The organism is Bradyrhizobium sp. SRL28, from assembly GCF_018596315.1.
In the GTDB taxonomy this organism is placed as follows: domain Bacteria; phylum Pseudomonadota; class Alphaproteobacteria; order Rhizobiales; family Xanthobacteraceae; genus Bradyrhizobium.
In genome coordinates, this window is sequence record NZ_JAHEAG010000046.1 from 1 (window position 1) to 41078 (window position 41078).

Here is a 41078-nt window from a genome sequence, read left to right on the forward strand (position 1 = left end):
GAAGGAGTCGCTGGAAGCGGCCCTGCGTGGCCAGGTCGACGCCATCATCTGCGACGGCGGCTCGATGGATGCCGGCCCTTACTACCTCGGCACCGGCACCGAGTATTTCGAGAGCGAAGCGGTCAAGCTTGATTTTCGCCATATGGTCGAAGCCGGCGCCCGGATCGGCTGTCCGGTGATTCTCGGAAGCTGCGGCATGGCCGGAGGCGATCGCAACCTCGACTGGATGATCGGGATTGCCAAGGAAGTGTTCGCGGAGCTTGGCATCAAGGGTGCCAAGGTCGCGGTGATCCGGTCCGAACTCGACCCTGAGATCGTCATCAGGGAATTCCGTGCCGGAGCGCTGCGCGCGACCGGCGCCGGTCCCGACCTCAATGAAAATGCGCTGCGCGAGAGCACCATCGTCGGCCAGATGGGAATCCATCCCCTGATCACGGCGCTGGAAAGCGGTACGCAGTACGTCCTTGCCGGCAGAAGCTGCGACATCGCGCTGTTCGCGTCCGACATGATTCGGAGAAATATCGATCCGGGATTGGCCTATCATGTCGGCCATGTTCTGGAGTGCGGGGCGCTGGCCTGCGACCCCGGTTCTCCATCGGACTGTCTGGTGGCCGAAGTCTATGATGACGGCTCGGCGATCTTCACTGCGCCCAATCCCGCGCGCCGCTGCACGGCGTATTCGATCGCCGCACATTCGCTCTATGAGGAAAGCCACCCGCAGCTGCAATACTATCCGGAGGGCATTCTGGTCATGGAGAAGACGCAGTTCTTCTCGCGGGACAGCCGCAGCGCCGGAATCCGCAACAGTCGCTTTGTCCATGCCGCAAAGCCGTGGCCGTGGAGCATCAAGCTCGAAGGATCGCGCCGGCTTGGTTCGCGAAAAGTCTCGCTGATCCATCTCGATCAGGCCGATCTGTCGAAGATACCGGCGGACGTTCTGGTCTATGGCCGCAACGGCGTGCAGCCGGAGCCGGTCGAAGCGTCGCAGCGCGAATTGGGTATCATTGTCGAGACGACCGGTAAGACCCGCGAAGCGGCGGTGCTGCTGGCAAGCCTGTTGACACACTACCTCATTCACTACGGCTATCCCGGCCGTAAGGCGACCGCCGGCAACATCGCCTATCCGCTGTCGCCCAATCTCGTCTGCTTTTCGCGCGAAGACGGCACCTTCGGTGCCATTGTGCCGAGCGGAACACGCGATCCGGTATTCTTCGAGAACTATACGGCTATCAAGGCCGCTGTCCTCAAGCTTATCGCGGATGAATTTCCGGACGCGCTGCAGAATGCGACTTTCGCCATTACAGATGCGGACGCCACCCGTCCGGTCGCGCTGCTCCGTACAGTCGACCAGGACGCAGAAAGGCTGAAGCAGCGTCACCAGCGAGAGATCGACCGGATCAAGGAGCTGGTCAAGCCTGGACCCGGTTCGCTTCTCAATCTTGATGCTCCGGATGCCTATGTCTGGTCGCTCTATCACTTGTTACAGAACGAGGACGTGATCAAGAACACCATGTTTCCGATCACGTATTTCGATGCCGACGGGGCCGACTGGACGGAGCAGGGCTCGGAGAGGCCACGTTACTTCGATATCGGCGAACGCGACTATCGTGGCAATGTCGACGACCGGACGCTTTCGCTTATCGCGGATCATCCGCCGACGGGGGTTCCGATCGGCTCGTACCCGTTGCTCGACATGGCCGTTGTGATTCGCAGCAAGGATGCCGGTATCAACCGTCTAACCTTCGATATCATCTTCACGTCGGGCGAAAATTACGAGGCTGCTCTCCACGCCAACATATTCACCCGCTGTAACGTCGCGAGGATCCTTGGCGTGCCGCCGGAGCGCGTGGTGGGCAGCTATTTCGTCGACAGCTGCAATGCGATCAAGATTTCAATCGACCGTCCGAACATCTCGGCTTCGATGAACGAGCGCGATGTGTTCGGCGCACAGCAGCAGGTCGCGATTGAACGGATGAGTGTACCGATTTATTCCGCCGCGCTCGCGAAGGCATCGTCTTTCTAGCGCACCCCACGACCCCCAACCTCACAACCACAAACCAACCTCACAACCACAAACCAACCGAAGAGATTTGCCATGTTAAAGCCTGTTGTTCTAGCTATTGCGGCCACGCTCGTGTTGTCCGGCGCATTGCCTGCTAATGCCGAGTATCGCGAGACCAGCGTCGACCAGTCGATGGTCGTTCCGGTGTCTGGAGGCTGCGGTCCCGAAGCGTGGCGTGGCCCTTGGGGTCATTGCCGTGACACGCCGTATTATGGCCGTTTGCCTGACGGCGCATGGAAGTTAAAGCCGAGCGGCTGGAACGGCTGCCCTCCCGGCTATTGGCATGGGCCGTACGGCCATTGCCGCAACACGCCGTTTCACGGGCGGCTTCCCAACGGAAGCTGGACGTAATGGCTGAATCAGTCGAGTTCGCGCCGCGCGTCAGCAATGAAAGAGGCTCCGCGAATTCGCTGCCGAGACCAAACCGGGAAGTCCGAGCGCGTCATGTCCAATCGAATGAGTATCCGAACGCGAAGCGAGAGCCTCGCTTCTCATATCCTGCCGGTATCGGGGACAATGATAGGCGTTTGCACGACGCTGGTCGGCCTGATCAAGGTTGCCGAGATCAGGCACGGACCTACGCGCGTCGATGAGTACGCCGCGATCATGGGCATTACGTTCCTGGTTAGCGCGCTAACTTCCTACCTTTCAATCCGCTATTCGAACTGGACGAAAATCAGCGCCCGGATCGAACAACTGGCCGACGTGATCTTTCTGGGTGGTCTGGTCGGCATCACCCTCGTCGCAACGCTGTTTGCCTACGAGGTGATCTGAAGCGAACCGGACCCGGCTCGCTTCCAGACAGGTAAGGGCGCGACGTGGCGCTCGTCATAAAGCCGATGTTTGAACGACAACCCGCAACAGAGCGGGCCGTGCCCGCTATTCCTATGGAGAAAACAGATGTTTCGAACTTCCATCAAGTCAGTCGGCGCCTTCTTGCTCATGACGACAATCGCTGGCGGCGGCGCCGCCTTCGCGCAAGGCACGATGTCGCAGCAGGATGCTTGCCGTCCAGACGTGTTCCGGTTGTGCAGCAGCTACATTCCCGATGTAGGCCAGATCGTCGCATGCCTGCGCGGCAATGAGGATCGGCTGAGCCAAGGCTGCCATCAGGTCATGTCGCCGGAGCCGGCGACGACCGAAGGAATCTCGATCCGACCGCGTGTTCGCTCGTATCCGGAATGAACTCGTCGCGACTGGCGATCCTCAAACTCAAGTAACAATGTGAGGTACAACGATGATTTTGCGAAGAATAAAGGGCGCTTCCGGCGCCATCCATTTCGCTGGCGTGCTTCTGTGCGCCGCGATCTTCGGCTTTTCGGCTGGCGCCGCCAATGCGCAAACGCCGTTCTATCAGGCTTCCGAATCGCAAGTACGCGGCGAGCCCGGTACGATTATCCGCTCCGAGCCGATGATGTTTGCGCCGGCCGGCGCGCAGGCCTATCGCGTGCTGTACCGTTCGAGCGGAATGCATGATGAACCCATCGCAGTATCCGGCGTGATCGTGATTCCGCCCGGCCCGGCTCCGGCCGCCGGCAGGCCGATCGTCGCATGGGCGCATCCGACGACGGGCGTCGTCCCGCACTGCGCGCCTTCGCTTGCCATATTCGTCTTCCAGCAGATGGCCGGCCTGCGCCAGTTGATCGAGCAGGGGGCCATTGTCGCGGCGACGGATTATCCGGGGTTGGGGACAGCGGGGCCTCATCCTTATCTCGTCGGCGACAGTGAAGCGCGGGCGGTGATTGATTCCGTGCGCGCCGCGCGAAACATCGCTGGCGCCGGCGGCGGTAGCGAATTTGCAGTCTGGGGCCATTCGCAAGGTGGACAGGCCTCGTTGTATACCGGACTGATCGCCAAAACCTACGCGCCGGAACTCCACCTGGTGGGCGTCGCCGCCGCCGCGCCGGCAACGTCGCTGGTGACGTTGATGGGCGACGACTTCAAGACCAGTGGCGGCAAGAACCTGACCGCCATGACGCTGTGGTCGTGGTCACGGGTGTTCGGTGCGCCGATCGACAAGGTTGTTGTGCCCGAAGCCATGCCGTCGGTCGATCGGCTGGCGGACGAATGCATCGAGTCGATTTTCGACATCATGGCGCGTCGCCAGACCGAGAAGCCACTGGAGCAGCGCTTCCTCTCGGTGCCCAACATCGCCACCGTGGAGCCCTGGCGGACGATTGCGGCCCACAATACGCCGGGCGCATTGCCCCCCGGTGTTCCGCTGTTTCTGGCTCAGGGAACGACGGACAATATCGTCCGTCCCGACGTGACGCGCGCCTACATGCAGCGGCAATGCAAAGCTGGCGGAAAGGTCAGCATCATGTGGGTCCCCAATGTCGGCCACGGCTTTATCGCCCGAGATAGCGCGGACAGCGCCGTCGCCTGGATGATGGACCGCTTTAACGGCCAGCCTGCGCCAAGCGATTGCGGAAGCGTGACGCAGGCTTCGGCTCAATAGGTGCACCATGACGCGGCTCGTGTTCGGACTTCTTCGTCCCTATCGTGGATGGCTGGCGATCGTGTTCGCCGCCATGCTGGTGGAGATCGGCGCCAGCCTTGCCGCGCCGTGGCCTTTGAAACTCGTCATCGATGACGCACTCGGCAGTCACCATCTGCCGCATTGGCTGGACTGGGCGCACCAATATGGCGGCTTCGGCAAGCACACCCTCGGTGTGGCGCTATTCGCAGGCGCCGCCACGCTCGCGATCGCGGTCATGGGCGCGATCGCAAGTTATATCGACAATTACTATACGACAAGCGTGGGTCAGTGGGTCGCCAATGATTTGCGGCTTCGAATCTACGACCATTTGCACCGGCTCTCGCTGCGCTACTACGATCACGCCAGGACCGGCGTGCTGGTTTCGACCATCACCACCGACGTCGCCACCATTCAGAGTTTCGCGTCGTCCTCCACGCTCGATATCGTGATCGATCTGATCACCATCGTCTTCATGGTGGGATTGATGTTCTGGCTCGAATGGGATTTCACCCTCATTGCGGTTGCCTTTACACCGGTCCTGCTGGTGTTCGTCTTCCATCTCAAGAAGGCCGTAAAACAGACGACGCGCGTGGTCAGGGCCAGGCAAAGTGATCTGCTGTCGATCGTCCAACGCGGGATTGGATCGATCCGGGTTACCAAGGCATTCGGACGGCAGGACCTCGAAATGGCGCACCTGGAGGCGGCCAGTCACGCGACGGTTGACGCTGCGTTGCGAGCGCGACTGATAAAATCGCTGATGTCGCCTGTTGTCAGTATCGTGGTGGCGATTTGCACGGCCGTCGTGCTCTGGCAGGGCACGTCGTTGATCGTTGCCGGAACGATGACGGCGGGCGCGCTGACCGTTTACCTGGCCTATCTCAAGCAGTTCTTCAAACCGGTAAAGGATCTCGCCAGCATGACAAGCACCGTCGCGCAAACGACGGTGGCGCTGGAGCGAATCCAGACCATCCTTTCAGCCGACGAGGTGATCAAGGAACGTGCCGATCCGGTCGATCCCGGAAGGGTCCGTGGCGCAGTCACGTTCGACCGTGTCACGTTCGGCTATGGCGTCGATCAGCACGTGTTGCATGAAGTCTCTTTCACCATCGAGCCGGGTCAGGTCGTCGGCATCGTCGGGCCGACGGGTTCCGGAAAATCCACCGTACTGAGCCTGCTTCCGCGCTTCTACGATCCGATGTTCGGGCACGTCCGGATCGACGGTGTCGACGTCGCCGATTACAAGCTGGCGGCGTTGCGGTCCCAGATCGGCTTCGTATTGCAGGACACGATGTTGTTCCCCGGCACGATCGGGGACAACATCGCCTATGGCCGGCCGGAGGCAACCGAGGACGAAATCGTCGCCGCCGCGCGGGTTGCCAATGCCGATGAGTTCATCAGCCGCATGCCGCTCGGCTACGATGCGGTCGTGGGCGAGCACGGCAACACGCTGTCCGGCGGCCAACGCCAGCGGATCGCGATCGCGCGCGCAGTCATTCGCAATAGCCCGATCCTGGTGCTGGACGAACCGACGGCGGCACTGGACACGGAGTCCGAACATCTGGTGATCGAGGCCTTGCGTCGCCTGATGAAGGGGCGAACGGTCATCATGATCGCGCACCGCCTCAACACCCTGATCGGCGCGGACAAGATTATCGTTCTCAGGGACGGCGCGGTCGTGGAGGAGGGCACTTATGACGGCCTGATCGCCTGCGACGGCGCATTCGCCGAGCTCAATCGCGTTCAACATTCGGCTTACGCCGCCAACGCAGCGTGACGCTCGCACAAATTCAAGGACAAAAAGATCATGTCGCACAGGCTCATCGTTCTTCCCGACGACACGGCAAATGCAATTATCGACCCCATCAATGCTGCCAGGCAGTCGCTGAACATCCGCATGTTCCTGTTCACCGATCCGCTACTGATCAATACGGTGATCGAGGCCAGACGCCGCGGCGTCAAGGTTCGCGTCATGTTGAATCCGGCCAGGCGTGACGGAACCAGCGAAAACGCCGAGGCGCGGAGCAGGCTGCTGGCGGCCGGCATCGCTGTGCGCGACAGCAGCGCGGAATTCGCGGTCACACACCAGAAATCGATGGTGATCGACGACAAGACCGGATTTGTCGAATCGCTAAATTGGGAAACGCGAGATCTGACCGAGACCCGCGACTATGCGGTCGCAACGACGAGGAGCGCCGAAGTAGCGGAGATGGTCCGGTGTTTCGATGCCGACTGGAACCAACAGCCATTCGAGCCGAGCCCGGACTCGGGCTTGATCTGGTGTCCCAATAACGGTCGGCAACGCATCGCCGCCTTCATCGATGGAGCAAGGGAGTCGCTCTGGCTTCAAAACGAGAGATACCAGGACATGGTCATCATCGAGCGGCTGGTGCGTGCCGTCAACCGCGGTGTTCACGTCCGCATCATGGCGCGGCCCCTGCACAAGCTCAAAAGAAAGAAACTGTTCGAGGGCGTGAGCGGACTGCGTATTGTGCACGACGTAGGGGCAAAAGTCCGCACGCTCAAGGGCCTCAAGCTTCACGGCAAGATCATGATTGCAGACAATGAGCGCGCGATTGTCGGCTCGATCAATCTCAGTCCCGGAAGTTTCGACGACAGGCGTGAACTTGCGATCGAGGCCGATTCGGATCACGTCGTGAAGCGGCTGATCCGAATCGCAGAGCACGACTGGAAACACTCCCGCAAGCTTCCGTTGTCTGACCACGCCGTTCAGGTTGATCTGGAAGGCCACGGTGTCGAAGACCTCAGTCGATTGGCGCTGGATCGCCACGATGCAACGAGTCAACTGATCTAACGCTGGCGCCGATCGAATTGGCGTTTCGCTATTCATGCCATGTTCGGCGTGCCGCCTCCGCGCAGGTTGCGGCAGCCTGATTTCGCTCCCGCTGCCGAAGTTGACGATCGCGTGAGCCCATAAGGCGCGCCGATACCTGCATATCGAAGGAGTATTTGTTTTTCGCAGTTTGATGGCTCATTTGTCTGCGCGAGCGGGACGCCATTTGGCGTACCCGTGAAATTCAAAATCAAGACAGAGGAATTCAAGCATGAAGACTATGACTCGTTTCCTGATCACATCCGGGCGGACGCGTACGACGCTTGCCGCGGTTGCGCTTGCCGCCTTGCTCGGCGCCGTTACGAACGTGTCCGACGCCAATGCGTTTTCCTGCAGCAGGAGCGCATGGGGAGCCGGCTGCATGGGGCCTCGCGGCGCGATCGGTTTTAATCGTAACGGCGCCGTCGCCGTCGGACGCTATGGCAACGTCTACGCCTATCGCCGTGGTGCCGTCTGCTATTGGCGGAACAACCAGCGCATTTGCCCCTGAACAATCGCGCGATCGCCATTGGGCCCCGGGGACGCCCCGATGGCGATGGGCGACACAGGCAATCGATGAAAGATTTGAAAATGACACAGAGCACCACGAAGGCCGCACGCTGGCTTGCTGCATCAGCTATCCCGCTCCTGTTGATTTGGAGCGTGGCGTTGACGCCGGCCCGAGGTCAAGAGGCGGCCGCGCAGACCCAATCGTCGACCCAGGACAAGCTTCCCGAAGGACAGGTCGAACAACTGGTGGCGCCGATCGCGCTCTATCCCGATTCTCTTCTGACCCAGGTCCTGATGGCTTCGACTTATCCGTTGGAAGTCGTCGAGGCGGCGCGATGGTCGCACGATAATCCGACGCTGACAGGCAATGCGCTTAGCCAGGCGATGCAGGTCCAATCATGGGATCCGAGCGTCAAGTCGCTCACGGCGGTGCCGCAAACGTTGCAGATGATGAGCGAAAAGCTCGACTGGACGCAGCAGCTTGGCGATGCCTTCCTGACGCAGCAACCGGATGTCCTGGCCGCCGTCCAAAGGCTGCGTGCCGAAGCGCAGGTAGCCGGGAATTTGCAGTCGTCGCCGCAGCAGACCGTGACGACAGCGCCAGTTCCGAGCGAGCTCGCATATGCGGACGTGCCTCGGCCTATCGTCATCGAGCCGGCAAATCCGGACGTTTACTACGTGCCCGTTTACGATCCTGCCGTCGCACATGGTGCCTGGGACTACCCGGCCTACCCGCCATTCTACTGGTCGCCGCCCGGCTTCGTCGCCAGTAACGTCGTCTCGTTCGCGGCCGGTGTGGCGGTCGGTGCGGCCATTTGGGGAGAATGCGACTGGTGGCATCATAACGTCGTCATCAACGTCAACCGTTATAATATTTTCAACCATGCCAGCATCAGCGTCGCCAACCATACCTGGGTCCACGACCCGGCGCATCGTCAGGGCGTTCCCTATCGCAACGCCAACATGACGAGCCGCTTTGGCGGGGTCAACGAGACAGTCGCTCGCGATGCCTTGAAAGATCGGATCGATGTCCAGCATCCCGGCGAGTTTCACGGGCCCGAGCAAACACGTGGCGATGCTGACACGAAGCCGGCGCGCGACGTCCCTCACGAACCGGATCGTGAATTCAATCCGGTGGAGCGAGAACGTGTGTCGCAGGGACTTCGTGAATTCGCACCGCGCGGCGACGCAGGTCCGCGGGAAATGCGTTCCGATTTCCGCCCTGACTCGCGCGCCCTCGAGGGCGGGTTTCATGGCCCGGTCCGTGGCCGGGATCGTTTCTGAAAAAGCTTTCCAACAAAGTGGCTCTGACAGGCCAACAACAGATTGAGGTAAGTATCATGAACACCATTCCAGCTCCTAAATATCGTCCGCGCGCCGCGTTGATGAGGTCGGCCCGCATGAGTCTCGCGGCCCTTGGTCTGATCGGCTTCTCATCGGCTTCATTCGCGGCGGAAAAGCCGCCCATCGCCCCCGACGTGGCGGCGCCTTTCACCACGGACTCCCGGATTTCAGCCACCATTGAATTCGGTTTGGGCGCTCTGGCGTCCGATATCGAGGCGGATATTCCGCGCCAGCTCGCGTCGATCGACGAGCGCGTCAGCTGCGTGCACCGGCGGGTGCTCTTCTTCCGGGTGAATGCCAATTGTGACATCTATGGCTCGGTCGTGCGATCCGGACCGGTTTCGCTCTACGGCCGCGACGGACGAGTTTATGGCTCGGTGCCAATCTATGGCTCCCTGGAAGGGCAGGGCGCCAATCGCTTCACTGCCCGTATCCACGGCGAAACCGAGGCCAGCGCCACCATCGAGGCCGAAGCACGACCGCAATTGACGCGCGACTGGTCACTCGACCTGAATTTCAGCGACAGCTTTCACTGGAACGAGCCGCCGGTTCTGCATGTTCTCGGCCGCGAAATTCCGCTCGCGAACTATGCCGAGCCCCGGATCCGGGCCCAACTCGCCCATGTCCGGGAGCGCGCGCTCGTGGCGGCCAGGCGCCTCGACTTGCACGGCAAGGCTGCGACCGCCTGGCGGCATGCCTTCGAGCCGGTTGAACTTTCGGCCAACCCGGAAGTCTGGCTACAGCTGACGCCGCAAAGCGCGGCGTTCGCCGGCGTCGGGGCCGGCGCCAGGGTACTGAGTGGTTCGCTCGAGCTCTCCGGTTCAGCCCAAACGTTCGTCGGCCAGCACCCGCCGGCCGTGACGGCAACGGCTTTGCCGTCGCTAGGCCACGACGTCAGCGCGCCCGGCGAATTTGACGTCATTCTGCCAATCCGCATCGGGTATGACGTCATGAAAGACAAGATCACGCAAGCGCTGGCGGCCGTGGCGCCTGCGGCCGGTATGTCGGTCCGAGATGTCGAGGTCTATCCGTCGTCGGGGAAACTCGTCGTCGGACTGCGGATTGCCAAGGCATCCGATACCGATCCGAATGCGGGACAGTGGGTATATCTCACCGGCGCGCTTCAGGTCGATACCGATGGCCACACCGTTCGCTTTTCCGACCTTGGTGTCGTCACGGCCGACGAGGGTTCGGCGGCCATTATCGATCCGTTCGTGGCGCAGCTACGCGACAGGTTGAACGTCGATTATGGCGTCGCCTACGGAAACCTGCTCAACGCGGCCAACGAGAAGCTCACCCGACCGCTGCAGGATGGTTTCCGCATGGTGGGTCACCTTTCGTCGGCTAAGCTTGAAAAGACATATCTTTCCGGCGAAGGCATCGTCATCGCGGTTCGTGCCGGCGGTGAATTGAAAATCCTGTACGGAATGTAAGACTGAACGAACGCTGTTCGGAGTAGACGTTCCTTCGTTAATCGAAGCGGTTCTCAATCAAAAAAGTACCGCTTCGATGCTTTCGGATATGTTCTCGGTCGTGCTGAGGCCGTCAATTCGTATTGGGAGTGGATTACAGAACTATCCGCTCCGCGATATTGAGGGCGTCATCGACCTTGATTCCGAGATAACGGACAGTGCTTTTCCAGCTTCGTGTGGCCGAGGAGCAGTTGCACTGGGCGCAAGTTGCCGGTCTTGCGATAGATCTGGGCGGCCTTCGTACGCCGCATTGATTACCCGCCGAGCCAGAGATCGTGATGACCCATCCCATGGAAGGGTCGGTATCGCGCTCGTGGCGTAGATGCCTTCGACCGTCCGCGTGTGGCCGTCTGGTGTTCGTATAGATGGTTCGTCGCTCATTAAGTAAGCGCCGTTTCCAGCCTTCTCCTGCCAGCTCAACCGGTCGATTTGCCCCTCAAAGCTACCACAAGCGACCCTCGCTGAAGGGCCGCTTCTGGCGCAAAGCTGCCGTTCACGGGTATGTCAGTTCCTGGGGATAGAACGGACGTGCCACACCGGCGGGCAGAAATCGTTTTTTGACCCAGAGCGACATCAGCCCTCTGGCACACATTGCTTTCTTTCGGTTGGCGTGTAGAACGATGGTCGGGTGCTCGCTGCCATGTGGCAGTGACAGGTCAAGCGATGGTCGGGCCGCCACGCGGAAAGCGTGCGCCCAATGACCCGTCGAAGATCCGACGAAGAATTCCTCTTTGCCCGATCCGTCACCGGGCGGGCCGTGAATGTGCCCCTGCTGCTTCTTGCAGCCGCGATAGCCCTCCCAGCCGTCCTGTTCGCAAATCCAGCCGCCGCAGCATCCACAACTGTCCCGTATTCGGCTCAGCCCGTCACTCTGTTCGGCATTCCGGTTGATTTCATTCTGTTCGGCCTGACGCTGCTGGGTGTGGCTGTATTCCACCACAAGACGCTTGAGGTGGCATTGACGGGGCTCGTGGCCGTTACACTTTACAAGCTCGTCTTCACCGGCTTCCGACAGGGCGCGGGCCTGAGCGGCCTGATGCTCCAGCTTCACCATGAATGGGTCGTTCTCGCCAATTTGTTTCTGCTGCTGAAGGGTTTCGCCATCCTGTCGCGGCATTTCGAGAACAGCCGAATCCCCGACGCGATGCCTGCGTTGCTGCCAGACGGCTGGAACGGCAGCCTGGTTCTGCTTGCTGTTGTGTTCGTGATGTCGGCTTTCCTCGACAACATTGCCGCGGCCCTGATCGGCGGCACCATGGCGCGGCATGTGTTCAGGGGCAAAGTCCATATCGGTTACCTTGCCGCCATCGTTGCGGCCGCCAATGCCGGCGGCGCCGGCAGCGTCGTCGGCGATACCACTACCACCATGATGTGGATTGACGGCATCAGCCCGCTGCGTGTCGTCGAAGCCTACGTCGCATCCGTCGCCGGTTTCCTGATCTACGGGATACCGGCCTCATTGGTACAACACCGCCATTCCCCAATAGAGAAGGATGCGCAGCGTGGCCTGCACGTCGATTGGACCTATGTGGGTATTGTCGCTGCGATCCTGATCGTCGCTGTTACGGCCAACGTCACCGCCAACTTAAAATTTCCGGCGGTGCTCGATGCCGTTCCCGTGATCGGACTTGCGGTGTGGACCGTCATTCTCGCGGCCGCGCCGCTGCGTCGGCCGGATTGGGCGATCATGCCGGAAACGTTCAAGGGCACGGTCTTCCTTCTGGCCCTTGTCACCAATGCGTCCTTTATGCCGGTCGAGGAATTGCCTGTCGCCTCGTGGCAAACGGCGCTGGGGCTCGGCTTCTTGTCCTCGGTGTTCGACAACATCCCGCTGACGGCGCTTGCCCTCAAGCAGGGCGGCTACGATTGGGGTTTCCTTGCTTATACCGTGGGCTTCGGCGGTTCGATGATCTGGTTCGGCTCGTCTGCTGGGGTTGCGATCTCCAATATGTATCCGGAGGTCAGGTCGGTCGGCCTGTGGCTGCGGCACGGCTGGTTTGTCGTGGTGGCGTATATCGTGGGCTTCTTCGTGATGTTCGCGATTGTTGGTTGGAATTCTGACCCTCCACACAAGCGTGTTGCGGTGGATGTGAATTATCAAACCGCATCCGGCCTGAGATCGGAAGCGCGTCTACACCCAGATGTTGGGAGTTTTTGCCGCGAGGAGCATCATTCGAGAGAGGGTCAACGCCGGGCTGGCGCGTTCGAGAGCGAAACGGGACGAAGCTCGGCCGGCGCCCGGTTGACACCGCCGTAAAGGCGCGCATTCGCGAACTGAAGGCCGCTGGCGACGGCGTCCTCAAGATTGGCCGAACGCTCGGCATGGGGACGAGGGTGGTGCACCGGGTTTTCAAGTAAGGGCTGGCCTAAAAATCAGGATGACTATCGCGACGCCGCAGGTAGGCATGCCCCTTGCTTTCGGAGAGTGGTCATCGCTTGTCGAGGTCAGCATGCTAGGAATTCCGCGCCGGTTCAGCCACTTTGTCTTTGGATTTATTCAGTCTGGTCTTACTTGCGCTATTGCGGCTGGGATCGCCAGCTTTCCCCTTATCGCATCGGGTGCGTTCATGCTGAATTGGCTGCACTCTTGGCTAGTTTCCTGGCTTTTGATGCTGCCCGTCGTGTTGTTTGCTGCGCCGGCAATTCGGCGTCTGAGTTTCGCCTTGACCAGAGAAGAATAGCAGGCTCGCTTTGTAAGTCGAGCCTGCCATTTCCTGACGGCTTACTTCTTCATGCCGTCCTTCGCCATACCGTCTTTCGCCATGGCGTCGTGCTTCTTCATTCCGTCCTTGGACATCGCGTCGTCCTTCTTCATGCCGTCCTTGGACATGGCATCCTTGGCCATGCTGTTGCTCATCCCGTCCTTGCTCATCTTGTCCTGCGCGTAAGCTGTAGGCGCGGAGGCGAGACCGACCGAAAGCGCGAGAGCGGAAATCGAGAGCAAGGTGCGTAAATTCTTCGTCATGATCAGTATCCTCTGTGTGCTTGTTAGCGGTCAACCGCTTTTTCGATTACGTCGATCGATCGGCCTTCGTTACGAACAGCGATCGAATGGTGATGAACAAATCGCTGTGATCAATCCGCCGTCTTTGCCGGCATCATTGGCGTCTCTCCTCTGTTGTTGGAAGTTTGAGTTGCACGGTAAGCCACGTCGCAATCGTCAGCGATGCGCCGACACCGGCGACACAGGTCGCCCAGCCAAAGCGGTCGAACAATTGACCGAGCGCGGCGCTGCCGACCATTCCGCCTAGGAAATAACAGGCGAGGTAGGTTCCGCTGGCGATGCCGCGATTACCGCTGGCGGCCTGGCCGACAAAGCCGGTCGCGGACGCCTGTGCGAAGAAAGTTCCGATGCCGACCAGCACCATGCCGGTGAGGACGTGCGGAAGATGCGAGGACAACATCAAAGGTAATCCAACAGCGGCAACCGCGAGCGCAGCCCATATTACCGGCCGTGTCCCCAACCGCGCCACCGCCTTGCCCGCGAACAGCGTCGTGACCACGGAAGGCGCGAAGACAAAATAGACGAAGCCCAGTTCCATCCGCCCGAGCGACAATGGCGGGCGCACCAGAACGAAATTCACGAACGTAAAGGTGCCTATGAAGGCGAACAGGATGCAGAAGCCGATCGCAAAGGCGGCGCGCAGCGACGGATTCTGCCAATGGGCAACGGTCGCCGCAAACGGGGATTGCGTCGTGGGCATCGCGTGCATCGGCTTGACGCGCGAAATCGAGAAGTACACGAGTACCGCGCCGGCCAGGTTCAGCATCGCAAAGAAATAGAAGTTCGACGCCAGCCCGAGCGTGTCGACGACCGCGGCCGAGACGAGCCGTCCGATCAGGTTGCTGGCGACGTTGCCGGTAATATAGGCCGCAAACGCCCCGCCGGCGTCCATCGAGCTGCACTGCTCGCCGAGATACGCCAGCGTCAAGGCAAAGGCCGACGCCATGCACAGGCCCTGCAGCACGCGAAGAACCGTAAAGGTCGTGAGGTCTGGTGCGCTGGCGAGCAGCGTGGTGGGGATCGCGAGCAGCACCAGACTGAGGAGAATACCAAGCCGGCGGTCGATATGCGGGCTGAGGAAGCCCACTACGAGCCCTGCGACCGCCATGCCCATGGTGCTGGCATTGACCGCAAAGCCCATCGCGGCCGGGGTTACGTTGTAGTGCCGCGTCAGGGAGGGCAGGATCGCCTGCGTCGCGAACAGGTCGACCACGGTGAGAAACGCCGTGAGGCCGATAATCAGGGATCGCAGCACCATGCCCGGAGAGTGACCGTGCATATCCATCGCTTGCGCTTTCATCGGCGCGGATAGTTCGGTCATGGCGCGTCTCGCTGGAGCGAGGGGGGAAAGGGGGATGTGACGCCTGGGCGTGTGGGGCAACACGGGGGATCCCAGGACGTCACATCAGGCAACGGGCGCGGTGAGCGCGCGCTACATCTGGCTACATATTGTGGTCGTGCGGATCCTTGCGGACGTCGCCGACATAGAGAATGACGGTTTCCTTGCCGAGATTCTTCCACCAGTGCGACGTGCCGGATACTTCGGGCCGGATCTCGCCGGCCTTGTGGATGATTGGCTCGGCGCAGTTGCTGGCGTATTCGACGATCTCGCCCTGCTGCACGTAGATCAGCGCTGGACGGTCGTCATGGCTGTGCCACGGCACGATTCCGCCGGGCTCGATCGTCAGCTTGCGGAAGCGTAGCTCGCGATCCTTGATGTTGGCCGGCTGCTTCTCGAGGTTGATCGCACCGAGTGTGACATCGGTGACGCCGACCGGCTTGTAGTCAACCTTCTCGCGGACATTGGCCTTCATCTTGTCGGCCGGGCATTCGCCGGCGAATGCCGTCGAAGTGGTCGCGAGCGAGCCTGCGAGGAAGCCGGCAAGCGCGAGGCCCTGCCTGAGCGTGCGGGATATGGTGCTGTATTTGGACATGTGGGGATCTCCTCTGTTTGCTTTCCGCCTTTGAAGTCGCCTTGCCTCGAATGATCTGGCCGGCTACGTCACCACCATGAAGGAGGTCATCGTCGAGATGAAATACCGGTTGGCTTTTGAATCCATAGCGCCGCGCTATCCATGTCCCAGCATGTGCTTGATGTCGGATGAAAACGTCGGATAGGCGTAGACGTTGTCCCGGATCTGCGCGGCCGTGAGGCCAAAGCGCATGGCGAGGCCGAACAGGTTGACTAGTTCCTGGCCGGCGTGCCCGACGAAATGCGCGCCGAGAATGCGGTCGGTGGTCCGATCGATAATGATTTTCGACCACGCGACGGTCTCGGCGTAGGTCTTGGCCGAGAACCAGTCGCGCATGTCGTTAGTGTGAACGTCAATCGCACCCCCGTTTTGCTTCGCGGCGGCCTCGGTCAAGCCAACCGCGGCGAGTGCCGGCACGGTGTAGACCGACGTTGCCATGCTGGCGTAGTCCGGGCTGTATTTCGGGCCTTCCACGATATTACGGCCAACGATGTCGCCCTCATAGGTGGCGATCGGCGAGAGCTGTGGCGAGGTCGGCACCGCATCGCCGCAGACATGGACGCGCGGGTTCGAGGTCGAGCGCAGATGGCGGTCCACCGCGACGCGGCCGTTGGCGTGTTCGACATTTCCGTCGGCAAGATTCAGCGTGTCGACGTTGGCGACACGGCCCGCGCCGTTGACGATTCGATCGGCCTCAAGCGCTTGCTCGGCGCCGCCATGGCTGAACACCACGCGCAGCCGGCCGTTTGCGCGCTCGATCCGCTTGACGCTGACGGCGGTCTTGACGCTGATGCCGATGCGCTCGCTCTCTATCCGCAGCTGCGCGACGGCGTCGGCATCCATCGCCGGCAGCAATTGCGGCAGCGCTTCGAGTATGGTGACGTTGGTATCTGTCCGCGCATAGACATGGCCAAATTCCAGCGAGATCACGCCGCCACCCACGAAGATCACCGACGCCGGCAGGCCGCGTGCGCTCAGCATGTCGTCCGACGTGATCATGAGTTCCGCGCCCGGGATTTGCAGCGGCCGCGCCTTCGAGCCGGTGGCGATCACGATGTGTTCGGCTTCGAGTTCGCGGCTCCCGACGCGGATGAGATTAGGGCCTGCGAAAACGGCGCTCCCCTTGATGATTTCGACGTCCCGCCTGGCCATCGAGCGGGCCAGGTTTGCGGGAATGTCCTTGATCATCTCTTTCTCGCGATCGATCAGCGCAGCCCAGTCCAGCCGGGGTTTGCCGACAGCGATATGATGAACCGCCGCGCGCTCGATTTCATGCAACGCGTGGCCGGCCGCAACCAGGACCTTCTTCGGTGTGCAGCCGCGGTTCGGACAGGTGCCGCCGAGCAGATCCTGCTCGATCATCGCTACCGACATGCCGGCGCGCCGGACCGGGCCGGTGACACCGATGCCGGCATTGCCGCCGCCGAGGATGACCACATCGAACTGTTCCCTGCTCATCGAACGAACCCTTCCATTGGCAATGATCCGGATGCCATCAGGCTGCGCCCGTGGCGCCGCCTGTCAGCCTCTACGTGGGATGATGTGGGCGGTGTTACTTCGTCGTGATCGTCGATGTGATCGACGCCACGACCTTGGTCGCCATTTCGAACTGCGCGGCGCGATCGCTGATATTGTGCCGCTTGGCAATCCATCCGAAATCGGTCCAGGCCGCCCAGACCTCGCCATTGTCGTCCTGGGTCAGCAGCAGTCGCACCGGCCAATCAAGGCCGGCATTGGGATTGGACGTGATGAACTGGGTGCCGAGCGGCGGATTGCCGAACACCAGCAGCGTCGAAGGGCGCAGCTTGATGCCGGCATCGGCCGCGAGCCTCGACTGGTCGATCTCCGAGAAGAATTTTATGCCTTTGCCGGCGATATCAGCCTTGATGCGGGTGATGGCTTCCGCCATCGGCACCGCGCTCTTGACGCGGACGATGCCGTCGTCGCTGTCGGCCCGCGCCGCGGTAGCGATGGAAACCACGAGAAGCAGCATCAGCAGCGAGATGCCGAAATTCGCAAACCGGGTGGTCAAACGACGTGTCATGGGATGTTTCCTGTTGATGGCGCCAATGCCGTTTGCATGGCTTCCGGAACAGGATGACCGCCCCTTCGGGCAAGTTGAAATGCGAACTCGCTTTCACCTCGATAGCAGTCGGCTATAGGACGAAAGGGGCGGTGGGCGGCTCGATACGCGGCGGCTATCGAACCGATTGGGCAACGGCATTTCAAATGCGGCACCATCCGGCCTCAGATGCGATCAGCGCCCGATTGGCGAGCGTCTCATCACTCCAAGAGGCCCCCATGACCAAACTGTCCCGGACACTGATTGCCGCCGTCGCCTTCGCGGCCATCGCGACGACCGCCTTCTCGCAAGCTCCCATGGAATTTCAATCGGGCATCGCCCATGTCTATGCCGGAGGAAAGATGTCCGGGATAACCATAGTACCCAGCGAAAAGAACCATGAGGCGATGATGAAGCACGCCACCAAGGTGCCGAACAACACCGTGTTCTTCATGAACAATGGCCAGCTCTACTCGACCTCGGGTATGCTCGACCCGACCGGTAACTTCTATATTCCCTGATCCAGGGCGTTCAACAGGTCCGGGCCTCCCCTTGCCGGTTGCCCGGGCTGGAAATTAGTATCGAGCAGCCAAGTGCCGGAGCAGGAAATGTCACTATCGCCAGCCAACGCCGAACGCCTCAGGCAGGCTTTTCAGGACTGTCGCAACATGGAGGGAACGCTCGGAGAACGGCTGCAAGCCTATGCCGCCGCGGGACGCGATTTCTTTCCAGCCTACAGCGAAGCGGTCGACCGTTTGGTGGCACGGGTCCATGAGAACGGCGGCGGCGAAAATGCGCCACGGCCTGGCGAGCCGATGCCGCCATTCATGCTGCCGGATGAAACCGGCCAACTCGTCAACCTGCCCTCGCTGATCGGCAAGGGCCCCGTCATCGTGATGTTCTATCGCGGCCATTGGTGCCCGTACTGCCGATTGAACGTGAACGCGGTCATCCAGGCCAAGGATGAGATCACGGCGCTCGGCGGGCAGATCGTCGCAATCATTCCGGAAACGCAGAAGTATGCCGAGCGCTTCAAATCCGACTCAGGCGCACCGTTCCCGGTGCTGACCGATCTCGACAACGGCTATGCGTTGTCACTCAATCTTGCGATCTGGCTGGGAGCCGAAATCCAGCACTTGCTCTCCTATCTGGACCTGTCGGATTTTCACGGCAATGACGGCTGGATGCTGCCGATTCCGGCAACGTTCGTGATCGGCCGCGACGGATTGGTCAAAGCCCGCTTCGTCGATCCCGATTTCCGCAAGCGAATGGAAATTGACGACTTGTTGGCTGCGGTACGGCGCGCTGGCGAGGATCGCTAGGACCTTTTCGCGCGCAGGCTCACGCGGTCTTGCTCAGAAATTGCTGCCAATCCGAACCACGCAGCATCCGCATGACCGTAGATGCAACGGCGGTGCGCTCACGCCCGGCAACGCCGTAGAGATGAACCGTGCGGCGCGAGTCCAGCCCCTCGACCGAACTGCGCTTCAGCGTGGCAGGAAGCGAGGCGGTGTGCGGAACCACGGCAATGCCGATGTCGGCTTCCAGCAGTTCGATCAGGTCGCGCTCCGACGAGATTTCATGGTTGCGATCGATCGTAACGCCATGCTCGCGAAGCGAGCGGCTCAGCGAAGCGGAATGTTCGCAGTAATTGCGCGACAGCCACTGCTCGGCCCGCAGGTCCTCGAAGCCGATTGTTTCGCGTTCTGCCAGCGGATGCTGGCGGCTGACCACGAGATCAAAATCTTCGGTGAAAAGCGGCCAGGTATCAAGCCGGTCCCAATCGCCGCCAAGTTCCGCAGCGATGCCGAGTTCAGCTTCGCCCTTTTTCAGATATTCGCCGACTTCTTCGCTGTTGCCGCGCAAAAAGCGAAATTCGAGCCGGTTGAACTGCCGCTTGATCTGGTCGAGAAACGGCACCAGGATCGACAGATCGACCGAGTGGCTGAGCGCAATTCTCAGCGCGCCGATTTCTCCGCTCTTGAACGACGACGCCAGCATGCGCGCGCCGCTGGCGGCGTCGTAACATTGCTGCAGCAGCGGGTGCATCCGAAGCCCGAGTTCGGTCAATTGCGCTGCCGGCCGCTCGCGCCGGAACAGGTCACCGCCCAATTCGGCCTCGAGTTGCTTGATTGCGCGCGTCAATGACGGCTGGGTGACATTGCACTCGTCGGCGGCGCGCGTGAAATTCAGCGTGCGCGTGACGGCGAGAAAGTATCGTACCTGATGCATTTCCATGATCGTGCTGCCCCCGATCTCTCGTTGCCGCAGACTAGCCGATCGAGGCGGGCATTAACACCCAAACCGCAATAGCGGCAGCCTATGGTTTCGGAAGCCAAAGAGCATTTCAAAACACCGCGCCCATCCTGCAGGTTGCCGCCGGCAATGCCGCAATTGCAGGAAAAGGTCATGAACATTCAGATGAAGGCGCAGGACGCGAACGCCGCCAAGCCGCTCGCCGGCAAGGTTTCGCTGGTCACGGGCTCGACCAGCGGCATCGGCCTTGCGATCGCGCGCGCCCTGGCAGGGGCCGGATCGGCCGTCATGCTGAACGGCTTGGGAGTTGCCTCCGAGTTCGCCGGGATCAGGGACCAGATAGCAGCCGATTTTGGCGTCAAGGTCGGCTATTCGGCTGCCGACATGACGAGGCCGGAGGCGATTGCCGAGATGATTGCCGCGACTATTGTTGGACACGGCAGGTTGGACGTACTCGTCAACAACGCCGGCATTCAATATGTGGCGCCGCTCGACCAGTTTCCGATCGAGAAATGGGACGCGATCCTGTCGATCAATCTGTCATCTGCGTTTCACACCACGCGGCTGGCACTACCGGCGATGCGCAGGAACAAGTTTGGACGGATCATCAACATCGCCTCCGCCCATGGGCTGGTTGCGTCTCCCTTCAAGGCGGCCTATGTCGCCGCCAAGCACGGCATCGTCGGCCTGACCAAGGTGGCCGCGCTCGAGACGGCCGAGGAAGGCATCACCTGTAACGCGATCTGTCCGGGTTATGTCTACACGCCGCTGGTCGAAGCGCAGATCGACGGCCAGGCCAAAGCGCACGGCATTTCCCGCGAGCAGGTTATCCACGACGTGCTGCTGGTGCAGCAGCCCAACAAGCGTTTTGCGACCGTCGAAGAATTGGGTGCGCTGACGGTCTTTCTTGCCAGCGACGCGGCGGCGTCGATCACCGGGATCGCGCTCCCGGTCGATGGCGGTTGGACCGCGCACTGAAGCGTGAACGTAACAAAATCGGCCCGCGTACGAAGATGGAAGCGCGGGCCCAAGTCCAAGGGAGCGTGACATGAATGACGGCCAGGACAATTGTTCGACGCTGAAGGCGCTCGCTAAATTGGAGCCGGGTCAGATCGTGCTGGTGCTGCAGGGCGGCGGGGCGCTCGGCTCCTATCAGGCCGGCGTCTATCAGGCGCTGCATGAAGCCGGCATTGAGCCGGACTGGATCATCGGTACCTCTATCGGCGCCATCAATGCCAGCTTGATTGCGGGCAATTCGCCGCAGAACCGGCTGTCGCGGCTGCGCGAATTCTGGAAAAAGATGGAGCAGAACCCAGTTTGGAGTTTTCGCGACATCTTTCCGGGCTTTAACGAAAAGCTGTCCTATTGGTCGACCGTGACCAATGGCATTCCCGGTTTCTTCCGGCCGAGCCCGCTGGCGCATGCCGGCGACAGCTATCCGCTCGGCGCGGATCAGGCCGGCTACTACTCGACCTCGCCGCTGGAGCGTACGCTGACGGAACTCGTTGATTTCAATCTGGTCAATCAGTGCAAGCCGCGGCTTACGGTTGGCGCAGCCCATGTCCGCACCAGCCAGATGCGTTATTTCGACAGCCGCGACGGCGAGCTCGGCGTCAAGCACATCATGGCGTCGGGCGCGCTGCCGCCGGCATTCCCGGCCATTCGTATCGACGGTGAATTGTACTGGGACGGCGGCATTCTATCGAACACGCCGACGGAAGCGGTGTTCGACGACAATCCGCGCAAGAATTCGCTGATCTTCGCCGTGCATCTCTGGAATCCGTCCGGCGCCGAGCCAACCACGATGGCTGAGGTGCTCAACCGCCACAAGGACGTGCAGTATTCCAGCCGGATCGCCAGCCATATCGCGCGCCAGCAGCAGGCGCATCGGCTGCGCCACGTCATCAACCAGCTCGCCGCTCGCTTGCCGGAATCCGAGCGCAACAGCGAGGCGGTGAGGGAGCTTGCGCGCTACGGCTGCCCAACGCGGATGCACGTTGTGCGGCTCCTCGCACCGCAACTCACCCGCGAGGACCACACCAAGGACATCGACTTCAGTCCGTCTGGTATCATGCAGCGCTGGGATGCTGGCTATCGCCACACTAGGGCGGTGCTCGAACGCAAGCCCTGGATCGGCGAGTTCGATCCGCTGTCGGGCGTGGTGCTCCACGAGGAGATGGAATTGATGCCGGAGGCGGCAGAGTGACAGGAGGAAGAAGGAGACTGCGACAAAAGTCAGGTGCTGGCGGGTAACCTCGCGAATTCGTGAAGCGCGCCGTCCCTCAAACACCACCAGCCGCGTAACAATGCAGCGACTTTCTCGAAGCTGTAATTGACATCGCGCCACGCCCAGGGCCCAAGGTCTTTGGGCTGAGGAAATGGTTCTTTGTTTCAAGATGATGGCTCTGCACCAAAACATGCTTTTGATGGAGGAATGTCATGGAAGTCAACGAAGACCGCCTCAATTCATTCATGGGAAAGATGCTCGGAGATGTGGGGGTCGCGATGAACGCGTTCCTCATGCTGCTGGGCGACAAACTCGGGCTTTACCGAGCCCTGGCCCGGAACGGGCCGATGGATGCCGCCACACTGGCCGGGACGACCGGCACCACCGAACGAAACGTCCGCGAATGGCTATCGGCGCAAGCCGCCTCCGGTTACGTTGAATACGACAGGTCATCGGGCAAATTCTCGATGCTGCCCGAACAGGCCATGGCACTCGCCGACGAGGATAGCCCGGTATTCCTGGGCGCCGTCGGAAGCCTGGTGTCAGCCACCTTCCTGGATGAGCCGAAGATCTCCGAAGCGTTCAAGACCGGCAAGGGCGTCGGCTGGAACAAGCGCAGCGAATGCCTGTTCTGCGGGACGGCGCGTTTCTTCCGCACCAGCTACGAGCACCATCTGGTCCAGCAATGGCTGCCCGCGCTTGACGGGGTCGTCGACAAGCTCGCGCGGGGAGCCAAAGTGGCGGACGTCGGCTGCGGTCACGGCGTCTCGACCCGCTTGATGGCCGCAGCCTTCCCCAACTCCACATTCTACGGCTTCGACTACCACGACGGCTCAATCCAGTCGGCCCGTGATCTCACCAGAGAAGCCGGATTGTCGGATCGCGTCCACTTCGATGTGCATTCCGCCAAGACATTCCCGGCGACGGATACGACCTGGTGTGCTTCTTTGATTGCTTGCACGATATGGGTGACCCTGTCGGCGCCCTGAAGCATACACGGTCGACACTGGCCGACGACGGCACCTGCATGCTGGTCGAGCCGTTCGCCAACGATCGATTGGAGGACAACTTCAATCCGGTCGGACGCGTTTACTATGCCGCCTCCACCATGGTTTGCACGCCGGCGTCGTTGGATCAGGAGGTTGGCCTGGCACTCGGCGCTCAGGCCGGCGAAGCAAGGCTGCGCGACGTGGCACGGCAAGGCGGCTTCACGCGCTTCCGGCGCACCGCAGAGACTCCGTTCAATATGATACTCGAAGCCCGCGCGTAGGGTTATAAGCTTTTGTATTGCCGATCGGAGGGTATTCTTCCGGTCGGCGGCATAGCACGTATCTGGCGGAGACTGGTTCGCGGAAATGATGGGGCGAGGCGCACGATGACAAACATTCAGGAGCGGCTCCTCGAAACCAAGATGACTGAGATCGAGCAGGCCCGATCCTGGAGCCCTCGCGTGATCTCCAAGTTTGAAACACTCATCAGGAGCGGTGACGATCTAGCCCTCTACCGTATCAATCCGCTGGCGTTCGCACGCGACCGCGCCGTATCAGAAGCGGAAAGCATCGACCTGTTTCTCCATGCGACCAGAAGCGGGCTGTTCGAGGTGAGCTGGGGCGTCGTTTGTCCGCAGTCCGGCATGGTACTGGACAGCTTCGGCGCGTTGCGAACGCTGAAGACCCACTATGTCTGCGGTTTGTGCGACGTGTCAGGTGAAACGGACCTCGACGATTTCATCGAGGTCACGTTCACCGTGTCGCCGCAACTCCGTCGGCTTCCATTTCATGATCCCCATTCGCTTTCAGTTGAGGATTTCCACTGGAAGCTTCGCTTCCTCAACGACGGGCGGCCGCCGGGCCAGCAAGTTCGGTTTCTCGACTTTCTTCACGGGTTGGTGCGCGGCCTTGCGTTTTTGCCGCCAGGCGCGACCACCACGCTGCGGTCCCACCTCGGTCCCGGTGCGCTGTCCGGCGTCAATGTCCAGACGCAAGCGGCGTTCGCGGTGCCAATCCTCGGCGAGCCCGCGACTGCACCAACGCACTTGCGCATCGGATATGATGGACAGCGCTTTTCTCCTTCGCTATCCGCCGTGCCGCCCGGTCCGATCGTAATTGATGTGGAGAATTCCGGAGCCACACGCGGTTCGTTGCTGCTAATCAACTGGCCGCCCGAAGTTTTGGCCCAGACGCTCAAGCCAGCGCTTGACTTCGATCCGTACATGTCTGGCGGAATGCTGCTCGCCAGACAGACCTTCCGGCGCCTGTTCCGCTCGGAGCGCGTCGACGAGCGGGAGGGCCTGGGTATCAGGCAGGTGACCTTGCTGTTCACGGACCTCAAGGGGTCGACTGCCATGTACGAACGCCTTGGCGATCTAAATGCTTATGCGCTGGTCCGCGAGCATTTTGCATTGCTCGGTGCGACCGTCCAACAACATTCCGGTGCTATCGTAAAGACGATCGGTGACGCGGTCATGGCTGTGTTCTCACGCCCAACTGATGCGGTTTCGGCGGCGCTCGATTTTCTGGGGGAAATCAAGCGGTATAACGCCGAGCACGGCGATCCGAGCATCATCCTGAAGATCGGAGCACATTGCGGCCCGTCAATCGCCGTAACTCTGAACGAAAATCTGGATTATTTCGGGCAGACCGTAAATGTTGCCGCGCGGGTGCAGTCCCTGGCGGATGCTGGAGAAATATGTATCTCGGAGCCCCAGGAGTCGGTGCTCTCCTTACCGCCCACAAAGTCGTTGAGTTTGATGCCCCGCTTCGCGGCGTTGAGGGCAACGCATGCGTCTATCGCATCGTGTCCCGGATAGCTACGGACCGCTCATAATATCGTGTCGGCGGCTGTGCCCTTTGGAAATCCCGATACTGAGCAAGAGCTGACATCGATGCTGGCGCCTAGTGGCCGGTTTTGGCGCAAAGCGGCCGTTTATTAAAGCGTCGCGCTCAGGAGCAGCAAATTATATGCTATTTCAATAACATAGAGTTAGCAGTTTTATTCGGAATGGCACACCCGACACGATTCGAACGTGTGGCCTTCGCCTTCAGAGGATAAGGCATTTAGTTAGCTCGCGCGCGATAACGGAATGATTTTATCGCCTTCGAGCGCCAGCGCTGTAATATGGTCCGCCCACCACTGCATCATTCTTCGACGGTCAGGTATCCACTCCGCAGCATTGTAGGCGCGTCGTACTTCGTTTCGTTCTACGTGTGAAAGCTGACGTTCGATCCAGTCTCGGTTGAACAAGTTGGTTTCGTTCAAGATCGTGGAAGCGACGGCGCGGAAACCGTGCGTCGTGGCCCGGCCGTGATATCCCATCCGGTAGAGGGCATAGAGCATGGTGTTGCTGGACATGCAGTCACCTTTTCCAGGGGAAGGGAAGATGTTGGGACTGCCGCCAGCTATCGCGCGTAGCTCGCGCAATACCGCGACGGCTTGGCGTGACAGAGGCACCAGATGCTCCAGGCGCATTTTCATGCGTTCGGCCGGAATACGCCACAGAGCGGAATTTTCATCGAGGTTCTCCAACTCGCTCCACTTGCCGGCGCGCAGCTCAGTCGTTCGGAGAAACGTCAGGGTTACTAGCTTCAATGCAAGTTTGGTCTGCTGCTCGCCGCTGTAACACTCCAACTTCCGCAAGAACGTTGGCAGCTCCGAAATCGGCATCGCTCTGTGACGCTGCGGTTCTCCGGTGGCTCGTAAAGCGTCCTTGAGATCAACGGAGGGATCCCGCTTCGCTCGGCCAGTCACGATAGCGAAACGGAATATTTGTCCGACGAGTTGCTTTAGCCGTCGCGCCGTTTCGTTCACCCCGCGCTTCTCGACCTTGCGCAGCATGTCCAGCAGCTCGGGCGGTTCGAGCGCCGCAATCGGACGGCGGCCGATCGCCGGGAAGGCATCCGCCTCCAGACGTCGGAGGATCTGGGCAGCGTAGTAGGGGCTACGCGCACCTTTCCAGTTTTCGTGCCACTCGCGCGCGACGGCTTCGAAGGTATTGTCAGTCGCAATCCTTGCGGCCCGCTTACGCTCCTGTTTCACTACGGAAGGATCGATGTCAGCAGCAAGGTTACGTTTGGCTTCATCCCGCGCAGCGCGCGCCTCCATCAACCCAATGGCCGGATAGACGCCGACTGCAAGGGTGCGTTGCTTGCCACGCCACCGATAGGCCAAGCGCCAGTATTTAGCTCCGTCTGGATTGATTAAGAGGTGCAAGCCACCGCCGTCGGAGAGCTTGCGTGGCTTGATTTGCCCCTTGGCATTCCGGCACTTCGTATCCGTGAGCGGCATGTTGGTATCTCGCTTTGGCATCGATAAAATACCAACAAATATGCCAACAAAACGACGGGATGCCAGCAAACAGCATGCGAACGTCGGCGAACATTGGAACGCCGCAGACCACTGGGAAATTGGGAAAAAGCATCGTTTCAGCGGATGAGGGCGCACCGTTGCGAACGCTGACGGACTAACAATGTGGTGGGCCCGGCAGGACTCGAACCTGCAACCAGACCGTTATGAGCGGCGGAAACTCGCACTATTCCCACTAGAAGTGCCCATTTTCATTGAATTTTGACTACGTTCGTTTTCTTCCTTTCGGCTGGTTTCTGAGGCGAAGCTGAGGCGGTAGGTTTGGCCGTCATCTTGGCGACGGCGTCCTTTAGGTGGTCCGGGTGGTGGTGCCCGTACACGCGCAACAACGTTTCGACGCTCATGCCGAGATACCCGGCGGCTTGCCATGGGTCGGTACCGTTCTGCATCAACCACGTTGCCGCGGTGTGCCGTAACGTATGCGGCGAAACGCCGGGCCCGAGCTTGGCCAGCGTCACCGCATGCTTGAACGCGGTCTTCACGGAAGATACACCTTCGCCGTTGAACTCGACAAAGTGCCGCGCAATAATCTTGCGCTCCTTCCAGCGTCGCAGGTGTGCCAGCAGGCGCGGTGGGATCGGCATCGGCGGCTGCCGTTTGTTAGTCTCCTGCTTCCCCTGGGCGCGTCGGTAGTAGACGCCACGTTCAAGGTCGACAAAGGACCGCCCGATAGCCGCGGTCGGCGAAGCTGACGCAATGGCGCCCGCGCGCGTCCCGCTATAGACCCCGATAAGGATGAACCGGGCGAGATGGCGAAGGGGCCGCTTATTCGTTTCAACCTGCTGTCCTTTATTGGGTCCGCGGTGCATGGTCTGTATCTCGCGGGCGCGCCAACACGTCCAGATTAGGTGGGCGGCTTCATCGCGAGTCAGCCATCGATCGCGGGCAGGGCCCTTCTTGGGAAGCGTGACCTTCACAATGCCACGGTGCAGCCCTTCCGCCGCATGGTTGGCGATGGCTGCCCTGAGATCCTCCAGATCTCGGCGGGCACCGCCTTTATTGCCACGGTGTTGTTGGTACTCACGGCACTTGGTCCGGGTTACCTCCGACAACATGAGCTTTCCCCAAAACTCTTTGAGGCGCCCGATGCGATTGAGATACTTCTGAGCGTCGGAGTTCTCGACGTAAAGGTCGGGGCGGTCGTCAATGAAAATCGAAAGCACGTCGGCGACGGGAATTTTCTCTAAGTCTTGTTCCTTGCGCGTCGGCGCGTATTTTTTTGCAATATAGTCCTTGAGGACTTGCTCAGCCGCTGCAACTTCGCGTTCAGCGCATCCAGTGGCGTAATATCCCGTGCCGTCCCGGATGACCCAAGTGGCTTGATGGGTGAGCTTTCCGGCCCTGTAGCGGGCTGGTCTGAGGTGGAGACGGGCACCCTTACTTCTACGCGGCATCGGCCACGCATCCTTTCAATTTCATTGAGAGTCGTAAACACCTTGCCTGCAATTATCTCGACCGTAAGTCGCCCGCGCTTGGCTTCTCGTCTCAAGCTGTTCTCGGAAATGGTCTGATCCGGAAACGCGATTGCGGCTGCTACGGACAGCCTGAGCGGGGTATCAGGTCCTATATTCTCCAACGATGTTAGCGCCGGTTTGCGCACGGGTCATCTCACAAATGATTCAACCGAGCAACAAAAACCTTCGACACACTTCGATGGCTTTGTGACCGCACATCAAGGAGCCCCGCGCTGATCTAAAGGAAGCGCCGACGCCGGCGAGCTGCTTGCATGCAAAGTTCCGCGAGAGCCGTGGAATTACTCCGCTACGAGGTTTCCAAGTGAAAACGTTCAGGCGAAGAAGCGCGGCATGTGCTCGGAACACCCTCTGTCGCATTGCCAGGCGATCCTGGAGCTGGAAGCCGGAGTGGCTTTCGATCGTTGATTTACATGAATCAACACAAGCGCACTTTTGTTCGTCGCTCAACTGCAAGCAAAGGAAGCTCGCCACATCAAAACGCTAGGTCACGAAAGCCCGTCTCACTTCATATGGTTTGGTCGCAGGTTGAGCAATGCGATCATATTTTTGTAATCAATCTCATTCCAATGCTGCGGAATTGGTGTGGTATGTGCGCATTGACACATTCAACCCTCAGCTATCTCGGTCCAATAGCACCAAAGACATTCTGGCTTTCATCACGCTCGATATTCACTCCTGCCGTGTCACACTCGCGACACTTGCCGACTCTTAGTCTGTCGGTCCAGTGATGGATTGGATCGAGAGTTTAATTCTTTCAATTGGTTAGAACGCGGCGTGTGTACGATGTGTGCACCGCGAGATCAAAGAAGATCTCACGAGCCAACAGAAGCAACCTCGTAAAGCAACCTCATTGGCGTTCGATGCCGGCTTCCTTCGTAAGCGCTGACCAAAGCTCGATGTCGGCCGTAATGCGTTCGGAGATTTTCTTGGGGGCGACCCATTGCGCCTCGAAGCTGATCTCGACGTGACACTCGCCGAGAGCTTGTAATGACCTCCGGTGGCGTGCCGTTGGACGCGAACAGCCCTATCCATTTCAAGAGGTTCCGAAAGTCCGGGCCCCTGTTCTTGTGCCGAAGGAGGTTAGGAAAATAGCGCGCTACGGTTCTGTGTGGTCGTCCCGGGTCCAAAAAAGCTGTTGCGATAACCTAGAGTTGTAGTCTGAATTGTAGCTCCATTAAGGGGCTGCGTGACACTTAAGCCAGGTACGAAACGGCGCACAGGTCGAAACGGATCGATTCGGATCAAGGTTCTTCCGAAGGACCCGCTCCTCGCACGCACCCGAAATTTGTGGCCGGTTGAAGCGACGATCGAGTGTGCTACCGTCGGCGACGGCCCGACCAGCGCGCGCGTCGCGATCGTGGACTATAACGCTGACCTCGATACACGGTTTACGCCGGCCAGACTCTTGGCGGACCGCTCAGGATTCGTCGGCATTGCAGGCTTGAAGAACGAGCGGATTCTCGACAACTTCAACTTTCACCACGTGAACGTCTGGGCGATAATCGAACAGGTCCTGACGGTGTTAGAGGACGATACAGCCTTGGGCCGACCGGTGCCTTGGGCGTCGGGCCTCGGACGCCTGTTGGTGTTGCCGCATGCTGGCTACGATGACAACGCGTTTTACGATCGCGATACCGGCGCGCTGCACTTTTGCTATTTCGAAGGCCCCGACGGCAAGCCGGTCCATACCTGCCTGTCGCATGACATCGTCGCGCATGAACTCGGCCACACAGTACTCGATGGGCTGAAGCCTGGGTACAACGAGGTTTCTTCACCGGAGACGGCAGGGTTTCACGAGTATTTTGGCGATGCGATAGCTATGCTGGCAAGTCTGAAAAATCGCGAAATTGCCAAGCTAGTAACGACAGGAGCGCCGGCGCTCCTGTCGGCCAAAAATGTCGTCTCGGCTATCGCCAGCGAATTCGGTGCGGCGATCCATGGCCTAGCCAAGCAGGACTATCTGCGAGGCGCCTGGAACAAACGCAAAATGAGCGATTTACGCGGCACTTACGAGGAGCACGGCTGGTCCGAGATCCTGACCGGGGTCTATTACGATCTGTTGCAGTATCTCTACATCCGCAATCTCAAGGAGGTTTCCCGTGCGGCGGGCGGGAAGAAGCGCGACCAACAGCAGGCGATCCAGGCGCTGTTTCGCGCCGCCGACCAAACCGCCAACGTGATGCTCCGGGCCATCGACTACTGCCCGCCGGTGGATTTACGCTACGATGAATATGCGCGCGCCCTGCTGCGCGCCGACGAAGTCGCTTATCCCGATGATTCCTACGGAATCAGATCAGAACTCAAACGCATTTTCCGCCGGCGCGGACTCAAGCCGATGCAAGAGGATCGGCGTGTCAGGAGAGATATCGTTCACGCTTTGCGCGAGGCCAAGACATCGAAGCGATCACCGCCACGCCGGCCGACGCCTATCGGTTCCTCGACGAATTCCGCGAGCTCTTCCAGATTCCCTTCGACGCCAACCTCACCATTGTTTCCGTCTATCACACCAAGAAGCGCGCGCGAAGCGGCTACTGGCCGCCCAAAGAGCGGGTGATCGAATTCGCGTGGAGTGAAGACGTCGAGCTCAAAGGCCGCGCGTTCGGCAAGCTCACCAACACATTGCTGCCGCTCTATTGCGGTGGAACGTTGGTTTTTGACGGCAACGGTAACTTCCTGCATCTGGCGATGGTTCTGCCTACGAAAGATCGGCGGAAGGCGCTAGTGCAATATGCCCGTTACCTCATTCGCTCCGGTAGCATGGGAGTGAGCGACGGGATCCGCGGATTGGGCGCGCCCGATGGTGGAAATTTTCGTATCCGCGCCACGATCGAGGGAAGACGACTCCGGCTTCAGCGCAATGCCGCGATGCGGCACGCCCGGCCCAATAACGACCACTATGCTGGAGGGCACTGATGACAGGTACGATTCAGATCCGTGGTTACGTCGTAGGGTTCGGCGACTGCATCCTGCTCAGCCTGCCTGATGGCGCCGAAACCCGCCATATCTTAATCGATTTCGGCCGCGCTCCCAACGATCCGTCTAGCCTGGTGCGCTTCCCGGACATCGCGCCGACATCGAGAAGCAGTGCAATGGAAAGATTGATCTTCTGATTGTCACCCACGAGCATCTCGACCACCTGGAAGGCTTCTATCGCGAGCGAGAGATCTTCAACCGCATGGAAATCGAGCGGGTCTGGATGGGCCTGCCGAGCCATCCGGACTACTACCGGGACTTTCCCAAGGCGAAGCTGCAGAAGAGACTCCGCGACGGTCTGGCTGGATTCGCGCGCGACGTCCGCCGCAACAGGATAGTGCTGCACCCCGCCTTCCGTTCGCTCCTCGAAAACAACTTGGCCAACAAGGACCGGATCGACTACCTGCGCAAGCTCGGCAAGCAACCGATTGCCTACCTGGCGCGCGGCAAGGCGAAAGAATCTTCGACGTTCAAGAACATCAAGATCCGGGTGCTCGCGCCCGAACCGGACGTTAGCGTGTACTACACGACGAGTGCCCGAGAGCGGGCCTTGACAACAGCGCTTGCGGCGGTCGGCACCGGCCACGAGAAGCAGGTGCGTGGCGGCGATGAAGGCTTCGATTGGGACTTTCCCGCGGTGGCGCGCGCCGGTGCTGCGGAGCGCGGCGGCATATCGGCCAGCGATTTCGAGCGGCTTCGGCGCGCCATTCGCGAACACGGAGTGACGGCCGCACGGTTCATCGACAAGGCGCAGAACAATACGTCACTGTGCCTGCTCATCGAAGCCGCCGGCAAGCGACTCCTGCTGCCCGGTGATGCCGAACTCGAAAGCTGGGAAATGATCGAAAAGAAATGCGCCTCCGAACTCGAGCCGGTGGATTTCCTCAAAGTGGCGCATCACGGCAGCCACAACGGTACGCCGCTGCAATTGCTCGACCGCCTGCTACCCGTCAAGCGCAAGGCACATGCTCAGGTACTTGTCTCAACCAAGCAGCAAGTCTACGGGACCAAGAACCCAGTCCCCGATGGGTCGCTCTTGAAGGAGCTGAGATCGCGCTGCCACAAGCTGGTGACCACCGACGGCGCGGCTGGCACCGCGGTCGCGCTGTCGTTGTAATACATGCTGGATTCGAAAATTCCCGAATGTTTGCGGGGTCTAAAACAGCTTTGCGCACAACTTTCCGTAGCAAATTGAAGTTGTTCAGTTAATTCCGTTTGATAAACCGATGATTGGCGGGATCTATTCCAGTCCGGCCCGCGATGACTGGGCTTGTTGTTGGTGTGGAGACGGCGCCGAAAAAGCGATAGCGGTCACGGCTGCCCCGTGGCACCTAGTCCCGGTCTTCGAGCCTCGCAGGGAATATTTTATTCTCCGAGTTGCAGGGCCATTGACATACACCCATTTTGAAACGAAAGTTGGATCTTTAGTGATATTCAACCAAAGCGTTGGCTGGGGGTTATATCAATGGCTGCTGATACCGCACATTCAACAAATCCGCTCAACTCCAAATATCCGGAAATCATCACCGAGACGGAATCGGAGAAGCGCGCGGAATCCACGGAAGAGCAGAAGCTGACCTACGAGTCAGGAGCGCCGCGCGGCACGTCGATTATCAAGAAGGTCACCACGACCAAAACCAAAATCCGCACTACGACTCCTTACACTGGCACCGTCTAGCTCGTTAAACGAGACAAGTGAGTGCAACGTCAAAAGGAACATGGATTAGCGAGGCGAGGGTGCCGTTCGTCGCGCTAATCCGCACGGCGTTGCGGGATGCAGGTATTGTCGTGCTGGTCGACACAAGTGGGGCAGGTACGCGCTCCACTGCGCTGGCAGCGGCCCACGGCATTGCCAACCATGAAGTTGTCACATCAAATGGCTCATGGCTGCACGGCGGTTATCTCGCCGGATTTGAAGAGCTGTGTCTTGACCTGATAAAGCAATGCGAGGCCGCCACGCCGCGGCTTCTAGCCAAATACGAGCAAACCTTAAAGAGGCTATGGCCTTTTCGTAGTTCCGCAGCCTTCTTAGTGCCGCGCGATTTGACGAATACGGCAAACCGGGAAGAGCGTACCCGATTTTACCATCACGAGTATCAAAATAAACTTCTGGTGGGCCTTGGTGAATTCATATTGCAAGCGCTCAAAACATCTAACCGCGAAGTCGTTCTCATTATCGACAACTGCCAAGCTCTTTGCGCTACTTCGCGGAGCCTGTTGGAAATTCTCGTAAGACTTCAGGAGAAGTGCAAACGAATTCGATTCGTGATTCTGGACCGCGAGGGCGCATTGCTGATTGCAAATGCGCCGCGATTCGTTCTCCCACCTCTCACCCAACTGGACTTTGAAAGTCAACTTGATGTTGAGAGTCTTGCTTCGGCGCAAAAGGATCTCCTATTCACGCGATCAAATGGCAATCTCGACGTGGGTGCCGCGTTGCTCAAATGCATGGGAAGAGGCCTGGATGCTACTAACCGGTTGAGCGCTCTTGCCATCGTGGATCTGTTTTTAGCCTCTATCCCGCAAGAGCGGCGGGTCGAAATGGCCACTGCATTTGTCGAGGACGGACTTGTTGGCGATTTGATCAATCGCCGAAATGCCGAAACATTGCCTTGTGGTGTGCTAGATCGGCTCAATAGCGAAGCGCACATTCGACGATTGACACAATATAGATCAGGATCAGCTCCGCTGATCCTTGCCCACGCCGTCGCGCTCAGCAACAAGTTCGAGAGGGTCGAAGCACTGGTCCAGCCCTGTGAAATCCTCATGGGGATCGGGCTTTATGATACCTGGTTCGAATTCTTCGCTGCAAATTATTCAGATCCTGAGTTGCAGAAGCACGGGTCGGGTGATGACCCGATAAACGGGCTCTTTATCAATGCTGCATTCGTTTTGTATGCAATGGGGTATTCCTCTTCCTCACTACCGTTTCTGGAAGCATTCTTGCGGCAGTTTCCACTAAGCCGCTTTGTTCCTACCGCCCTGTACGCACAGTCGATGACCTATGGTCGATACCAGGTGCCCGTAGATATTCCTCGTGCCGAGGCCTGTGCGGTTGCCAACCTGCGGTTAATCGAGGAGAAGTTCGCAAATCATCCACGCTATCAATACATCAAAGTATTTGCGGAGAATGCGTACGCCTACATTAAGGCGCGACAAGGCGACTTGAATAGTGCATTAGCACTTTGCGAGCACGGACTCTCAGAGATTGTCGAAGCATACGGCGAAGGCGCCTTTCTGCTTCATCGATCCATCCTTGTTTACAATACAAGCCAAGTTTATGAGCTGGCCGGAGATGTTGTTCGAGCTGAGGCGCGTCTGCGGGATGCTATTGAGCTCGATCCCTACTATGCCGAGTATTACAATGACCTCGGTAACCTATTGGCCCGCATAGCGGGTCGCGAACGCGAGGCGCTCGATGCCTATGCGCGAGCGATAGAACTTTCACCACCATACTATGAAGCATATTTGAACCGTGGCATTTTGCGCGCTCAAGGTGTCGATGTGACAGGCGCGGAAGCGGATTTTCAGCGTGCATTGGAGATCAAGCCGTCAGAATGGCGAGCGATGCGCGAGCTCGGAAATCTCAATCTGGGACGAGGAGATGCTGCTCTGGCGCTGGCCGCATACGATCGGGCTCTAAGACATGAAGCTCACGACCCGGATTTGAACGCCAACGCTGGCGTTGCTGCGTCCGAGCTCGGATTTACGGAACGCGCAATCGCGCTGGCTCAGGTTGCCATTAGTTCGAATCCGCACCACGCGGCAGCACATAACAATTTGGCGGCCGAATTCTTAAAGCTTGGTCGCTTCGAGCAAGCTCTGGAGCACGCTCATCTGGCCGTTGAACACGGGAATGATCCCGATTTCGAGGCCAATTTGGGCGTCGTTGAACGCCTGGGCTCGAACGCGAAACTCAGCGCTCTTTCAGCAGAAACGTAAGCACGCAGTGCCTCACAAAAAGAACGAATTAACGTCGATGACAAAAAAATTCCCGAGCCAAGCCTTCGAGCAAGCTGGAGTGGACTCGTCGCGTCAGCAGCGTTGTTTTTGCGTACTACCACATTCCTCTTTAGCCGCGGTCGAAACGCCAAGCAAAAGAGCGGCAACGATTAACCCGAGGTCCGAATGAGACCTGAAGTTGCACCATTCGCTGCCGAGTCCGACTTGCGCAAGGCGAAGATCACCGGAGGGAAAGTCTTCGCTAGCGATTTTCGGGTGAAGGATATCGCTCAGCAGCTTGGTTGGCCTGATGAATGTGCCCATGCACTGATTATCCGTACAGCCTTCATTGACCGTCCCTTCGTCCGCCTGAACGTTGAACGCCTTGGCCCACAGAATCAGCCTTTTCGCACGATCACAGCTGATACCCTGGCGGAGCACGGTTTGGACAACACAGCCGGCACGGCAACGGGCGCAGGAATGTTGCAGCTATGCCCGCCGAACCGAGTACCGCAGTACCTAAGCCAGCCTCTGGCGATTCTTCTGTTTCAAGATTTCCTGACCTTCCGTAGAGCAGCACAGGAATTGCGGGAGGACCGCGGCATCGTAAGCTACGGTACCCCAACTCCAATTGCCGATGAACGGTCGACTGCGGAGCTGTTAACAGACTGGCGATTGTTGATTGCCCCCGCAATACTATCGACGCAGCACTACCTGCTGTCTCTCTCACAACATCAACTATCAAGTCAGTTCGACCACGGGCACCTTCGGCTCGAGAAAGACCAGTTTACTCGTGCGGACGTGCATGATCCGGTCGCCAATGCGATATACGAAGAACTGTTGAAAATGGCGCCCGGAGAATTCTGCGTTGAGACGACGACCTTCACGCAGCAAGTTGATCCTGCTTTCCTCGAACCGGAGACTGGCCTAGCGGGGGTCCAAAACGGCACACTTACAATGCTGGTTGGGACCCAAGCGCCTTATGCTGATTTAAAAGACATTCGCAAGGCTGTTGCTGCCGGCCTAGACAATCCTGCTATACGCGATGTCAAAATCCTCAGTGTCGACCTCGGGGGCGGCTTCGGCGGCCGTGATAAGTCGCCGTTCGTTGTCCAATTGGCCTTTGCCGCAGCTTTATCAGATCGCCCCGTCAGGCTGGCATATGACAGGTTCGAGCAATTTCAGGCCGGGTTAAAACGGCATGGCTCCGGCGTTCACACGTTGATATCAGCCAAGCCAGATGGCTCGCTTGATCGAGCGCTTGTTCACTTTGTATTCGAAGGTGGTGCTGAGCTTAATCTCAGCACGCCTGTGATGCAGTTAGGGGCCCTTCACGCGACGGGATTCTACAGATTCAACAAAGTCAGTGCGAATGGTGTAGTTACACGACGCCCCGTTCCTATCGTAGGCTCGATGCGAGGCTTCGGAATTCCACAGGTCGTTTTCAACATTGAAACGGCCATCGACAAGCTTGCTACTCTAAAGCTCAATCGCGATCCTATCGGCGTTCGCCGTCAGAATGTTCTGCAATACGATTCGGATCCGCAAAAAGCAGATCGCGACATAGCAGGTACCCCGCTCTGCTTCCATGTCGCCAATGCGGAAGTCTGTGACAGAGCTGCCGAACACCACCTGTGGAAGAATCGTGACGAAATCCGAAGAGAAGGAGCGGCAAGAGGCCTCTATTGTGGCGTCGGCTTTGCCGGTTGCATGGAAGCCTACGGAACAAGCGGAGATAGCCAATATGCTGCAGTGCAGCTCGAACTCGACGGGCAGATAACGGTCTGGAGCCAATCTGTAGACCTAGGTCAAGGAGCGCGCCGGTCTCTAGGAAAAGTCGCCGCTGACACATTCCGGGCTCCCGCCGATGTGTCGCTGGGCAACGCAGAGCCTTTCGTTTCCTTCGCAGAACAGCTGATCGCGAAGGGGACGACTTATGGCCATCAGGCTACGGCTGCATCGAAGACCGCATTTTTCCATGTTCACGTCTTGCGCCAAGCCTGCGACGCATTGATCAGGCTCAAGATCTTTCCCGGGATACGCGAACTGGTTAACTTCGATACTTCGGACGAAGACCTCTTCGATGCTTGGCGTTCGGATGGCTTCCACGTCGGCGAAGGCAAGCCCGTGTCGCTCAGTACGATCGCCGCACACCTTGATAGGACTAGCGCCCCGCGTTTCGCAATTGCGCATGGTTACTTCTCGAACGGCTGGTCTCGGGCCACTTTCATGGACGGGGAGCGGTCTTTCACATCTTTTATTGACGCCCTTGGCTTTGCCAAGGAAGCGACCTGCCAAGCCACCCTGGTGCCAACTCAAGGCGATCCAATTTTCCCGCCAGCGCACTCGGCTGTTGGAAAGACACGAGTCCCCCGTTCGGCGTACGCAGCCGGCGGCCACCTAGTGGTCGTGGAAATTGACCCAAAGTCGGAAAGTTTGCGGGTTACGGCTGCGGTCTCATTCCTGGATGCTGGCGATGCAATCACGGCGACGATCCTCCACGGCCAGGTTGAAGGTGGATTCCAAATGGGACTGGCTCATGCACTTTTTGAGCAGTTGCCGCCAGCAAGCGGTCAGGACCGGTTTGTAAACTTTGATCGATACATGGTTCCTCGAGCATCGGATGTTATTGCGATAGATCTAGAAACGGTTCTGTTACCTCTTCCTGAAGGCGGTGCGCTGAACGAGCTGCAGGCTAACATTCGCCATAAGGGGGCCGGTGAAATTACGATGACGACAGTCGCTCCGGCGATCGCAAACGCAATAGGGCACGCTCTGGGACATCACGATGAAGACGCTTGGCCTTCTGCGCTACCGATCAGATACAAAGACCTGAAAATCCGGAGCCGTCCAGGTGCTTAGAAAAACCACCGATGTCAGCCTCGTTATCAATGGTCAGCTTCATGACCTTGGAGATGCACCTGCCGACATGCATCTCGCGCACTACCTTCGCGAAGTCGTCGGTCTTACCGGAACCCGCATCGGCTGTAGCATCGGGGAATGTCGAGCATGCACGGTATTGGTTCGGCATTCGCCGACAGAACCACCCACAACGAAGCAATCGTGCATGATTAGCCTGCGTCATGTGAACGGGTGGGAGGTAACTACTATCGAGGGTGTCGCAGTGGGCGAACAACTTCATCCAATCCAGGACGCAATTCTTCACCACGATGCCATGCAATGCGGGTTCTGCAGCGCCGGATTTGTGTTGGCTGGTGTGGTTGCTTGCGAGCAAATGGCGAGTCTTGAGGGGCAGGATCTCGACACAGTCGTCGAAGCGGTAACGGGCCATAACTTGTGTCGATGCACGGGCTACGCTCGGTACCGCAGTGCAATCACGCAGGTCGTCGCGTCTTATGCCAAAAAGAAGTCCTCGGACACGCCGTCGTCGATCTCTGCGCATTTCGGAGCGGCTGTTTCAAGGGATCGCTTTCTGTCGACAGAAATGCCGCTCCGCGAAACGTTGTCTTCCGATATTCAAGACGCACTTCGGTACGTCCCGCTCTTTGACAACCCATTGCTCGAACTTATCAGATTGTTGCGCGATGCGGCCGAAATCGAACACTCCCTACTTGTCCAATATTTGTTCGCTGCGTTCTCGATCAAAACGCCTCAATATGCGGCCCTGGCAGGTTGGCCAAGCCACAGATACGGAGGCCGTCCCCTTCATGTGCTCGGCGTAGCGATTGAAGAGATGGTCCATTTGGATGTTGTGAATAATCTACTTTTCGCACTCGGCGTCGCGCCACATCTTGGCCGACAACAGTTCCCCTATGAACAAGAGATTTATCCGTTCGATTTCAAGCTTGAGGCATTGAGTTTGGAAACCATTGCGAAATACGTTTATGTTGAAGCATCCGCTCGAGCAGTTGACCCGGATGCGCAGACGAATGAGGAAGATAAGCTCTTCGTGGAGCGCCTGTACAAGGTGCTGGGTACCACTCGCCCAAACCGGGTTGGCTCGCTCTATCACAAAATCGAAGCGGTTCTCGATCAATTGCGGATGCGTCATCCGCGTCTCATTGACTTTGGGCTTTGGCAACGCCGGCTCGAAGAGGTGCGAGAAGAAGGAGAAAGCGAACACTTCGAATTCTTTCGCTCGTTGTTTGATGGCACGCATCCCGCGCTGCCGGGTCTTGAGGTCTGGGATCCGGCAAATCGCGACTACCCGGCATTCAAGCTGTCCGTGACGAGCGGTTTGCCGTTAACGGGCGAACCGATCCCGCACCACAAACACCCCGCGCTGAGGCATCTTGGTAATTTGCACTACTGGATTGTGTGTATGTTGCTTGATCAGTCGTACAGGCGTGGCGGGCGGTTTCATAATGCGGCGCGTAGGCACATGACCGGTCCGCTCCGCAGTCTGGCGACCGAGCTGGCGCGTGACGGAGAGGGGATGCCATTCGACGTCCTACCTTCAGGGTACGCGCCGGGGGCGGATACTTTGGTCAATTTACAACTGACCATGTCGATGCTTGGTGAAATTGCGTTTGCGGAGAAGCGCTTCGCGGCATTCCTGCCCTTTGATTACTCCAGTCGGTGCGCTCTTGAGACGACGCAGGAGTTGCGTATGACGTCCTGATGGCCGCAAACACTACCGAAATGACGGAAGTGCGCGCGATTGTTGTTTCAATTGTTACAGGCTATCGGTGGGGTGTTCCTCGATCTCCGAGAATTGTTGCATGGCGGAGGAACTTGGTCGCATGGAGGTGGGCTTCTAAATTGGTGAATAAGCGATCTCGACATCGCGTTCATTCTGCCAAACGCTGAATATCACAAGTACAAAGCATATCAGACGAACGGTCAGTCGGCACTGCTCCAAGCGGTCAAGAAATCAATTCAGAAGACCTACAGCACCTCCGAAAGTTTCGGCGATGGCCAAGTCGTCGTCATCACATTCACAGACGGTTTGACCTTTGGGGTGTTGCCGGTTTTCGAGAACAAAGACAGCGATAGCTTCACCTATCCGAACGCAAACGACGGGGGTAGTTGGAAGGTTTGCAATCCGCGAGCAGAAATTGCGGCGATCTCCAAGAGAAGCGAAGCGACCAACAAGAATATGAAATATCTGGCTCGCATGAGCCGCGTCTGGTGCAAACACTGCGACGTGCCAATGAGCGGGATGTTGGTCGACACTCTCGGCTATCAGTTCATTGAGAATTACCAGTACCGCGACAAGTCATTCGTGTACCACGATTGGATGATGCGCGATTTCTTCGATTTCCTTTCGAAGCAAGACCAGAAGCAAACGTACTGGCGTGCACCGGGTAGCGGCTCCTCAGTGACTAGAAAAGGTGTCTTCGGGTTCAAGGCCCGGAGCGCCTATCTTCGCGCGTGCGAGGCCAGTCGTATATATTTGAAGGGGTTCTCCCTGATCGGAAGGCCCCACTCGCGTCTCGCAACCTCGAATGCATGACGAAGGATGACCAGCTCGCGGCGCACTGACGGCGCATTGACCAGCTTGAGCCGGTCGTCGCGATACTGGCTGACCGTTGCGCCCTACAGATTGCTCAGGCTTGTTTGGGACATCCCGTGGGCCAATAGCTGGCGAATGCGCGACCGCTCAAAGACGGCCCCTCGCTTCCTTGGCGTGATCTACTGCTCGTACCGCTTCAGCAGATCAGCGATCGTTAGCTTTCTCATCTCCTTGATGTCGGTGGGCAGTTCCGCCCGATCAATTGATCGCTCCTTCCCACGTGCCCAAGCAATGGCGTCGGCGCGGGTCGCGAAGGATTTTGACAAGGCGGGATAGCCCAGCGCGGCGCACCTGCGCTTGCCACGTCTGGCCTCTTTTTCGGATCGTTGGCATGTTTTTCCGTCCAGCTGTGACAGGGCTGTGACGGACTGGGTTTTCCGAGAGATCAGGAAGCGCGAGCGCCAAGCAAAAACTTGAGTGAAATAAACACTCTAGTATTGTCGCGCCGCACCGGGCGATGATGATAACTACGTTTACGCTATAGCCCTCCAAAATGACGCCTGAAAATCAGCCTTAACCGACTGAAATGACAATATTATCCAGACAGTTGATTGCAAACCTCCCAGGGATTGGTTTTGGGGATCAGGTTCTGTAGGTCGTAATCCAGCAGGTTTTGCCGCGCCTCCATCGC

34 protein-coding genes and 3 pseudogenes are annotated in these 41078 nt (G+C 58.9%); 26 read left to right on the forward strand and 11 right to left on the reverse strand.

The annotated features are described in order from the left end of the window. From KIP88_RS39345 to KIP88_RS39355, 3 genes are all read left to right on the forward strand, one after another. Positions 1-2023, forward strand: a 2023-nt coding sequence (locus tag KIP88_RS39345; protein ID WP_214493524.1) for a DUF4387 family protein, incomplete at its 5' end; no start/stop codon positions are given. A 72-nt stretch (positions 2024-2095) separates the two neighbouring features. Beyond that, positions 2096-2413 carry a GCG_CRPN prefix-to-repeats domain-containing protein gene (locus KIP88_RS39350; protein WP_249791363.1) on the forward strand — a complete coding sequence of 106 codons (318 nt, stop codon included), beginning with the start codon at positions 2096-2098 and terminating at the stop codon, positions 2411-2413. Between the two features lie 93 nt (positions 2414-2506). Continuing rightward, positions 2507-2836, forward strand: coding sequence for a hypothetical protein (locus KIP88_RS39355; RefSeq protein ID WP_214493525.1), 330 nt, complete (start codon positions 2507-2509; stop codon positions 2834-2836). A gap of 147 nt (positions 2837-2983) precedes the next feature. Here the strand turns inward: KIP88_RS39355 and KIP88_RS48310 are convergent, their stop codons facing one another. Then, positions 2984-3172 (reverse strand): hypothetical protein, encoded by a 189-nt coding sequence (locus KIP88_RS48310; RefSeq protein WP_214493526.1) that lies wholly within the window; start codon positions 3170-3172, stop codon positions 2984-2986. A 127-nt stretch (positions 3173-3299) separates the two neighbouring features. Between KIP88_RS48310 and KIP88_RS39365 the strand changes: the two genes are divergently transcribed. From KIP88_RS39365 to KIP88_RS39390, 6 genes are all read left to right on the forward strand, one after another. Further along, complete coding sequence (locus KIP88_RS39365; protein ID WP_214493527.1) at positions 3300-4520, forward strand: alpha/beta fold hydrolase; 1221 nt, start codon at positions 3300-3302, stop codon at positions 4518-4520. Between the two features lie 7 nt (positions 4521-4527). After that, positions 4528-6315: an ABC transporter ATP-binding protein gene (locus KIP88_RS39370; protein ID WP_214493528.1), complete on the forward strand. Its 1788-nt coding sequence runs from the start codon at positions 4528-4530 to the stop codon at positions 6313-6315. A 30-nt stretch (positions 6316-6345) separates the two neighbouring features. Further along, positions 6346-7353, forward strand: coding sequence for a phosphatidylserine/phosphatidylglycerophosphate/cardiolipin synthase family protein (locus tag KIP88_RS39375; protein ID WP_214493529.1), 1008 nt, complete (start codon positions 6346-6348; stop codon positions 7351-7353). 250 nt (positions 7354-7603) lie between these two features. Beyond that, the gene (locus KIP88_RS39380; RefSeq protein ID WP_214493530.1) at positions 7604-7882 is read left to right on the forward strand and encodes a hypothetical protein; all 279 of its coding nucleotides are present in this window, start codon (positions 7604-7606) and stop codon (positions 7880-7882) included. A gap of 80 nt (positions 7883-7962) precedes the next feature. Beyond that, positions 7963-9165, forward strand: coding sequence for a DUF3300 domain-containing protein (locus KIP88_RS39385; protein ID WP_214493531.1), 1203 nt, complete (start codon positions 7963-7965; stop codon positions 9163-9165). 116 nt (positions 9166-9281) lie between these two features. Then, the gene (locus KIP88_RS39390; protein ID WP_214493532.1) at positions 9282-10658 is read left to right on the forward strand and encodes a DUF4403 family protein; all 1377 of its coding nucleotides are present in this window, start codon (positions 9282-9284) and stop codon (positions 10656-10658) included. Between the two features lie 133 nt (positions 10659-10791). Here KIP88_RS39390 and KIP88_RS47090 read toward each other — a convergent pair. Next, positions 10792-10951, reverse strand: a pseudogene (locus KIP88_RS47090) (integrase); the annotation flags it as partial. A gap of 239 nt (positions 10952-11190) precedes the next feature. Continuing rightward, positions 11191-11751: a hypothetical protein gene (locus tag KIP88_RS48690; protein ID WP_374226567.1), complete on the reverse strand. Its 561-nt coding sequence runs from the start codon at positions 11749-11751 to the stop codon at positions 11191-11193. Here KIP88_RS48690 and KIP88_RS39395 point away from each other — a divergent pair. Together KIP88_RS39395 and KIP88_RS39400 are read left to right on the forward strand one after the other, a co-directional pair. After that, positions 11734-12954: a citrate transporter gene (locus KIP88_RS39395; protein ID WP_374226568.1), complete on the forward strand. Its 1221-nt coding sequence runs from the start codon at positions 11734-11736 to the stop codon at positions 12952-12954. The two genes, KIP88_RS48690 and KIP88_RS39395, sit on opposite strands and share 18 nt — an antisense overlap. 121 nt (positions 12955-13075) lie before the next feature. Next, positions 13076-13378 (forward strand): DUF2798 domain-containing protein, encoded by a 303-nt coding sequence (locus KIP88_RS39400; RefSeq protein ID WP_308163746.1) that lies wholly within the window; start codon positions 13076-13078, stop codon positions 13376-13378. A 41-nt stretch (positions 13379-13419) separates the two neighbouring features. Here KIP88_RS39400 and KIP88_RS39405 read toward each other — a convergent pair whose 3' ends face one another. From KIP88_RS39405 to KIP88_RS39425, 5 genes are all read right to left on the reverse strand, one after another. Continuing rightward, on the reverse strand, positions 13420-13662 hold the full coding sequence (locus KIP88_RS39405; protein WP_214493533.1) for a pentapeptide MXKDX repeat protein: 243 nt from the start codon (positions 13660-13662) through the stop codon (positions 13420-13422). Positions 13663-13795: 133 nt separating this feature from the next. Further along, complete coding sequence (locus KIP88_RS39410) at positions 13796-15022, reverse strand: MFS transporter (protein ID WP_214493534.1); 1227 nt, start codon at positions 15020-15022, stop codon at positions 13796-13798. Positions 15023-15143: 121 nt separating this feature from the next. Next, the gene (locus tag KIP88_RS39415; RefSeq protein WP_214493535.1) at positions 15144-15635 is read right to left on the reverse strand and encodes a cupin domain-containing protein; all 492 of its coding nucleotides are present in this window, start codon (positions 15633-15635) and stop codon (positions 15144-15146) included. Between the two features lie 135 nt (positions 15636-15770). Beyond that, positions 15771-17132, reverse strand: coding sequence for an NAD(P)/FAD-dependent oxidoreductase (locus KIP88_RS39420; RefSeq protein ID WP_214493536.1), 1362 nt, complete (start codon positions 17130-17132; stop codon positions 15771-15773). A 94-nt stretch (positions 17133-17226) separates the two neighbouring features. Beyond that, positions 17227-17718 (reverse strand): DUF302 domain-containing protein, encoded by a 492-nt coding sequence (locus KIP88_RS39425; RefSeq protein ID WP_214493537.1) that lies wholly within the window; start codon positions 17716-17718, stop codon positions 17227-17229. 257 nt (positions 17719-17975) lie between these two features. Between KIP88_RS39425 and KIP88_RS39430 the strand changes: the two genes are divergently transcribed. Together KIP88_RS39430 and KIP88_RS39435 are read left to right on the forward strand one after the other, a co-directional pair. Further along, positions 17976-18257, forward strand: a complete 282-nt coding sequence (locus KIP88_RS39430; protein WP_214493538.1) for a hypothetical protein — start codon at positions 17976-17978, stop codon at positions 18255-18257. Between the two features lie 87 nt (positions 18258-18344). Beyond that, entirely contained in the window at positions 18345-19058 is a 714-nt protein-coding gene (locus tag KIP88_RS39435) for a peroxiredoxin-like family protein (RefSeq protein ID WP_214493539.1), read from the forward strand. Between the two features lie 19 nt (positions 19059-19077). Here the strand turns inward: KIP88_RS39435 and KIP88_RS39440 are convergent, their stop codons facing one another. Beyond that, entirely contained in the window at positions 19078-19974 is an 897-nt protein-coding gene (locus KIP88_RS39440) for a LysR family transcriptional regulator (protein WP_214493540.1), read from the reverse strand. A gap of 171 nt (positions 19975-20145) precedes the next feature. On the opposite strand from KIP88_RS39440, the gene KIP88_RS39445 reads away from it, so the two are divergent. From KIP88_RS39445 to KIP88_RS39460, 4 genes and pseudogenes are all read left to right on the forward strand, one after another. Beyond that, positions 20146-20970 (forward strand): 3-hydroxybutyrate dehydrogenase, encoded by an 825-nt coding sequence (locus tag KIP88_RS39445; RefSeq protein ID WP_214493541.1) that lies wholly within the window; start codon positions 20146-20148, stop codon positions 20968-20970. Between the two features lie 70 nt (positions 20971-21040). Then, on the forward strand, positions 21041-22198 hold the full coding sequence (locus KIP88_RS39450; protein ID WP_214493542.1) for a patatin-like phospholipase family protein: 1158 nt from the start codon (positions 21041-21043) through the stop codon (positions 22196-22198). A gap of 233 nt (positions 22199-22431) precedes the next feature. Beyond that, a pseudogene (locus KIP88_RS39455) lies at positions 22432-23489 on the forward strand (class I SAM-dependent methyltransferase). Positions 23490-23594: 105 nt separating this feature from the next. Further along, positions 23595-25045 (forward strand): annotated as a pseudogene (locus KIP88_RS39460) (DUF5939 domain-containing protein). A gap of 234 nt (positions 25046-25279) precedes the next feature. Here the strand turns inward: KIP88_RS39460 and KIP88_RS39465 are convergent. Both KIP88_RS39465 and KIP88_RS39470 read right to left on the reverse strand, forming a co-directional pair. Beyond that, positions 25280-26503 carry an integrase arm-type DNA-binding domain-containing protein gene (locus KIP88_RS39465; protein WP_214493543.1) on the reverse strand — a complete coding sequence of 408 codons (1224 nt, stop codon included), beginning with the start codon at positions 26501-26503 and terminating at the stop codon, positions 25280-25282. A gap of 269 nt (positions 26504-26772) precedes the next feature. Next, a complete protein-coding gene (locus tag KIP88_RS39470) occupies positions 26773-27975 on the reverse strand; it encodes a site-specific integrase (protein ID WP_108517009.1) in 1203 nt (400 codons plus the stop codon). A 1366-nt stretch (positions 27976-29341) separates the two neighbouring features. Here KIP88_RS39470 and KIP88_RS39475 point away from each other — a divergent pair. The 9 genes from KIP88_RS39475 (at position 29342) to KIP88_RS39515 (ending at position 40387) form a co-directional block, all read left to right on the forward strand. Continuing rightward, on the forward strand, positions 29342-30610 hold the full coding sequence (locus KIP88_RS39475) for a hypothetical protein (RefSeq protein ID WP_214493544.1): 1269 nt from the start codon (positions 29342-29344) through the stop codon (positions 30608-30610). Next, positions 30607-30969, forward strand: a complete 363-nt coding sequence (locus tag KIP88_RS39480) for a hypothetical protein (protein ID WP_214493545.1) — start codon at positions 30607-30609, stop codon at positions 30967-30969. The genes KIP88_RS39475 and KIP88_RS39480 overlap by 4 nt, the downstream gene beginning before the upstream one ends. After that, positions 30969-31166, forward strand: coding sequence for a hypothetical protein (locus tag KIP88_RS39485; RefSeq protein WP_145963647.1), 198 nt, complete (start codon positions 30969-30971; stop codon positions 31164-31166). The genes KIP88_RS39480 and KIP88_RS39485 overlap by 1 nt, the downstream gene beginning before the upstream one ends. A 65-nt stretch (positions 31167-31231) precedes the next feature. Further along, the gene (locus KIP88_RS39490; protein ID WP_214493546.1) at positions 31232-32146 is read left to right on the forward strand and encodes a hypothetical protein; all 915 of its coding nucleotides are present in this window, start codon (positions 31232-31234) and stop codon (positions 32144-32146) included. Positions 32147-32494: 348 nt separating this feature from the next. After that, positions 32495-32707 (forward strand): hypothetical protein, encoded by a 213-nt coding sequence (locus tag KIP88_RS39495; RefSeq protein ID WP_108516999.1) that lies wholly within the window; start codon positions 32495-32497, stop codon positions 32705-32707. A gap of 59 nt (positions 32708-32766) precedes the next feature. Beyond that, on the forward strand, positions 32767-34971 hold the full coding sequence (locus KIP88_RS48315; RefSeq protein ID WP_214493547.1) for a tetratricopeptide repeat protein: 2205 nt from the start codon (positions 32767-32769) through the stop codon (positions 34969-34971). Between the two features lie 186 nt (positions 34972-35157). Then, positions 35158-37833, forward strand: a complete 2676-nt coding sequence (locus KIP88_RS39505; RefSeq protein ID WP_214493548.1) for a xanthine dehydrogenase family protein molybdopterin-binding subunit — start codon at positions 35158-35160, stop codon at positions 37831-37833. After that, complete coding sequence (locus KIP88_RS39510) at positions 37826-39553, forward strand: ferritin-like domain-containing protein (protein WP_214493549.1); 1728 nt, start codon at positions 37826-37828, stop codon at positions 39551-39553. The genes KIP88_RS39505 and KIP88_RS39510 overlap by 8 nt, the downstream gene beginning before the upstream one ends. A 162-nt stretch (positions 39554-39715) precedes the next feature. After that, entirely contained in the window at positions 39716-40387 is a 672-nt protein-coding gene (locus KIP88_RS39515; protein ID WP_308163747.1) for a hypothetical protein, read from the forward strand. The last annotated feature ends 691 nt before the right edge of the window (positions 40388-41078 follow it).

What these genes read in the sequence shown, in the direction of transcription:
- KIP88_RS39350 (WP_249791363.1), top strand. Translation starts at nt 2,096, where the DNA reads ATGTTAAAGCCTGTTGTTCTAGCTATTGCGGCCACGCTCGTGTTGTCC.
- KIP88_RS39355 (WP_214493525.1), top strand. Translation starts at nt 2,507, where the DNA reads ATGTCCAATCGAATGAGTATCCGAACGCGAAGCGAGAGCCTCGCTTCT.
- KIP88_RS48310 (WP_214493526.1), bottom strand. Translation starts at nt 3,172, where the DNA reads ATGGCAGCCTTGGCTCAGCCGATCCTCATTGCCGCGCAGGCATGCGAC.
- KIP88_RS39365 (WP_214493527.1), top strand. Translation starts at nt 3,300, where the DNA reads ATGATTTTGCGAAGAATAAAGGGCGCTTCCGGCGCCATCCATTTCGCT.
- KIP88_RS39370 (WP_214493528.1), top strand. Translation starts at nt 4,528, where the DNA reads ATGACGCGGCTCGTGTTCGGACTTCTTCGTCCCTATCGTGGATGGCTG.
- KIP88_RS39375 (WP_214493529.1), top strand. Translation starts at nt 6,346, where the DNA reads ATGTCGCACAGGCTCATCGTTCTTCCCGACGACACGGCAAATGCAATT.
- KIP88_RS39380 (WP_214493530.1), top strand. Translation starts at nt 7,604, where the DNA reads ATGAAGACTATGACTCGTTTCCTGATCACATCCGGGCGGACGCGTACG.
- KIP88_RS39385 (WP_214493531.1), top strand. Translation starts at nt 7,963, where the DNA reads ATGACACAGAGCACCACGAAGGCCGCACGCTGGCTTGCTGCATCAGCT.
- KIP88_RS39390 (WP_214493532.1), top strand. Translation starts at nt 9,282, where the DNA reads ATGAGTCTCGCGGCCCTTGGTCTGATCGGCTTCTCATCGGCTTCATTC.
- KIP88_RS39395 (WP_374226568.1), top strand. Translation starts at nt 11,734, where the DNA reads ATGCTCCAGCTTCACCATGAATGGGTCGTTCTCGCCAATTTGTTTCTG.
- KIP88_RS48690 (WP_374226567.1), bottom strand. Translation starts at nt 11,751, where the DNA reads ATGGTGAAGCTGGAGCATCAGGCCGCTCAGGCCCGCGCCCTGTCGGAA.
- KIP88_RS39400 (WP_308163746.1), top strand. Translation starts at nt 13,076, where the DNA reads ATGACTATCGCGACGCCGCAGGTAGGCATGCCCCTTGCTTTCGGAGAG.
- KIP88_RS39405 (WP_214493533.1), bottom strand. Translation starts at nt 13,662, where the DNA reads ATGACGAAGAATTTACGCACCTTGCTCTCGATTTCCGCTCTCGCGCTT.
- KIP88_RS39410 (WP_214493534.1), bottom strand. Translation starts at nt 15,022, where the DNA reads ATGACCGAACTATCCGCGCCGATGAAAGCGCAAGCGATGGATATGCAC.
- KIP88_RS39415 (WP_214493535.1), bottom strand. Translation starts at nt 15,635, where the DNA reads ATGTCCAAATACAGCACCATATCCCGCACGCTCAGGCAGGGCCTCGCG.
- KIP88_RS39420 (WP_214493536.1), bottom strand. Translation starts at nt 17,132, where the DNA reads ATGAGCAGGGAACAGTTCGATGTGGTCATCCTCGGCGGCGGCAATGCC.
- KIP88_RS39425 (WP_214493537.1), bottom strand. Translation starts at nt 17,718, where the DNA reads ATGACACGTCGTTTGACCACCCGGTTTGCGAATTTCGGCATCTCGCTG.
- KIP88_RS39430 (WP_214493538.1), top strand. Translation starts at nt 17,976, where the DNA reads ATGACCAAACTGTCCCGGACACTGATTGCCGCCGTCGCCTTCGCGGCC.
- KIP88_RS39435 (WP_214493539.1), top strand. Translation starts at nt 18,345, where the DNA reads ATGTCACTATCGCCAGCCAACGCCGAACGCCTCAGGCAGGCTTTTCAG.
- KIP88_RS39440 (WP_214493540.1), bottom strand. Translation starts at nt 19,974, where the DNA reads ATGGAAATGCATCAGGTACGATACTTTCTCGCCGTCACGCGCACGCTG.
- KIP88_RS39445 (WP_214493541.1), top strand. Translation starts at nt 20,146, where the DNA reads ATGAACATTCAGATGAAGGCGCAGGACGCGAACGCCGCCAAGCCGCTC.
- KIP88_RS39450 (WP_214493542.1), top strand. Translation starts at nt 21,041, where the DNA reads ATGAATGACGGCCAGGACAATTGTTCGACGCTGAAGGCGCTCGCTAAA.
- KIP88_RS39465 (WP_214493543.1), bottom strand. Translation starts at nt 26,503, where the DNA reads ATGCCGCTCACGGATACGAAGTGCCGGAATGCCAAGGGGCAAATCAAG.
- KIP88_RS39470 (WP_108517009.1), bottom strand. Translation starts at nt 27,975, where the DNA reads ATGCCGCGTAGAAGTAAGGGTGCCCGTCTCCACCTCAGACCAGCCCGC.
- KIP88_RS39485 (WP_145963647.1), top strand. Translation starts at nt 30,969, where the DNA reads ATGACAGGTACGATTCAGATCCGTGGTTACGTCGTAGGGTTCGGCGAC.
- KIP88_RS39490 (WP_214493546.1), top strand. Translation starts at nt 31,232, where the DNA reads ATGGAAATCGAGCGGGTCTGGATGGGCCTGCCGAGCCATCCGGACTAC.
- KIP88_RS39495 (WP_108516999.1), top strand. Translation starts at nt 32,495, where the DNA reads ATGGCTGCTGATACCGCACATTCAACAAATCCGCTCAACTCCAAATAT.
- KIP88_RS39505 (WP_214493548.1), top strand. Translation starts at nt 35,158, where the DNA reads ATGAGACCTGAAGTTGCACCATTCGCTGCCGAGTCCGACTTGCGCAAG.